The following is a 57,508-nucleotide window of genomic DNA, read 5'->3' as shown; positions in this document are numbered from 1 at the left end:
GCAGTGCCCAATGACGAGAGCAGTGCTCTTGCTTTAGAGCACCCTTCTCGTGCAGACTGCTCTCAGACGAGAGCACTGCTCTCCTAACGAGGGAGACCACCATGTCGCAGCCGTACTATCTCCAGGGCAGCGCCTTCACCATCCGCATGAACAGCGTCATCGGCTGGCTCGCGCGCCATGGGATCAGCATCCTCGGCACCGCAGAGCTCTCCGTACGCGGCCGTAAGAGCGGCAAGATGCAGCGCATCCCCGTCAACCCGCACACGTACGAAGGCATCCAGTACCTCGTCTCCGCCCGCGGCCACTCCCAGTGGGTCCGCAACATGCGTGCCGCAGGCGGCGGCGAGCTGAGCGTCGGCCGCAAGGTCCGCGCCTTCACCGCCGTCGAGATCGACGACGCGGAGAAACTCCACGTGCTGCGGACCTACCTCGACCAGTGGGGCTGGGAGGTCAACCAGTACTTCAACGGCGTCACAGCGAAGTCCACGGACGAAGAGCTCCTCGCCGCTGCCCCCGACCACCCCGTCTTCCGGATCACTGTGTCGGAGTGAGCAAGTGACAAGTGAGCACAGGGCCGGGCAACAGGCCGGGCAACAGGGCCGGGCAACACACCCGGCCCCGGGCCTCCTTACGCGCGGCGGTCCATCGCCTCCAGCGCCCGGCGCGCCACCGCATGCGTCCCCACCAGACCCGCCAGCGTCGTCGAGCCCCGCGCGATGTCCCCGAACGCCCTCCACGCCGGGCGCACACTCGTGAGCGCCGCATGCACCAGCCCCGGGCGGCGCTCGAAGATGCCCAGCATCCGCCGCCCCACCCCCATCTCCACGCCCAGCCCCGCCTTGATCGCGAACGCGTAGTTCAGCGCCTGCCGACGCGCGTCCACCGCGTCGTGCGCCTCCGATATCCGTACCGCCCACTCCCCCGCCAGCCGCCCCGACCGCAGCGCGAACGAGATCCCCTCCCGGGTCCACGGCTCCAGGAGCCCCGCCGCGTCCCCGCACACCAGCACCCGCCCCCGCGACAGCGGTGAGTCGTCGCTGCGGCACCGGGTCAGATGGCCCGAGGAGATCGCCGGCTCAAAGCCCGCGAGCCCCAGCCTGGCGATGAAGTCCTCCAGATAGCGCTTGGTCGCCGCGCCCTCGCCGCGGGCCGAGATCACTCCGACCGTCAGCGTCCGCCCCTTGGGGAACACCCAGCCGTAACTCCCCGGGATGGGGCCCCAGTCGATGAGCACCCTCCCCGCCCAGTCCTCCGCCACCGTCTCCGGCACCGGAATCTCCGCCTCCAGGCCCAGGTCCACCTGGTCGAGCTTGACCCCGACATGCGCGCCTATCCGGCTCGCGCTGCCGTCCGCGCCGACGACCGCCCGGGTCAGCACCGTCTCCCCGTCCGCCAGCACCACGGCGACCGTGCGCCGGTCGGGCACGGCCGATCCGTGCTGCTCGACGCGCGAGACAGTCGCGCCGGTACGCAGCACGGCGCCCGCCTTCTGCGCGTGCTCCACAAGACCGGCGTCGAACTCGGGGCGGTTGATGAGCCCGAAGAGCATCCGCTTGGATCGGCGCGTACGCGTCAGTTTCCCGTTGAGCGAGAAGGTGACGGCGTACACCTTGTCCAGCAACGGCAGCTCGAATCCGGGCGGCAGACTGTCCCGTGAGGGGCCGATGATCCCTCCGCCGCAGGTCTTGTAGCGGGGCAGTTCCGCCTTCTCCAGGAGGAGGACCCGGCGGCCCGCGACCGCCGCGGCATACGCGGCCGAGGCCCCCGCGGGCCCGCCGCCGACCACGACGACGTCCCACACCTCCTCGCCGTGCTCACTTGCGGCCCCAGCCCCGGCGTCACCGTTTTCGCTGCTCACGATGTGCTTATGCTCCCGATCCGACGCGTGACCCTTGTTCTCGACGGCATCCTACGGCGCGGTCGCCTCCCGCCCGCTGTGGGAGGATCAACTTCGCAATCGACCTCGCAATCGCCGTACACACAACGCACAACGTCGCACCCACGAGGAGCGTGCCCATGACCGTCCACCCGATAGCCGAGACCGTCGCATCCCTGCTGCCCCGCGCCAAGGCGGAGCTCACGGAGCTGGTGGCCTTCCAGTCGGTGGCGGACCCGGCACAATTCCCCAGGAGCGAGTGCGAAGCGGCGGCGATCTGGGTCGCCGACGCGCTGCACGCCGAGGGATTCCAGGACGTCGCCGTCCTCGACACCCCGGACGGTACGCAGTCCGTGTACGGCTTCCTGCCCAGCCCTTCCCCCGCCGCGCCGACGGTGCTGCTGTACGCGCACTACGACGTGCAGCCCCCGCTGGATCTCGCCTCCTGGACGACGCCGCCCTTCGAGCTCACCGAGCGCGACGGCCGGTGGTACGGACGCGGCGCCGCCGACTGCAAGGGCGGCTTCATCATGCATCTGCTCGCCCTGCGCGCCCTCAAGGCGAACGGCGGCGTGCCGGTCAACATCAAGGTGGTCGTGGAGGGCTCGGAGGAGCAGGGCACGGGCGGTCTTGAGCAGTACGCCGAGGCGCACCCCGAGCTGCTGACCGCGGACGCCGTCGTCATCGGCGACACCGGGAACTTCCGGGTGGGCCTGCCGACGGTCACGGCGACCCTGCGCGGGATGACGCTCGTACGCGTACAGGTCGACACCCTGGAAGGGAATCTGCACTCGGGCCAGTTCGGCGGGGCGGCGCCCGACGCGCTGGCCGCGCTCATCCGCGTACTCGACTCGCTGCGCGCCGAGGACGGTTCGACAACCGTGGACGGCCTTGCCGCCGACGCGCACTGGGACGGGCTCGCCTACCCGGAGGCGGAGTTCCGCACGGACGCGAAGGTGCTCGACGGGGTGGAGCTGATCGGCTCCGGCTCGATCGCCGACCGTATCTGGGCGCGCCCCTCGGTCACCGTGCTCGGCATCGACTGCCCGCCGGTCATCGGCGCCACCCCGTCGGTGCAGGCCGGTGCGCGGGCGCTGATCAGTCTGCGGGTGCCGCCGGGCCAGGACGCGGCCGAGGCGACCAAGCTGCTTGCCGCGCACCTGGAGGCGCATACGCCGTGGGGCGCGCGGGTCGCGGTGGAGCAGGTGGGCCAGGGCCAGCCGTTCCGGGCGGACGTCACGAGCCCGGCGTACACGTCGATGGCGGAAGCGATGCGTGTGGCGTACCCGGGCGAGGAGATGCAGTCCTCGGGGATGGGCGGCTCGATTCCGCTGTGCAACACGCTCGCCGGGCTCTACCCGGAGGCGGAGATACTCCTGATCGGCCTGAGCGAACCCGAGGCGCAGATCCACGCGGTGAACGAGTCCGTCTCGCCCGAGGAGCTGGAGCGGCTGTCCGTCGCCGAGGCGCTCTTCCTCGTCAACTACGCGGAGTCCAAGCGGAGTTGAAGGCAGAGTTGAAAGCGGAGTTGACAGTGAAGGTCAGCCGACCGGGATACCGGCCTCCAGGTTGAGTACGGTCCCGAGCTCGCGCGCCCGCAGCGCCCAGCGCAACCGCTCGTAACGGCGAGGAGGCAGCAACTCCGCCGCCTCCTCCTCGCCGACGAACCGCCAGCCGCGCAGCTCCGACCCCGGCAGCTCCACCCGCCGGGCCGCGCCGGCGGGCAGTCGGCCACCGTCGAAGAGGAGCCGCAGCCCGCCGTATCCCGGCGGCAGCGGCGGCTCCCAGTCGACCACCAACAGCCGGGGCACCTCCCCGAGCTCGATGGAGAGCTCCTCGGCGACCTCCCGCATCCCGGCACGCGCGGGCGCCTCGCCCCGCTCCACCACTCCTCCGGGGAACTCCCAGCCGGGCTTGTACGTGGGGTCGACGAGCAACACCCGGTCCTGCTCGTCGAAGAGCAGCACTCCGGCCGCGACGGTCTCGGCGGTCGGCTCGGGAGTCTGGACGATCTCGCAGGCCGTGGCTTCTCCGGTCCGTACCGCGTCGGCGATCCGCTGCGCCGTGTCCTGGGGGTCGAGGCGGCTGGTGTCGATGACATGGGCGTCCGCGGTGATCCAGTCGAGCGCGGCGAGGTACGGCTCGATGTGGTCGTACGCCCACTTCCTGACGCGCTGCTCCGCGTCGGGTATGTCCGGCTCCTCGCGGGTGGCTATTCGCTCGCGCAGGATCGTTTCATCTGGGGACAGCAGCACATGGCGCACCGGGATCCTGCGGGCGGCGAGCCCGCCGAAGATCTCGTCGCGGTACTCCTGGCGCAGCAGGGTCATCGGCACCACGAGTACGCCGCCCAGCTCGGCGAGCAGCGCTGCCGCGGTGTCCACCACGAGCCGCCGCCAGATCGGCAGGTCCTGGTAGTCGCTCACCTCGGCGAGCCGCTTCTGGGGCAGCAGCCAGCCCAGCCCCGCACCGATGAGTTCTGGGTCGTAGAGCGTGCTGTTGGGGATCAGATCGATCAGCTCGCGCGCGGTAGTGGTTTTGCCCGCTCCGAACGCACCGTTGATCCAGACGATCACGGTTCCCCCTCTTCCGTACGTAGCCCTCAGTGGATTGCCCGCAAGACCCTGCCACGAAAACCCGTGACCGGAAGCGGCCAATTGATCACGTACAAAACTGTGGCCGTGCTGTTGCCGGTTCTCCATCACCGTCCCGTGCTCGCACGCGTCTCACCATACGAACGGATGCCCACGCCGGTCTGTGACACTCTGGCGCGGAGCATCGTTGGATCCGAGAGACCAGCGGTTTTGAGACAAAAGGAGTGCGGGATGCGCCGTACGGTGTTGGAGAGGTTTCCCGCAGGGGGCCCGCGCGGCAGCTGGCCGGCGGAGGAGTTCGCGCGTGCGCGCCGGGACGAGGGCGTGGCCGCGGAGGTGGTGATGGACCTGGAATCGGACGCGTTCCTGGTGGTCGTGGGTCATCAGGCCACGGACGCGCTCGGCTAGGGCGTGTTCCCCCTGCCCCCGTGGCAGCGTGATACGTGACACAGCCCCGTCCCGGATCCGGGACGGGGCTGTCTGTCGTACCGCTCAACGACCGCCGCTGACCGCCGCGGTCGCCTCGCCCTGGCGGCCGAGCGAGGCCGCAGCCGCCGCTCCCACCAGCCCCGCGTCCGTGCCCATCAGCGCCGGAGCCACCGTCAGCCGCTGTACGAAGGAGAGCGTGGCGTAGTCGCGCAGCGCGCGCCGCAGCGGCGCGAAGAGCACATCGCCCGCGCCCGCCACTCCCCCGCCGATCACGGCGATCTCGATCTCCACCAGAGTCGCGGTGGCGGCGATGCCCGCCGCGAGCGCCTGGGCGGCCCGCTCGAAGGAGGCGATGGCGACGGGGTGTCCCGCCCGCGCGGCGGCGGCCACCGCCGCGGCCGAGGCGTCGCCGTCGGGGCCGGGTTGCCAGCCGCCCTCCAGCGCCCGGCGGGCGATGTTCGGGCCGCTGGCGATCCGCTCCACGCAGCCGCGCGCCCCGCACGGGCACGGGTCGCCGTCCAGGTCCACGCTGATGTGGCCGATGTGGCCGGCGTTGCCGGTCGGTCCCGGATGGAGCTGTCCGCCGAGAACCAGTCCACCGCCGACGCCCGTCGAGACGACCATGCACAGGGCGTTGTCGTAGCCGCGGGCCGCGCCCTGCCAGTGCTCGGCCGCGGTCATCGCGACACCGTCGCCGACCAGCGTGACGGGCAGCTCACCAACGGCCCGGCGCACCCGCGCGACCAGCGGAAAGTCACGCCAGCCGGGGACGTTGACCGGGCTGACCGTACCGGCGGAGGCGTCCACAGGACCGGCGCTGCCGATGCCGACGGCCGAGGCGCGCACCCACAGCGGGGACGCGGTCAGCTCGGCGAGGACCGCCTCGACGGCGCACATCACCGTATCGCCGCTCTCGCGGGCGGGTGTCGGGCGCTGGGCCCGCACCACCACGCTCCCTCTGCCGTCCACCAATGCGCCGGCGATCTTGGTGCCGCCGATGTCGAGCGCGGCGACGAGGTCGGTATGCATTGGTGCGGTATCCCCCGGAGAGCTGTCGGACCTGCGTATTCGGTAACAGTCTCCATTCACCTGACAACGTTGTCCAGGGCCTATGCTCGACGCCACACCTTGAAAACTTTCGTACACCGAACGACGACAGGACAGCACACTGTGGCCGAGACCGACCGTCACCCGCCTTCGGCGGGTCGCCGCCCTCGAGGCCCCGAACCCCGCTACGGCAATCGGCCGACCATGAAGGATGTAGCGGCCCGCGCCGGGGTCGGCCTCAAGACCGTCTCCCGGGTCGTCAACGGCGAGGCCGGTGTCACTCCCGACACCGAGCGCCGCGTCCAGGAGGCCATCGACTCCCTCGGCTTCCGCCGCAACGACAGCGCCCGGGTGCTGCGCAAGGGCCGCACCGCCTCGATCGGGCTGGTGCTCGAAGATCTCGCCGACCCCTTCTACGGGCCGCTGAACCGCGCCATCGAAGAGGTGGCCCGCGCGCACGGCGCCCTGCTCATCAACGGTTCGAGCGCCGAGGACCCCGAGCGCGAACAGGAGTTGGTGCTCGCGCTCTGCGCCCGCCGGGTGGACGGGCTGATCGTGATCCCGGCCGGCGACGACCACCGCTACCTGGAGCCCGAGATAAAGGCGGGCATAGCCACGGTCTTCGTGGACCGCCCGGCCGGGCAGATCGACGCGGACGCGGTTCTCTCCGACAGCTTCGGCGGCGCCCGGGCGGGCGTGGCCCATTTGATCGCGCACGGCCACCGCCGGGTCGGCTTCATCGGCGACCACCCTCGTATCCACACCGCGATCGAGCGCCTGCGCGGCTACCGCACCGCCATGGAGGACGCCGGGCTCGCGGTCGACGACTCGTGGGTGTCGCTGGGCCCGACCGCGCCGGAGCGGGTCAGATCGGCGGTCGAGTCGATGCTCGCGGCGCCCGAGCCGGTCACCGCGATCTTCGCGGGCAACAACCGGGTGACGGTGACGGCCGTACGGGTGCTGGCGGAGCACAAGCGGCCGGTCGCCCTGGTCAGCTTTGACGACATCGAACTCGCCGACCTGCTGGGCATCACCGTCATAGCCCAGGACGCGGCGACGCTGGGGCACACCGCCGCCGAGCGCCTGTTCCGCCGCCTGGACGGTGTGGACGACGAACCGGCGCAGGTGACGCTGAAGACGGTGCTCATCCCCCGGGGCTCGGGGGAGATCCCGCCGTCAGCAGACCGGTAGGCCGGGCACGGGCTGATCGTTCTCACTGCCGTCGATGTAGACGTTGCTGATGAAGACGTTCGTGTTGCCGCTGTCGTCGTCCGTCTTGGCCCACCAGACGTTCGTCCGGTTGCCGTGGGTCAGGCGGCGGCCCAGGTTCTGCTGGCAGTAGAAGTAGTTGACGCCCTTGTTCAGCAGCCCCTTCTCCGCGCCGGAGGCGGTGTACGACGTCGCTTTCTTCCAGACCGTGCAGTTGTACTTGCCGCCGCCGATCGAGTTGCACACGGCCGTCGGCTCCGAGGCTCCACCGGGCGTTCCAGCGCCCGTCGTCGCACCGCCCGTCGGCCCGCCGGTCGCCGGGCCGCCACCGGCCGTGGCGGAGCCGCCCGGGGCCGCGGGCAAGCCGGTCCCCCCGCCCGCCACCGTACCCCCCGCGCCGCCGCCGGGCGCGGCAGGCGTGGTCGACGGCGTGATCGTGACGGGCCCTCTGTCGCCCTCCGCCGTGGGGTTGGCGCCGTGGCCCTTCGTCCCGTCGGAAGGGCCCGCGACCGCTTTCCCGGTGGCACCCGGGTCCCCCGCCGCCCCCGGCGATGCCCCGTCCCGGCCGCCGGCGACTTCCCGGGAGCCCGGCTCGTCGCCGTCGACGAGGACGTACGTCACGCCTCCCCCGACCAGCAGCACGGCGACGGCCGCGGCCAGCACCTTGGTACGACGCTGAGCAGAAGCGAGCGTAGGTGCGGGGGCGGGATCGGGATCGGGATCGGGATCGGCGGGTGGCGCGGTCCGCGCAGCCACCGGGGTTAAACCTTTCGCCTCAAGCGCGGACTTGGGTGCGGACGGCTCCGGGACAGCCGGCTCGGGCTTCGCCGGCGGTGCCGACGATGCCGACGGCCGCACGCTCCCCAGGGTCACGGTCTCCGCGCCCGTCTCCTCGCCCTCAGCCACCGCCGCGAGCATCCGCGCCGCCGTCTCCGCGTCGGGCCGCCGCGCCGGGTCCTTCTCCATCAGCCGCCGCAGTACGGGTCCGAGCGCCCCGCCCCGCCGCGGTTCGGGCAGCGGATCGACCACGATCGCGGTGATCGTCGACCAGGTGGACTGGCGGAAGAAGGGTGCCGCCCCTTCGACGGCCGCGTACAGCGTGGCCCCGAGCGCCCAGACGTCGGAAGCGGGCCCCGGTTCCCCGCCCTGGGCACGCTCGGGTGACAAGTACTCCAGCGAGCCGACCAGTTCACCGCTACGGGTAAGGCGCGTGGCGGAGCCGTCCCCCGGATCTTCCATCGTGGCGATGCCGAAGTCGGTGAGCACCACCCTGCCGTCGCGATCGAGCAGCACATTGCCGGGCTTGACGTCACGGTGCAGCACACCCACGCGGTGGGCCGCGGCGAGTGCCTCCATCACCTTGGCCCCGATGGCGGCGACCTCCCGCGGCTCCATGACGCCGTGTTCGCTCACCACACCGTCCAGCGAAGGCCCGTCGATGAGTTCCATGACGATGACAGGACGGCCGTCGTGCTCGGTGACATCGTGGACGGCGATGACTCCGGGGTGGCGTACGCGCGCGGCGGCGCGGGCCTCGCGCTGCATCCGCACGCGCAGGTCGGCCAGTTCGGGCCCGGAGGAGTCGGTGTAGGTACGCAACTCCTTGACGGCGACCTCGCGTCCGAGCACTTCGTCGAAGGCGCGCCAGACCACACCCATGCCACCGCGGCCCAGCTGTTCGATTACCCGGTAACGTCCGGCGAGCCGCTCGTTCTCACCCGAAGTCACGTTGCCCCGATCCCTGTTCGACTGTGATGAGGCACAGACTAAGGGGCGGCGGTGACAGCGGTAGCGTCGTTACCCTGCTGTGGCCGTCAAGTCCCCTCGACGGGGTGAGGCGAAACCGTCGAGGTCGACGCGCGTGAGGCCGGTGAGCCGGGCGACCTCGGCGGTGTCGAGGGCGCCGCAGTCGATGCCGCGCAGCAGATAGCCGCTGAGCGCCTTGGCGGTGGCGGGCTCGTCCATGACATCGCCGCCGGCGTGCCGGGCGTACGCGGCCAGCCGGGCGGCGGCCTGCTCGAACCCCTCGCGGTAGAAGGCGAACACGGCGGCGTAGCGGGTCGGCAGATGGCCCGGGTGCATGTCCCAGCCCTGGTAGTAGGCGCGCGCCAGAGCGCGGCGGGTGAGGCGGTAGTGCAGCCGCCAGGCGTCGTGGACCTGCTCGGTCGGGCCGACGGGCAGGACGTTGGTGGAGCCGTCGCAGACCCGTACGCCGGTGCCCGCCGCCGCGACCTGCATCACGGCCTTGGCGTGGTCGGCGGCCGGGTGGTCGCTCGCCTGGTGGGCGGCGCTGACGCCGAGGCAGGCGCTGTAGTCGAAGGTGCCGTAGTGCAGTCCGGTGGCCCGGCCATCGGCGGCGTCGATCATCCGGGCCACGGTGGCGGTGCCGTCGGCGGCGAGGATGGACTGACTGGTCTCGATCTGGATCTCGAAGCCGATCCGGCCCGCCGGCAGGCCGCGCGCCTTCTCGAACTCCTCCAGCAGCCGCACCATGGCGGTGACCTGCTCGGCGTAGGTGACCTTGGGGAGGGTCAGGGCGAGCCCGCCGGGCAGTGGCCCGGCCGCTGTCAGCCCGGTGAGGAAGATGTCGAGCGTGCGGATTCCGCGGTCACGTACGGCGGCCTCCATGCACTTCATGCGGATGCCCATGTACGGGGCGGCCGTGCCCTTCGCGTACGCCTCGGTGATCAGCCGTGCGGCGCGGGCCGCGTGCGCGTCCTCCTCGGCGTCGCCGCGCCCGCCGTAGCCGTCCTCGAAGTCGACGCGCAGGTCCTCGACGGGCTCGCGCTCCAGCTTGGCCCGTACGCGGTCGTACACCGGGCCCGCGAGCTCGCCGGAGAGGCCGAGGACGGCGGCGAGGGACGCGGCGTCCGGCGCGTGTTCGTCGAGGGCGGCCAGCGCCCGGTCGCCCCAGGAGCGGATGGTGTCGGCGGCGAAGACCTCACCGGGTACGTAGACGGTGTGGACGGGCCGGCGGGTGCCGGGGTCTCCGGGGTAGCGGCGGGCGAGCTCCGCGTCCACCGGTGCGAGGGAGGCGCTGATGGCCTCGCTGACCGCTCCGGCGAGGCTCGTTGGCACCAGCTCCTGCTGCCCCATCCCTGCACCCACGCCCTTCGTTATTTCCGCTGAACGGAATACAAAATCCGTATGGCGAAGTTAATGGGCCGCCGCGACCTGCGTCAATGATCCCCGGAAAGAGGGCGGGGCCGCCACGGTGAAGATCACCGCGCGGCCCCGGACCGCAGAGCGGGACGCATCAGCCCTTGCGGGTCTTGACCTCTTCGGTCAGCTGCGGGACGACCGCGAAGAGGTCGCCGACCACGCCGTAGTCGACCAGGTCGAAGATCGGGGCCTCGGCGTCCTTGTTGATGGCCACGATGGTCTTCGAGGTCTGCATGCCCGCCCGGTGCTGGATCGCTCCGGAGATGCCGGACGCGATGTACAGCTGCGGGGAGACCGACTTGCCGGTCTGGCCGACCTGGCTGGAGTGCGGGTACCAGCCGGCGTCCACGGCGGCACGCGAGGCGCCGACAGCGGCGCCGAGCGAGTCGGCGAGCTCCTCGATGACGTGGAAGTTCTCGGCACCGTTGACGCCACGGCCGCCGGAGACGACGATCGCGGCCTCGGTCAGCTCCGGGCGGCCGGTCGACTCGCGCGGAGTGCGGGCGACGATCCTGGTGCCGGTGGCCTTCTCGGAGAAGGTGACGGCGAGCGCCTCGACGGCGCCCGCGGCCGGAGCGGCCTCCACGGGGGCCGAGTTGGGCTTGACCGTGATGACCGGGGTGCCCTTGGAGACGCGGGACTTGGTGGTGAAGGAGGCGGCGAACGCCGCCTGCGTGGCCACCGGGCCCTCGTCGCCCGCCTCGATGTCGACGGCGTCGGTGATGATGCCGGAGCCGATACGGACCGCCAGGCGGGCCGCGATCTCCTTGCCCTCGGCGGAGGACGGGACGAGCACGGCGGCCAAGGAGCCGCCGGCGGACGCTGTCTCGTACGCCGCCTGCAGGGCGTCCACCTTCGGTACGACGAGGTAGTCGGCGAACTCGGGGGCGTCGGCGGTGAGGACCTTCACCGCGCCGTGCTCGGCGAGCGTGGCGGCGGTGGCCTCGGCACCGGAGCCGAGGGCGACGGCGACCGGCTCGCCGATGCGGCGGGCCAGGGTCAGCAACTCAAGGGTGGGCTTGCGGACGGCGCCGTCCACGTGATCGACGTAGACGAGAACTTCAGCCATGACTAACTCCTGGACGAGAACCCCGGACTTCGGCCGGGGGAAGACGTGCTGACCGGGATGAGCTTCTTGACCTACTTGGCCTGGATGCTTGACCTAGATGAACTTCTGGCTCGCGAGACTGCTCATACGAATTTGCGCTCCGCGAGGAAGGCCGCGAGCTGCTTGCCGCCCTCGCCCTCGTCCTTGACGATCGTGCCCGCGGTACGGGCCGGGCGCTCGGTGGCCGAGTCGACCGCGGTCCACGCGCCCGCGAGGCCGACCTCGTCCGCATCGATCTCCAGGTCCTCCAGGTCCAGCGCCTGCACCGGCTTCTTCTTGGCGGCCATGATGCCCTTGAAGGACGGGTAGCGGGCCTCGCCCGACTGGTCCGTCACGGACACGACGGCCGGCAGGGACGCTTCGAGCTGCTCGCTCGCGGTGTCGCCGTCACGGCGGCCCTTGACGGTGCCGTCCTCGACCGAGACCTCGGAGAGCAGCGTGACCTGCGGCACTCCCAGCCGCTCGGCGAGCATCGCCGGGAGCACGCCCATGGAACCGTCCGTCGACGCCATACCGCAGATGACCAGGTCGTAGCCGGTCTTCTCAATGGCCTTGGCGAGCACCAGCGAGGTGCCCATGACGTCGGTGCCGTGCAGCTCGTCGTCCTCGACGTGGACGGCCTTGTCGGCGCCCATGGAGAGCGCCTTGCGCAGCGCGTCCTTGGCGTCCTCCGGGCCGACGGTCAGCACGGTGATCTCCGCGTCGTCCGCTTCGTCGGCGATCTGGAGCGCCTGCTCGACCGCGTACTCGTCGAGCTCCGACAGCAGTCCGTCCACGTCGTCCCGGTCGACGGTCAGGTCATCGGCGAAGTGCCGGTCGCCGGTGGCGTCGGGCACGTACTTCACACAGACAACGATCCTCAAGCTCACGCCGGCTCTCCTACTGCATCGTCTCTATTGGGCTGCCTTATGCAGGCAGCATAGGCGTCTGACGGGGGCGGTTCCCGGTCGGGCGGCCGCGCTCCGAACCTAATATTACTCGTCAGTACACCCATCCCCTTCCCGCTGAGCAAGCGCTTTGAACTGTGACCTTGCCAACGCACCGTAACCAGGCCCTCAGTCCCGTAGCGCGTTGAAACGCCCCTGGTGGTAGACGAGCGGACGGCCGACGCCCGCGGGGTCGCCCACCGGGTCGCCGACGACGGCTTCCGCGATCACGATGCGGTGGTCTCCCGCGGCGACCCGGCCGACGATGTGGCACACCATCCAGGCCAGTACGCCGTCGAGGACGGGGACGCCCTCCGGACCCGTACGCCACCGGGTGGGCGGGGCGAACCGGTCGGCGCCGCTGCGCGCGAAGGTCGCGGCGAGCTCCTGCTGGTGCTGGCCGAGTATGTGTACGCCGATGTGCTCGCCGTGAGCGATGACCGGCCAGCTGGACGAGGACGTACCCACACCGAAGGAGATCAGGGGCGGGTCGGCGGCCACGGAGTTGAGGGAGGTGGCGGTGAAGCCGACGGGGTTCTCACCCTGGGCGGTGATCACCGCGACACCCGCGGCGTGCTGCCGGAAGACGGCGCGGAGCAGGCCGGGAGAGGCCTGCTCAGTGGTCGAGAGTCCGGGCGAAGCCGTCATCGGGCCACCTCTTCCCGCGCGGGGAGAAGGGCGAGACGAAGGCCACGGGAGCCACGGAGGTCTGGGAGCACAGCGTCAGCCTGACGACGGGCTGCGCACTCAGTCAAGCACGCCCCTTGAGGTGCGACGGCGCGACTGGGCGACGGGGCGACAGGGGTCACCGGGTCTCACACCGCCCGTCCGAGCGCGGCGATGACATCCGCCTTACGCGGCAGCCCGGAGGCTCTGGTGACGATCCGGCCGTCCGCGTCGAGCACCAGCACGGTGGGCGTCGCGACGATGCCGAGGTCCCGTACGAGCACGAGGCGGTCCTCCGCGTCGATCTCCACATGTGCCACACCGTCGATCATGGTCGCCACATCGTCGAGTGTGCGCCGTGTCGCCCGGCAGGGCTGGCAGAACGCGGTCGAGAACTGGACGAGCGTCGCCCGCCGTCCGAGCTCCGCGCCCAGCTCGACCGCGTCGAGCCGCCTCGCGCCACTGTCCTGACCCCGCACTTCCTGCCTCCCGCCACCGAGCAACCACCGAGCCACCACCACAGCGATCAGCGTCCAAAGGAGTGTCGGTATTCCCTGACGAGTGCGCGCCTCGGCGTTCCTCCACGCCACACCCGGGCAGGGTCTTCCTGTGACGTGAAGCACGTGACAAGAATCTCGCCCGGCGGCGGTGCCAGGACTGGTCAGCGAGGCGCACATGGGGCACGATCTGCCCAATGCGGCAAACCTACGGCTGCGTAACTTCCGCCGGGAGAACCCTCCCCGGGCACAACAGAAGGGTCCCCTCCAGATGGCAGAGCTCGTCTATCGGCCGGTCGTCGGCGCCGCACGCACTGTGTTCAAGGCACTCGACCTCAAGATCGACACTCAGGGAGCGGAGAATATCCCACGATCGGGCGGCGCGGTGTTGGTGAGCAACCACATCAGCTACCTGGACTTCGTCTTCAACGGGCTCGCGGCGCTCCCCCAGAAGCGACTGGTGCGCTTCATGGCGAAGGACGTCGTCTTCCGGCACAAGATCTCCGGCCCGCTGATGCGCGGCATGAAGCACATCCCGGTGGACCGCGAGAAGGGTGAGGCCGCCTACGCGCACGCGCTGAAGGCGCTGCGCTCGGGCGAGATCGTCGGTGTCTTCCCCGAGGCGACCATTTCGCAGTCATTCACGCTCAAGAGCTTCAAGTCGGGCGCGGCCAGGCTGGCCCAGGAGGCCGGCGTACCGCTGATCCCGATGGCCCTGTGGGGCACCCAGCGGCTCTGGACCAAGGGCCGCCCGCGGAACTTCCGGCGCAGCCACATCCCGGTGACGATCCGCGTCGGCGAGCCGGTCGAGGCGCCCGCAGACCAGTTCGCGGGGGCGATCAGCCGGCGGCTGCGCGAGCGCGTGCAGGAGCTGCTGGAGGCCGCGCAGCGCGCCTATCCCGTACGCCCCAAGGACGCGAACGACACCTGGTGGGTGCCCGCGCACCTCGGGGGTACGGCGCCGTCTCCGGCAGACCTCCGCGAGGTCGGCGACGGAGTCGGCTGAGTCGGCCGACCCGGCCGACTCGGGTGAAACGTCACGCCGCGGTCGGGGACGTCACGCCCGTCCCTGGAGCGGATGGACAGTGATCCGTGCGCTGGGGCTCAGCTTCTCCAGCGACTCGGCCAGTTCGGCGGCCGCGGCCTCCAGCTCGCCGGTCGTCATGGGGGCCAGGCTCTCCAGCAGGAAGAGCGCGCTCACGGACTCCTCGGTGAGCCGGGTGCGTACGCCCTGACGCCAGTTCCAGCGCCGGCAGGTGACGCCTTCGTCGTCGCGCCAGACGACCTCACCGGGCTCCGGGTGTTCGACGACCTGCTCGCCGCCCGCGGCGGTGACGAACGGCTCCGCGCCCGTGGCCCGTACGAGCCGCATCCCGCCCTTGATGTGGTCGGTGTCCTCGCCGCCGACCGGGATCAGATGGGCGACGCTGATGGCGTTGTAGAGGTCGACGAGGCGATTGATGCGCGGCAGACCTCCGTCGGCCAGCGCCCGCCTGGCCAGCGCCTCGGCGGAGTTGCGGGTGCGCGAGGGCTTGGCGCCGAAGGCGGTGTACGCCTCGCGCCAGGCGACCATGTGCGGGTCCTCGTGCGGGGCGCGCCCGGCCAGCCGCTCGGCGAGCCTGCGGGCCGCCGCGTCCAGCAGCGCCGAGCTGTCGGCGTTGCTCTCCCCGTTGACCAGGCCGTGCGCTTCGACGGCGAGATGAGTGAAGCCGGGCGCGAGGTCCCGGACCTCGTCGGCGACGGTGAGCGTGAGCGTCATGGTCGGAGAAACCTCACAGTTCGGTGGGGAGGTGCAGCCAGAGCGACTCCCGGTCCGGCGCGGCCTTCAGGGCGCGCGGTACGACCGGGTGGGGTTCCGCATAGAGTACCGGATAGTCCATCCCATTGAACTTTGAGTCCACCCGGTAAGGGATCCTGCCGCGCCCACGCCTGCCGTGCCCATGCCTGTCGCCCCGGCTGGCGTCTACCGCGCCATCTCTTCCTTCAGCGCCTGCACGAAGGCGTCGACATCGTCCTCGGTGGTGTCGAAGGAGCACATCCAGCGGACCTCGCCCGCGGCCTCGTTCCAGAAGTAGAAGCGGAACCGCTTCTGCAGCCGTTCGCTCACATCGTGGGGCAGCCGCGCGAAGACGGCGTTGGCCTGGACAGGATGGAGGATCTCCACACCGTCCACCGCGCCCACGCCGCGTGCCAGCCGCTGGGCCATGGTGTTGGCGTGCCGGGCGTTGCGCAGCCACAGATCGCGCGCGAGCAGCGCCTCCAGCTGCACCGACACAAAGCGCATCTTGGAGGGCAGCTGCATCGACATCTTGCGCAGATGCTTGAGATGGCTGACCGCGTCGGGGTTGAGGACGACGACCGCCTCGCCGAAGAGCATGCCGTTCTTTGTGCCGCCGAAGGAGAGGATGTCGACGCCGACGGCATTGGTGAAGGCCCGCATGGGCACGTCCAGGGCCGCGGCGGCGTTGGCTATCCGCGCCCCGTCGAGATGGACCTTCATGCCCCGCTCGTGCGCGTGCACGCAGATCGCGCGGATCTCTTCGGGCGTGTAGACCGTGCCCAGTTCGGTGTTCTGGGTGATCGACACGACCTGCGGCATCGCCCGGTGCTCGTCGTCCCAGCCGTACGCCTGCCGGTCGATGAGCTCGGGCGTGAGTTTGCCGTCCGGGGTGGACACGGTCAGCAGCTTCAGCCCGGCCATCCGCTCGGGCGCGCCGCCCTCGTCGACGTTGATGTGTGCGGACTCGGCGCAGATCACCGCGCCCCAGCGGTCGGTGAGCGCCTGGAGCGACGTGACGTTGGCGCCGGTGCCGTTGAAGACGGGGAACGCCTCCGCCGTCGGCCCGAAGTGGCTGTGCATGACCCGCTGGAGGTGCTCGGTGTACGCGTCCTCGCCGTAGGCGGTCTGGTGACCTCCGTTGGCGAGGGCGAGGGCGGCAAGGATCTCGGGGTGGCCGCCCGCGTAGTTGTCGCTGGCGAAGCCCCGTACGGACGGGTCGTGGTGGCGCCGCGCGTCGGTCTTCGTCGGCGTCGAGGCCGGTGTCGCAGCTTGTGTCACGGCTTGGGGGTCAGCCACAGGCGCTGTCCATTCACATCCTGGGCGGGCCTGTCCCAGACTCCGGCGATGGCCTCGGCCAGTTCCGTCACGTCCGTGAAGCCCGCGAACTTCGCATTCGGGCGCTCGGCGCGCATCGCGTCGTGCACCAGTGCCTTCACGATCAGGATGGCAGCCGCGGCCTTCGGCCCGCTCTCGCCCCCCGCCTTGCGGAAGCCGTCGGCCAGCGCGAGCGTCCACGCCTCGGCGGCGGCCTTGGCGGCGGCGTACGCGGCGTTGCCCGCGGTCGGCTTGGTCGCGCCGGCGGCGCTGATCAGCAGATAGCGGCCCCGGTCGCTGCGCAGCAGCCCGTCGTGGAAGGCGAGAGAGGTGTGCTGGACGGTGCGGATCAGCAGCTTCTCCAGCAGCTCCCAGTCCGCGAGATCGGTCTCGGCGAAGGTGGCGCTGCCGCGCCAGCCCCCGACGAGATGGACCAGGCCGTCGATCCGGCCGAACTCCTTCTCCGTCTTGTCCGCCCACACCCGGGCGGCGTTCAGATCCAGAAGGTCGACGGTGTCCCCGATGACCGTGGCGCCGCCGTGCGCGTACCGGGCGGCGTCGACCACCTCGGCGAGGCGCGCGGCGTTCGCGTCGGAGGCGACGACGATCGCTCCCGCTTCGGCGAGTTTGAGCAGGGTGGCCCGGCCGGCCGGTCCCGCGGCTCCGGCCACCGCGATCACGGCACCCTCAAGGACCCCGTTGCCGTTTACGTTCATGGTCGTCGCCTCTTCCGTACGAGAGCTCATGCGGCGCTCGCCGCGGTGATGCCCTTGGTGGAGGCGATCACATGCTTCAGCTTCTTGGCGAGTGCCTCATAGAACATGCTCAGCGGAAACTCGTCCGGAAGCACATCGTCCACGAGCTTACGGGGCGGCTTGGACAGATCCAGGGCGTCGGGGCCCTTGGCCCAGCGCGAGCCGGGGTGCGGCGCGAGATAGCTCGCGACCAGGTCGTACGCGGCGAACCAGTGGACCAGCTTGGGCCGGTCGATGCCGTCGCGGTACAGCTTCTCGATCTCGGCGCAGAGCTGCTGGGTGACCTGCGGGGCGCGGTCCCAGTCGATCCTCAGGACGTTGTCGGTCCAGCTGACGACCTCGTGCTGGTGGAGGTACGCGAAGAGCAGCTGGCCGCCGAGACCGTCGTAGTTGCGCACGCGCTCGCCGGTGACCGGGAAGCGGAACATCCGGTCGAAGAGCACCGCGTACTGCACGTCGCGGCCCTGCGGGAAGCCGTCGGCCTCGAGCTTCACGGCCTCCTTGAAGGCGGTGAGGTCACAGCGCAGCTCCTCCAGGCCGTACATCCAGAACGGCTGGCGCTGCTTGATCATGAACGGGTCGAAAGGCAGATCGCCATGGCTGTGGGTGCGGTCGTGGACCATGTCCCAGAGCACAAAGGCCTGCTCACAGCGGGTCTGGTCGCGGACGAGCTCGCGGATGTCCTCGGGGAGTTCGAGGCCGAGTACGTGTACGGCCGCGTCGGTGACCCGGCGGAAGCGGGCGGCCTCGCGGTCGCAGAAGATGCCGCCCCAGGTGAACCGCTCGGGCGCCTCGCGCACGGCGATGGTCTCCGGGAAGAGCACCGCGGAGTTCGTGTCGTAGCCGGAGGTGAAGTCCTCGAAGGTGATGCCGCAGAAGAGGGGGTTGTCGTAGCGGGTGCGCTCCAGCTCGGCCAGCCACTCGGGCCAGACCATGCGCAGCGCGACCGCTTCGAGGTTGCGGTCCGGGTTGCCGTTCTGCGTGTACATCGGGAAGACGACCAGATGCTGGAGTCCGTCCTGGCGGCGCGCGGCGGGCTGGAAGGCGAGCAGCGAGTCCAGGAAGTCGGGGACGCCGAAGCCGTCGGTGGCCCATTTGTGCAGGTCGTCGACCAGCGCACGGTGGTACGCGGCATCGTGCGGGAGCAGCGGGGAGAGCGCTTCGACCGCGTCTATGACGTGGTCGAGCGCCGCTATGACGGCGACGCGGTCCGGCGCGCCCTCGGCGGTGAGGTCGATCGAGCCGTCCGCCGACTGCCAGGGCCTGATCTCCTCGACGGCGTTCTTGAGCGTCGGCCAAGCCGGGTGCTCGATGATCCGTGCACCCTGGGCTGCGCCCCCGGCGGGAACGTCCTGCACAAGAATTTCCGTCATGTCACTTCCTCCACGGGAGAACCTCGCGTAAAGGCACCGTATCCATGTGTGGTTCTCCCGTACAAGTCGGATCTTGGTAAACCTTCCTGCGTGAGGCACCTGATCGCCGAAGGTTTTGCGGTTGAAGGCTGAATGTGCGGTGACTTCCGTCGGAAGTCCGTCAGCAGTCCGTCAACAGTCCGCCGAGAATCCACCATGTCGGCCGACAGCCGACGACGCGCCCACGCACGCCCGGTCCCATCGCGGGGGCGGGCCGTTAGGCTGCGTGGTTGCCGCGCGGGTGCCGGTGATGCGCCGCGCGGGAGCCGCCGTCGACGGAAGCGAGAGAATCTTGACTTTCCTCACCATCGGTCATCGCGGGGTCATGGGCGTCGAGCCGGAGAACACCCTGCGCTCCTTCGTCCGTGCCGAACAGGCCGGTATGGACGCCATCGAACTGGATCTGCATCTCAGCAAGGACGGCGCGCTCGTCGTCATGCACGACGCGGACGTGGACCGCACGACCGACGGAAGCGGCGCCATCGCCGAGAAGACCCTCGCCGAGCTGCGGGAGCTCGACGCGGGCGGCGGCGAGCGGGTGCCGGTGTTCGAGGAGGTGCTCGACGCCGTGCGGGCGCCGCTTCAGGCGGAGATCAAGGACGTGACCGCCGCCCGCGCTCTCGCCGAGGTGATGCTCGACCGCGATCTGGTCCACCGTGTCGAGGTGTCGTCCTTCCACGACGACGCGATCGCCGAGATCGGCGCCCTGGTGCCGGGCGTACGGACCGTGCTCATCGCCGGGCGGTGGGAAGCGGACATCGTGGACCGGGGCAAGGCGGTGGGCGCCGCCTGTCTCGCGCTGGACATCCGCAGACTGACCCTGGAGACCGTCGAGCACGCACACGGCGAAGGGCTTCAGGTGATCGGCTGGGTGGTGAACACCCAGGAGCAGCTGCGGCTGGCGCGCGCCCTCGAACTGGACGGCGCGACCACCGACTTCCCCGAGATCCGCCGCACCGGCCGGTTCACGGCGTAGGTGCCTGAGAGAGGTCCTTCACCAGGAGCTCGAAAGCGAGATCGTCGCGCTGCGGAATGCCGAAGCGCTCGTCGCCGTACGGGAAGGGGCTCAGCTTTCCCGTACGGCGGTAGCCGCGGCGCTCGTACCAGGCGATCAGATCGGCCCTGAGCGTGATCACGGTCATCTGCATCTCCCGCACACCCCAGCGCTCGCGCGCTCTGCGCTCGGCCTCGGCGATGATCCGCCGGCCGAGGCCGCCGCCCTGCATTTCGGGACGGACCGCGAACATGCCGAAGTACGCGGCGTCACCGCGGTGTTCGAGCTGGCAGCAGGCGATCGGCTCGCCGTCGCGCTCCACCACGAGGAGGGTGGAGCCCGGGGCGGTGATGACCTGGCGGACGGCCTCCGGGTCGGTGCGCTGTCCGGCGAGGAGGTCAGCCTCGGTGGTCCACCCGGTCCGGCTCGCGTCGCCGCGGTACGCCGACTCGATCAGCGGGACGAGTACGGCGACATCGGCCTCGGCCGCGTCGCGGTAGGTGAGCTCGCCACGGTCCCGGGGCGGTGTGGTGGTGTTGTTCATCGGAGCGGCTTTCTGTTCTTGGCGACTCTTGTGCGTTTCTCGGCGTTCTCGGCGTTCTGGCGCGTTCTCGGCGGGCGGGTGCGGGTGCGGGTGTTCCACGAGACTAACCCTGTCGCCGCGTCTAGGGTCCGGGGCATGGTGCATGTGCTGAGCAGCCGGGTCCTCCTCCGCCCCGCCGACCCCGAGCGCTCCAGGCGGTTCTACGGGGAGACCCTCGCCCTGCCGGTCTACCGGGAGTTCGGCACCGGACCCGAACGGGGCACGGTGTACTTCCTGGGCGGCGGACACCTTGAGGTGTCGGGGCGTACGGAGGCCGTGCCCTCGCCCACGATGCAGCTGTGGCTCCAGGTCGCGGACGCGGACGCGGCGTACCAAGAGCTGGCCGAGCGCGGTGCCGAGGTGCTGCGACCGCCGCTGCGCGAGCCCTGGGGGCTGATCGAGATGTGGATCGCCGACCCGGACGGTCACCGCATCGCGCTGGTCGAGGTTCCGGCCGATCATCCGCTGCGGTACCGCCCGTGAGATCTCCGCGTGCGCCTGCGCACCTCAGTGCGCTCGCGTAGTGGTCGCGTAGTGCTCGCCGAGCCGGGCATCGCCCTTTCGACACCGTCGAAGGGGGAGGTGCGCCGTGCACGGACCTGCGGTCTCCTGCTGGCTGCTCGTGGCGCTCTGCGGCGCGATCGGCGCGTACTGCCTGCTTCGGATGCGCGGTTGCTCCGGGCAGGCACGCGCGGCGGCGGGCGGCGAGGCGCTGATGGGGTTCGGGATGGCCGCGATGGCGCTGCCCGCCACCGTGCTCGTACTGCCCGAGTGGGGATGGTTGGTGTACGCGGCGATCTTCGGCGGCGCGGCGCTGCGCGCCGTGTGGCCGGCCCGGCACGGCGTACGCCGACTGCATGCGCACCACCTCGTCGGCTCACTCTCGATGGTCCATATGGCGATTGCCATGACGTACGGCGGCGACGGGGGCGGCGGGGGTGCAGGGCACGGCACGGGTCACGCGGAGCAGTCGGCCGCGGGAGTGGAGCTGCTGACCGGCGTGCTGCTGGCGTACTACGCCGGATACGTCCTGCGCTCCGGCGTCCGGCTGATACCGGCGGCGTCCCCGGTGGGCGGCGCGGCGGCGGCGACCGACGCGTGGGACGCGCGGCCCGAGCTGGCGCGGGCGTGCGGGCTCGCCATGGGCCTCGCGATGCTGGCGATGCTGCTCATCCTCTGATACGCCTGCTGATACTCCTGCGACAGACGTGTCCTGCGTCACTTGCCGTGCGAGGCCATACCCGCGGGTAGCGACGCGCTCATAGGCTGGAGCCATGTTGGTCTCCCTCGCGCTGCTGCTGCTCGGCGCACTGGCCGCCGTCGTGGCCCCGCGGCTTGTGTCGCGTGCCGAGTGGCCGGAGCGCGAGCCCGTGGTGGCGCTGTGGGTGTGGCAGTGCGTGGTGGCCGCCGTACTGCTCTGCTTCGCGCTCTCCATGACGTTCAGCGCGGCCTCCGCCTGGCAGTTCGTGCGGGGGCATGTTTTCGCGCCCGCGCCGCACTCCGTGGTGGACGCGTACGCCCTCGGCGCGACCGGACCGTGGTCCGCCGCCCTCGCCGTGGTGCTGGCCTGCGGTGGCCTGTGGACCGCGGCCATGCTCACCCGGGAGATCCACCGGGCACAGGCACTGCGCAAGCGGCGGCGTAAGCAACTGCTGGTGCGCTCCCCGCTGCTGCCGGGCGAGAAGGCGGGCAGTGAACCGCTGGTGGTCCTGGAGGGCAAGCGGCCCGAAGCCTGGTGGCTGCCGGGTACGGCACCCCAACTGATCGTCACCACGGCCGCGTTGCGCCGGTTGAAGGGCAGCCAGCTCGATGCCGTACTGGCGCACGAGCAGGGCCACGCGCGGGCGCGGCACCACTGGCTGCTGCACTGTTCGGACGCGCTCGCCAACGGCTTCCCGCAGGTGCCGGTGTTCGCGGCGTTCCGGAACGAGATGCACCGGCTGATCGAACTGGCCGCCGACGATGTCGCGTCGAGGCGCTTCGGCGGGCGCACCATCGCGCTGGCCCTGGTCGAACTGAACGAGGACCGCGGCGTGTTCGGGCCCTGCCCCACCCCGGACGCCGAGCTGCCGCGGCGCGTCGACCGGCTGCTGGCGCCGGTGGAGCGGCTCACCGCGGGCCGCCGGCTGCGGCTGACCGCGGCTGCCGCGCTGGTGCCGGTCGTTCCGCTGCTGGTGGCCTTTGTGCCGGGGCTGCGTGCGCTCGGTTAGCCAGAAGCACCGGCAAGCGGCGAGGATCTCACTCATGCACTCCCGTTCGCGAACGACATCCCCGACTCGGCCGACCCGTGCGCGGGTCACCGCACCCGCCCGCGCGGGCACGGTGCTCGCCGTTCTCTCGGCGGTGCTGCTGATCCTGGTCGCGGGCTCCTGGTCCCCGCTCATGTCCTTCGACGGCACGGTAGCGGAGGAGCTGCACCGCTGGGCGGTGGACGACCCGGAGCTCACCCGGGTCAGCCGGGTGCTCACCGACTGGGTGTGGGACCCGTGGACGATGCGCGCCCTGACGGCCGTGATCTTCGGGTGGTTGTGGTGGCTGCGGGAGCGGCTGCTCGCGCTGTGGATCGCGGTGACGAGCACGGTGAGCACCTTCGTACAACAGGGGCTGAAGTCCGCCGTCGGACGGGAGCGGCCACAGTGGCCGGACCCGGTCGACTCGGCCCACTACATGGCCTTTCCGTCCGGTCATGCGATGACGGCCATGGTGACCTGTGGGCTGCTGCTGTGGCTGCTCGGACGGCGCATACCGGGCGATACGGGCGGAGCGCGCGGAGTGGGCGGATGGCTGTGGCGGTCGGCCGTCGTGGGGGCGGTCGTCTCCGTCGTCGGCGTCGGCCTCACCCGGGTTTATCTCGGCGTGCACTGGCCCTCGGACGTGGTGGGCGGCTGGCTGCTGGGGGCGTGCTTCGTGGCCGTGTCGATCGCCTCGTACGAGCGTGTGGTCTTGTCCCGGGCGCGCTGAGGCGGAAAGGATCACGGTCATGGTGTTCAAAGGCGTGCTCTTCGATTTCTCCGGAACGCTCTTCCGCATCGAGTCGGCGCGGGACTGGCTGCGCGCGGCCCTGGACGAGCGGGGCAGTACGGCCCCCGAGGCCGACCTTGCCCGCTGGGCGGCCGAACTGGAGGCGGCCGGCGCACTGCCCGGCGGCTCCTTCCCGCAGCGGCTGCCGGAGCGCCTGACGGACCTGTGGGCGACCCGCGACGAGAGCATGGAACTCCACCGGGCCGCGTACACCGGTCTGGCCCGGCAGGTGGAGCTGCCGGATCCGGGCCTGTACGACGCGCTCTACGACCGCCATATGGCTCCCGCGGCCTGGCGTCCGTATCCCGATGCCGCCGAGGTGCTGCGCACGCTGCGGGAGCGGGGGGTGGGCGTGGCGGTGGTCAGCAACATCGGCTGGGACCCGCGGCCGGTCTTCCGCGCGCACGGCCTGGACGGCTGGGTGGAGGCGTATGTCCTGTCGTACGAGCACGGTGTGCAGAAGCCGGACGTACGCCTCTTCCGCACGGCCTGCGAGGCGCTGGGCCAGGATCCGGGCGATGTGCTGATGGTGGGCGACGACCGGCGCGCGGACGGCGGTGCGGCGGAGCTGGGGTGCGCGGTCCACTTCGTGGACCATCTGCCGGTCGCGGAACGTCCTGCGGGGCTGCGCCCGGTGCTCGGGCTCATCAACCGGTGATCCCGGGGTAACCGAAGGCAAGACCGTCAAGACTACGACGGAAACACGACCATGAAGGAAACACGACAGAGCTGCCCGAACCGGACGATCCCCCGCGTCGCCCGGTTCGGCGCAGCACCCCCGCTGACCAGGTCCTGAAGGCCACGCAGCGGGGCACGCTGAGTATACTGGCTCGCAGCCAGTCAACGCAGGAGTTAAGCATGTCCCCGCGGAGCCCGTCGGTCAATGAAGAACTGCGTCGGCGTTCCCGGGACCGGCTGCTCCAGGCGACCGTGGAGCTGGTCGACGAGCGCGGCTACGAGGCCACGACCCTGGGCGACATCGCCGACCGCGCCGGCTCGGCGCGCGGACTGGTCTCGTACTACTTCCCCGGAAAGCAACAGCTCCTGCAGTCGGCGGTGCACCGGCTGATGCACCACACGCTGGAAGCGGCGCTGGAGCGCGAGCCGCGCTCCCAGGACGGGCGGGAGCGGCTGGCGCGGGCGATCGACGCGGTTCTCGGGCTCGCGGCCGACCGGCCCGTGCTGATGCGGACTCATATGTCGGGGGTCCTGCAGGCACAAGGCTTTGTGCAGTGTCCGGAGCAGCAGCGGCTGGCGTTCCTGCTGCGGGACACCATCAAGCGGTACGGATCACCCGATGTGGACGCCGACTACCCGCTGCTGCGCGCTCTGTTGATGGGCGCGGTCTTCGCGGTGCTGCTGCCGGGGGCACCGATGGAGCGGGGGCGGCTGCGCGCCGAGCTGTTCCAGCGGTACGGGCTGGAGTGGGAGCTCGGCGTTCCGCCGAGCGGCAAGCCGCTCGGCGGAACGCGTCATGGCTCCAGGGATCAGTGGCGGTCGAAGTAATCGGGCTGCGTCTGCACATTGAGCTCGCGCAGGCGCACCCACTTCGCCGGATCCGTGCGCCTGTCGTTGATCTTCAGGACGTCGAGGCCCTTGGCGATGTCGTTGGAGTAGATGTAACCGTTGTAGTAGTACGCCGACCAGGAGCCGGCGGTCGTGACCCGGTCAAGGGTGACGGGACCGCGCTCGAAGTAGCCAATCTCCTTGGGCTTCGAGGAGTCGGTGAAGTCCCACACCGAGATGCCGCCCTGGTACCAGGCCTGGACCATGAGGTCGCGGCCCTTCACCGGGATGATCGAGCCGTTGTGGGCCACGCAGACCTCGGCGTCGGCCTGGTGCCGGTCGATCTTGAAGTAGCTGCGGAAGACCAGCTTGCGCTTGTCCCCCTTGCCGACGATGTCGTAGATACCGTCGGCGCCGCGGTTCGGGCCGATCGCGGCGTTGCAGGTGGCGGCCCCGCCGCCGCCCAGCTCGTCGGTGAAGATGACCTTGTTGGCGCCCTGGTTGAAGGTCGCCGAGTGCCAGAACGCGAAGTTGACGTTGTCCTGGATCCGGTCGATGACCTTCGGGTGCGCGGGGTCCTTGATCGAGAACAGGATGCCGTCGCCCATGCAGGCGCCGGCCGCCAGGTCCTTCGACGGCAGCACGGTGATGTCGTGGCAGCCGGTGGTCTTGGTGACGCCCGGGTTGGTGGGCGCACCCGGGTTGCCGCCGCCGTCGGCGCCCTCACCAGGGAAGAGCACCGGGAAGTTCACGATCGCGGACTTCTCCGGAGCCTTGCGCGGCACCTTGATGACGGAGATTCCGTCGTGCGGCGGCTGGCAGTCCGGGAAGGTCGCACTCGGGAAGTACGACGAGACGTAGACATAGACATTGCGACGATCCGGCACGAGCGTGTGCGTGTGCGAACCGCACGCGGTCTCGACAGCGGCGACGTACTTCGGGTTGCGCTTGTCGCTGATGTCGAAGATCTTCATGCCCTCCCAGGACGACTTCTCCGTCGCCGGCTGCGAGACGCTGTTACAGGAGTTGTCGCTCCGTGAGGAGTCGGTGGACAGGAAGAGCAGGTTCCCGGAGACGGAGATGTCGTTCTGGCTGCCGGGGCACAGGACCTCGGCAACGCTCTTGGGAGCCTTCGGATTGCTGATGTCGAAGATCCGGAAGCCGTCGTAGTTGCCCGCGAAGGCGTACTTCCCCTGGAAGGCCATGTCCGAGTTGGTTCCCTGCAGGGCACCCTTGGGGACATTGGCGAGATGCTCGATATTGGCACTGTGGACGATCTCGTCCACCCCGGGTATCTCACCGGCCTTCATGGCGGACTTGGCGTCGGCGGCCTGGCCGGAGGAGGTCTTCTCCTGGGCGGCGGGTGCGTCACCGGGGTCGGGTGTGGCGACTGCGGGGCCGGCTGCCAGCAGCATGGCGAGGAGCCCGGCCGCGGCTGTCGCCACGCCCAGACGTCTGCGCCGTACTCGGGTGGTGTGCAACAGGGTCACTGCGTCCTCCCTTATATCCGTTCGCAGTTGAACGGTTCACGGACCCCGGCAGTATCGTCCTTTCCATGTACATCTCAACAGATGGAAACAGAGACGTAATGAATGTTTTTGATCACAGGCGTGCGGAAGCATGCTAGGACGGTCCCCAGAACCCCAAGCGCCCCAGGAGGCCGCCGTGTTGAACCGCCGCAGGACCGCGCGGGTCCGCAAGCAGGTCGTGGCGGCGATGGTCGCCGCCGCCGTACTCGCCCTGGGCGCCTGCGAGTCGGACTCCGGGGATTCAGGCGGCTCCGGATCTCCCGCCAAGGCCAAGGGGGTTGACGGGCCGTCTGTGGTGGCTCCGGGGAAGCCTGGCGAGCCGGCCAAGACGCTCTCCGCGGAGGAGGCCGCGAAGGCCGTGCCGGACGACACCCCCAATGCGGCTGATTTTTCCTACGCAGAGATGATGATCACCCACCATGAGCAGGCGCTGCAGATGACCGCCCTGGCACCGGATCGAGCGGCATCCACGCAGGTCAAGCGGTTGGCTGAGCGGATTGCCGCCGCGCAGAAGCCGGAGATCGGCGCGATGGAGGGCTGGCTGAAAACCAACGGTGGGGCGAAGGGGAAGGGTGGCCACGACCACGGTGGGGCCGACCAGGGTGGGGCCGACCAGGGTGGGGAGGCGATGCCGGGTATGGCGACCGCGGCCCAGCTGACGCAACTGCGCGCCGCGAAGGGCAGCGCGTTCGACGAGCTCTTCCTGAAGCTGATGGTCACTCACCACCAGGGAGCCATCACCATGGCCACCGCCGCGCTCACGGACGGGCACAACGTCCTGATCGAGGAGATGGCGGGGGATGTGATCGCTCAGCAGACGAGCGAGATCAACCGGATGCGCTCAATGTGAACGTCTCGATGTGAAGGTCAGGGCGTTGATCGGTCAGCGGCGGTTGTGGCGCGGCGCGAGAAGGCCCGCCTCACGGGCGCCCGCGATGAGCCTGAGCGCTCGGCGGCGGCTCCGCCCGGTCGCGCCCATCACCGCCAGTACGGGGTCCCTGCCCTCGCGCTGGGCCGCTTGGTACGCCTCGGCGGCGATCCGCCTCCCCGCACTGCCGCGTGACGCGGCGGAACGCGGGCGCCGGTGGCCGCATTCCGCGGCGGGCGCGGCGTCCGCGGCGGGCGGCGGCTCCCCTGCCCCGGAGTGCTGTACGAGGACCGCGCAGGCGTCCTGAAGGGGACCCCGGATCCGGTCGGCGAGCACCGCGAAGTCGTCCAGCGGCAGCGGCGGCTCCGTCCGCAGATCCTCGATGGCGATCCGCTCGTCCGTGACGACGGCCAGGACATCGATCCGGGTCCCGTCGGCGAAGGTCAGCCGGACGTTGAACCAGGGCGGGGGGATCTCGTACGACCCCGACCCCGACGCCGACCCCGATCCTGATCCTGATCCGTCCTCCGCCCAGGAGACCGTGCCGTGGCCCTGGAGATCCCACACGGGCGGATACGGAAGCACCCCGGACGGGTCATACCGATCATTAACGTTCAGAAACGTAATTTCCTGCACACAAACAGGCAACCAGGCAAATCATCGCACTCTGTGGCGGCACGCACGGCAGAACGACACAAGGCACCCCGTTAGAGCATCTCCCGCAGCGCGGCACACCGGTGCGATGCTGGAATCCCCTCGCGGGAAGGAGCGCGGCCGTGCTTCGTGTCGCTGTCATCGGATCGGGACCCAGCGGGGTCTACACCGCGCAGGCCCTCGTACAGCAGAGCGTGGTGCCGGACGTGCGGGTGCACGTACTGGACCGGCTCCCCTGCCCGTACGGACTTGTGCGCTACGGGGTCGCCCCCGACCACGAGAAGATCAAATCCCTCCAGAACAATCTGCGCACCGTTCTGGAGGACGAGCGGATCGACTTCATCGGCAATGTGGAGGTCGGCGCGCACGGGCTCGGCCCCGGCCGGCTGCTGGAGCTCTACCACGCGGTCGTGTACTGCCTGGGAGCGGCGAAGGACCGCAGGCTCGGCGTGCCGGGCGAGGAGCTGCCCGGCAGCCACTCGGCCACCGACTTCGTCTCCTGGTACAGCGCGCATCCCGACTCCGCCCGCGAGGCCTTTGTGCTGGGCGCCCGCTCGGCGGTGGTGATCGGCGTCGGCAATGTGGCCGTCGACGTGGCCCGCATCCTCGCGCGGGGCGCGGAGGAGCTCCGCCCGACCGATGTGCCGCACGCGGCGCTGGACGCGCTCGCCCTCAGCCGGGTGCGCGAGGTGCACATGGTGGGCAGGCGCGGCCCTTCGCAGGCCAAGTTCACCACCAAGGAGCTGCGGGAGCTGAGCTCGCTGCCCTCGGCGGACGTGGCGGTCGACGCCGCGGATCTGGCCCTGGACCCCGCGTACACGGATCCGTCCGGCGCCGCGCTCGCCGCGCTGCCCGCGGTCAACCGGCGCAATCTCGACGTCGTACGGGGGTGGGCGGCGCAGCCGCCGCGCGGCCGGGAGCGCCGGATCCGGCTGCGGTTCTTTCTGCGCCCGGTGGAGCTGCTGGAGCGGGACGGGCGGGTGGCGGCCGTGCGGTTCGAACGCACCGCCCCGGACGGCGCCGGGGGCGTGCGGGGCACCGGTCGGTACGAGGAGATCGAGGCGCAGTTGGTACTGCGGGCGGTGGGCTACCGCGGTGTGCCCCTGGCGGGCCTGCCGTTCGACGCGGATCGCGGGACGGTGCCGCACGCCGGCGGACGAGTACTGCGCGACGGAGCGCCGTCCCCCGGGGAGTATGTGGCGGGGTGGATCAAGCGCGGCCCGACCGGAGTGATCGGCACCAACCGGCCGTGCGCCAAGGAGACAGTCGCCTCGCTGCTCGACGACGCGGCGGAGCTGGCGCTGCGCCCCGTCGCGGCCGATCCGCTGGCGGCACTACGGGAGTCGGGGCACCGGCCGGTGCCGTGGCCGGGGTGGCTGGCGATCGAGGCGGCGGAGACGGCGCTGGGACAGACGCTGGGGCGCCGGTCGGTCAAGATCCCCGACTGGCCGGGACTGCTCGGCGCGGCGGGCGGCAGGCCGCACCCGTAGCGCGGGAGCGCTACCGGGCACGGGGGCGGGGGCGGATGCGGGTTCTGTGGGCGGGCGAAGGGGTACCCCCGGGCTTCGCCGGGGGCCCAGGGGACATCCACAGCCCGCCTTAGCTGTCGCCGAGGCGTTGCGCCTGCCGCTCCACCGCGCCCAGGACGCTGTCGAGCAGCCCGGGGAAGAGCGCGTCGAGGTCGTCGCGGCGCAGCCCGTTCATCTTGGCCGTGCCCTGGTAGACCTGCCGCACCACACCGTTCTCCCGCAGGACGCGGAAGTGGTGGGTGGTCGTGGACTTGGTGACCGGCAGGTCGAAGTACGAGCAGGACAGGTCGCCCTCTGCCGTCGCCAGGTCACGTACCACCCGCAGCCGCATGGGGTCGGAGAGCGCGTGGAGCACGTTCTCCAGACGGATTTCGTCGCGCGTGGGGTGGGCGAGTACCCGGGCGTCTGTCGCGGTGGTCACAGCGGCTCCACTTCATCGCTCTGTCTGCTCTGTCGGCTCTACCGGGGCCACTCCATCGTACGAGGTATCTCGTAGTTCGGCCTTCGTCGTACGAGCCCACACGCTCAGACCGCACGGTGGTACTGGTCCGGCGTATTCACCAGGCCGCCAAGTTCGCGTGCGGCATGCCGGGCGAAGGACGGGTTGCGCAGCAGCTCACGGCCGAGGAGCACCGCGTCCGCCTCGCCGTTCGCGAGGATCTTCTCAGCCTGCTCGGCGTCGGTGATCATGCCGACCGCGGCGACGGGCAGCCCGGTCTCGCGCTTGACCCGCTCCGCGAACGGCACCTGGTAACCGGGACCGGTCTCGATACGCGCTCGGGGTGCGAGGCCACCCGACGAGACGTCCAGCAGGTCCACCCCGTGTGCCGGCAGCTCACGCGCGAAGCGGACGGTGTCGTCGGCGGTCCAGCCCTCCCGTTCGTCATCGGCGTTCTCGCTCAGCCAGTCGGTGGCGGAGATCCGGAAGAACAGGGGCAGCTCCTCGGGCCACACCGCCCGTACCGCGTCCACGATCTCCAGCGCGAGGCGCGTGCGGTTCTCGAAGGAGCCGCCGTACTCATCCGTACGGTGATTGCTGTTCGGGGAGAGGAACTCGCCGATCAGGTAGCCGTGCGCACCGTGTATCTCGGCGACCCGGAAGCCCGCCGCCAGGGCGCGCTTGGCGGCGTCCGCGAACTGGCCCACGATCTCCTTGATCCGGTCCGTGGTCAGCTCCGCGGGCACGGTGTGGTCGGTGTCGTACGGGAGCGGGCTCGGCCCCACGGGCAGCCAGCCCTGCTCCATGTCCACGGCGAGCGGTCCGCCGCCGAGCCACGGAAGGTCCGTCGATGCCTTCCGCCCCGCGTGCGCCAGCTGAATGCCCGGGACGGTGCCCTGGCTTTCGAGGAACGAGGTGATCCGGCGTGCCGCCTCGACCTGGGTGTCGTTCCAGAGGCCGAGGTCTCCGGGGCTGATACGCCCCTCAGGGCTGACGGCCGTGGCCTCCACCAGGATCAGTCCGGTGCCGCCGGTGGCGCGGGCCGCGTAGTGGGCGAAGTGCCAGTCGTTCGCGACGCCCGCGTTCGGGCCGAACGCCTCCGCGCTGTACTGGCACATGGGCGCCATCCAGAGGCGGTTGGGGACGGTGAGTGAGCGCAGGGTGCAGGGCTCGAAGAGGGCGGCACTCATGAAGGACTCCGTTTCGCCTGATGCGATGCGTGCGGTGCGTGCGATGCATCGACTAGTACGAGAGACACCGTACTACGGCGATCGTGAAATTACGACATCCTTCGTACAAGGCTGGGACCGCGGGGACCGATGAGTTCTCGAGCCCTGGCCGGTCTGCCCTTGGTACGTGCGAACCCGGTCCACGGGCCGCTGTCAGTGGCCGGGTGCAGACTGAATTCTGTCTCAAGACAAAGGCGTCCTGGAGGTATCCGTCATGACCGATGTACTGCTGACCGTCGGTACACGCAAAGGACTCTTCATCGGCCGCAGGAGCGGCGGAGCGTGGGAGTTCGACGGCCCGCACTTCAATGCCCAGGCGGTGTACTCGATCGCCATCGACACACGCAGGCCCGTGCCCCGCCTGCTGGTCGGCGGCGACAGCCTGCACTGGGGCCCCTCGGTATTCCACTCCGACGACCTCGGCAAGACCTGGGTCGAGCCGGAGAAGCCCGCGGTGAAGTTCCCCAAGGACACGGGAGCGTCCCTGGAGCGGGTCTGGCAGCTGCATCCGGCCGGCCCCGAGGCACCGGACGTGGTCTACGCGGGCACGGAGCCGGCAGCGCTGTTCCGCTCGGAGGACGGCGGCGAGACCTTCGAGCTCGTACGGCCGCTGTGGGAGCACCCGACACGCTCCCAATGGGTGCCGGGCGGCGGCGGGGAAGCGGTGCACACCGTCGTGACGGACTCCCGGGACCCGGACTCCCTGCTGGTGGCGGTGTCGACGGCCGGGGTGTTCCGCTCCCGGGACGGCGGGGCGAGCTGGGCGCCGTCCAACGAGGGGGTCTCGGCGGTCTTCATGCCCGACCCCAACCCGGAGTTCGGGCAGTGCGTCCACAAGATCGCGAAGGACGCGGTCGACGAGGACCGGCTGTATCTGCAGAACCACTGGGGCGTCTTCCGCAGCGACGACGGAGGAGGCAAGTGGACCGACATCGGCGCGGGCCTGCCGTCCGACTTCGGCTTCGCGGTCGCCGCGCATCCGCACCGCCCCAATACGGCGTACGTCTTCCCGATCACCGCGGACGCGGACCGCGTCCCGGCCGGGCGCCGCTGCCGCGTCTACCGCACGAGCGACGCGGGCGGCACCTGGGAGGCGCTGTCGGCCGGGCTGCCCGAGGGGGACCACTTCGGCACGGTGCTGCGGGACGCGCTGCGCACGGACGACGCGGATCCGGCGGGTGTCTACTTCGGCAATCGCAACGGCGAGCTGTACGCGAGCGCCGACGACGGGGACAGCTGGCACCTGCTCGCCTCGCATCTGCCGGACGTGCTCTGCGTGCGGGCAGTTGCCATGGACTGACGTTGCCATGGTCTGACCTGAATTCGGCCTGAACCGACCTGGATTGGCCTGGATCAGCCTGGATGGAAAGGACAGTTGAGGACAGGTAAAAACACCAGCCGTGGCACCAGTAGAGTGACGCCCCGTGGCACGACCCTTGAAAGAAATCGTCGGGCCCGGGTGGGCGGATGCGCTCGCCCCGGTAGCCGAACGCATCGCCTCGATGGGCGACTTCCTGCGCGCCGAGATCGCCGCGGGGCGCACCTACTTGCCGGCCGGACCGAATGTGCTGCGCGCCTTCCAGCAGCCCTTCGACGAGGTACGTGTCCTCATCGTCGGCCAGGATCCGTACCCCACGCCCGGGCATGCCGTGGGGCTGAGCTTCTCGGTGGCGCCCGAGGTGCGGCCGGTGCCCGGCAGCCTGGACAACATCTTCCGGGAGATGCACGCGGACCTGGGGCACCCCCGTCCCGCCAACGGGGACCTCACACCGTGGGCCCAGCAGGGGGTGCTGCTGCTCAACAGGGCGCTCACCACCGCGCCCCGTAAGCCCGCCGCGCACCGCGGCAAGGGATGGGAGGAGGTGACCGAGCAGGCCATCCGGGCTCTTGCCGCGCGCGGCAAGCCTCTGGTGTCCGTGCTGTGGGGGCGTGACGCCCGCAATCTGCGTCCGCTGCTCGGCGACCTTCCGGCGATCGAGTCCTCGCACCCCTCCCCCATGTCCGCGGACCGCGGGTTCTTCGGGTCCCGCCCGTTCAGCCGGACCAATGAACTCCTGGAACGCCAGGGAGCGCAGCCGGTGGACTGGCTTCTGCCGTGAGCTGGGTGCTCGGAGTCGACTCCGGCGGTTCCGGGCTGCGTGCCGCGCTCGCGGACACCGAGGTCTTGGCGCTCGCCGGGCAGACCGACCGCGCGCAGCCGGCCGACACGGAGGTGTCGCGCGAGCCGGTGCGCACCGGAGCCGCGGGCATCGACGCGGGGCATCTGCTCGGCCAGTTGCTGTCGATGGCTCGCGCGCTCCTGGAGCGGGCCGGGGGCACCACCCTGTCCGCGGTAGCGATCGGCGCCGCCGGGATGGCGACGCTCGGCGGCGAGCTCCGCGCCGAACTGCCCGCGGCCCTGGCGCGTTCCCTGGGTGTACGGCGCGTGGCGCTGGCCGCCGACGCGGTCACCGCGTACGCCGGGGCCCTCGGCCAGCGGCCCGGGGCCGTGGTGGCGGCGGGCACCGGCATGATCGCGCTGGGCACCGACCTGTCCGAGTGGCATCGCGCCGACGGCTGGGGTCATCTTCTGGGCGACTGCGGTGGCGGGGCCTGGATCGGCCGGGCAGGTCTTGAGGCCGCGTTGCGCGCCCACGACGGGCACGGCGAGCGGCGGGGAGGTTCGGCGCCTCTCCTGGCCCGGATGGAGTCGGTGTTCGGTCCGGCGCCGGAGATGCCGGGGCTGCTCTATCCCCGCTCCGACCGGGCCGCGGTGCTCGCCTCGTTCGCCCCGGAAGTCGCCCGGTGCGCGGACGTCGACCCGGTGGCGGCGGACATCCTCGCCCGCGCCGCCCGGTATATCGCGCAGGCGGCTGCCGCCGTGTGCCCGTCGGCCGACGGGACAGGCGAGGGTTGCGAAGTCGCGCTGACAGGCGGGCTGTTGAAACTGGGCGACCCTCTCCTCGTACCACTGAGGGCCGAGCTGGCCGAGCAACTCCCGCACGCACGGCCGGTGTCCGCGGCGGGGGATCCACTCACCGGGGCGGTGGTCCTCGCCGCCGCGCTCGCCACCGGCTCGCTGCGGCTGCCGCGCCATCCGACCCTGCTGCACGTGCCGGCGACGAACCACCAAACGAACCACCAACAGACCACCGCGACAGAGCAGGACAGGTGACGCGTACGACATTCATCGGATAAATAAGGACAGATGACACCTGACGGCCCCCTCCGTGAACAGCCTCGCCCCCGAAACCAGTAGCATTCGACGCCATGAGCTCCCCCACTGGGCCTCCACCCGGCCTGCCTGTACGAATGCCGCGACCCCGCCAGTCCGGGCGGCACCGCCGCCCGGAGCCCGTGGCGGCTCCTGAGGGCGCGCCCGCGCTCGTACTCGCCGTGCCCGGCGATCCCGCGCCCGCCACCCGCAGCCTGGCCGAAGACGTCATCAGCATCGCCCGTTCCGAGCTGCCCGGGCTCGATGTGGCCATCGGTTATCTCGACGGAGACGACGCCGAGTACCCCACGCTCGAAGCCGTCCTCGCGCACACCGCTGCCCGCCGCACCGAGCGGTACGAGCTGGCGATGGCCGCGGGCCGTGAAGTGACCGCGCCCGAGGGCCCCACCGCCGTCGTGGTGCCGCTGCTCGCCGGCCCGGACAGCGCCCTGATGCGCCGGGTCCGCCAGGCTGTCACGGACAGCCGCACGCGCGCCGAGCTGACCGACGTCCTCGGCCCGCACCCGCTGCTCGCCGAAGCCCTGCACGTCCGGCTCTCGGAGGCCGGTCTGGCGCGCGCCGACCGCGCCCGGCTGTTCACCGTGGCCACGGCGGCCGACGGCATCATCCTGGCCACGGTCGGCGGCGAGGAGGCCGTCCGCGCCGCCGGGATCACCGGCATGCTGCTGGCCGCGCGCCTCGCGGTGCCGGTCATGGCTGCCGCGCTGGACGAGGACGGCGCCATCGGCGCGATCGCGGACCAGCTGCGCGGCTCCGGCTCTGTGCAGCTCGCCCTGGCTCCGTACCTGGTGGGCCCGGAGCTGCCCGGTGGTCTGCTCGACGCCGCCGCGAAGGAGGCCGGCTGCGCCGTCGCCGATCCGCTCGGCGCGTACCCGGCGATCGGCAGGCTGGTGCTGTCGCAGTACATGACGACGCTGGGCATCAGCCCGCAGCCGCAGGACTCCCCCGCGCACTGACGGCCCGCGAGGACCCGGCCGTACGGACGCGGAAGGGCCCGCACCACGCGAACGCGAATGGTGCGGGCCCTCGCGCCGTGATGTCAGAGGAACCCTGTTGTCAGGCGAAGATCACGCAGGAGGCGGCGGGAACGTCGAGGGAGCCCGTCCTGCGCGGAACGCCCGTCTCCGGGTCGATGTCGAACCAGGTGACGTCCCCGGAGCGCTCATTGGCCGCGTACAGCCTGCGTCCCGTGGGATCCAGGGCCAGGTCACGCGGCCAGCGCCCACCGCACGGCACCGTTGTGACCAGTGCGGCCTTCTCGCCCGTCTCGTCCAGCGTGAGGACGGCGATGCTGTCGTGGCCGCGGTTGGCGACCCACAGATGGCGCGCGTCGTGCGAGACGACCACCTCGGAGGGGTAGGACGGCCCTGCCGCCCCGTCCGGCAGCACCGCCGTCTCGCCGAGCGGTTCGAGTACGCCCGACTCCGCGTCCCAGCGGCAGACGGTGAGGGTCGGTTCGAGCTCGTTCAGCACATAGGCGTGGCCGCCCTCGGGGTGGAAGGCGAGGTGGCGCGGTCCCGTCCCCGGGCGCAGCGCGGTCTCGCGGTGCAACCTCAGCTCGCCGCTCTGCTCGTCCAGGGCGCAGATCCGTACGGAATCGGTGCCGAGGTCGACGCTCAGCACCCAGCGCCCGGTCGGGTCGGGCACCACCTGGTGTGCGTGCGGGCGGCTCTGCCGCTCCGGGTGCGGTCCGGCGCCCTCGTGGAGCAGTACGCCGCTGGGCTCGGCCGGTGTGCCGTCGGCCCGGACGGGGAGCACGCTGACGCTGCCCGAGCCGTAGTTGGCGGTCAGCAGATGGCCCGAGGCGAGCGCGAGGTGCGTGGGGCTCGCGCCGCGCACCGGTACGCGCTCACCGATCGGCCGCGGCGACGCGCCGGCCACGTCGAAGGCGGCCACCGCGCCCTCGGCCGTCTCGGACACGGCGTACAGGACCGCACCACCGGAACCACCGGAACCACCGGAGGCGACCGCGAGGGCGAGATACGACGGGTCGGCGATGGCGTCGCTCGACCCTGTCCGCGTCAGCGCACCGGTCTCCCGGTCCACGGAGGCGGCGATGATCCCGCGTCCCCCGGCCGACGTGAACGACCCGATGAAGGCCCGTCCAGCACGGCCGGCACGGCCGTCCGGGCCGCTGTCCCGGCCGCCTTCTCCTCCGCCCTCTCCACCCCGGCTGGTCCCTCCGGCGCTTCTGTCGCCCACCGCGATTCCCCTCTCCGCCCACTGGCCCCGCTTCAGCCCCCGGCCGACGGTAGCAGGCGGTCCGGACCCGTCAGGCAGGCACAAGCGGCGCGCGCGGCGAGGTGCGCAGCGGCGCGGCGAGGTCCACGAGCGCCTGCTCAAGACCGTGCAGATGGGTCAGGGCGGCCTCGGCCGCGGGATGATGCGGCGGCGCCGATACGGAATCGATGGCATCGACGGCATCCACGGCGGCCTTCGGCGGCCTGGCGGCGGGCTCCAGCAGCGCGTGTACGGCCGCCTCGACCCGTCGGCAGGCCGCGGCCAGCCGGGCGTCGTGGGAGGCGTCCGGGTCGGCGGCGACGGCGGCGAGGCCGCGTACCTCGCGGGCGCAGTCGTCGAGCAGCGCGATCACCTGGCGGGCACGTGCCTTGCGGGCCCGCAGCGGGCTGAGCGGGTGGACGAGCGGGCCGAGTGACAGCCGTACGCGGCCGAGCAGCAACTCCAGTTCGGCCGCGAGCGGCGCCGGATCGGCGTTCTCGTCCCCGGACAGGCGGCGCGCGGCCGTGGTGGTGCAGCCGTGAACGCAGTGCACGGCGCGCTCGATCCAGGCGTTGGTCGCGGCGTGCGTCGTGACGGGCAGTACGAAGGTCACGGCCAGCGCCGCGCCGAGCGCGCCGACGCCGGTCTCGGCGAGACGCAGCGCGAGCAGGCTGGGGTCCAGCACCCCGAGGAGCCCGTACAGCAGCGCGACCATCAACGTCACGGCCAGCATCATCCAGGTGTACGAAACCGGGGCGGTGTAGAAGATCGCGAAGACGCAGACCGCCACGAGCACGGCCGTGGGGGCCACCGCGCCGTGCAGCGGCAGGGCGAGGAGCAGCCCGGCGGCGATGCCCACGACCGTACCGAGGATCCGCCGGAAACCACGGACCAGGGTTTCGCCGCGGGAGGAGGTGTTCACGAAGATCCACCAGGCGGCGCCGACGGCCCAGTACCAGCGCCCTTCGGACAGGACCTGGCCCACCACGAGCGCGAACCCGCCCGCGACGGTCACTTGGATCGCCTGGCGGGTGGTGGTCCGCACCAGGCCGGAGCCGGCCGGCAGGGCCGGCGGGGCGGGTGGCGGCTGCCGCCGCTCGTAGCACCACAGGCCGAAGCGGACGGCCGAGGAGGCGAGCAGGGCAAGGGCGACTGCGGAGTACAGACCGGGCAGCTGCGCGGGCACCGTGTGCAGGAACTGCGCCACGAAGAAGGTCATGAAGGCGAAGACGCCCAGGGCATGGCCGCGCGGGCCCCAGCGCCGGGCGTACACCCCGAGGCCCGCGACGGCCAGAAACGCCGCGTCGCGCACCAGCGGTACGTCATGCAGCCCGGCCGCGAGAGCGAGCACCGGGAAGCCGGCAGCGGGCAGCAGGGCGGTGGTGGCGGCCTGGCCGCGGACCGTCACGTCGGTGACCGTGAAGAGGGCGAGCATCGCGGCGAGACCGCCGGTGATGACGGCGGTGAGGCTGTGCCCGGTGAGAGCGCCCAGGGCGACAGCCAGACCGACGCCGAGGACGGCCCGAGTGGCGCCGCGCAGCCGCAGCCGACCCGGATCCGGCACCAGGAACATCCTCTTCACCACTGCTTTCGACCCTGCTTTCACTTGACGCCCTGCGCACATGCAAAAGGCGCCGCGGAGACCGCAGCGCCATTGATGTTCATATGAGAACACCCGTTACCCCAATGGCTCAAGCGGTACGTGAAAGACTGGGCCATTGGCACAGTCAGACCTACAGATCATGGTCGCGCTGCGTGCCAACGGAATACGATGCGGCCGGAGGGAGGCCAGAACAGCCATGGCGGTGGACGCACTCGACACCCGCATCCTGCGGCTGCTGATCGAGCAGCCGCGCACCAGTGTGCGTGAGTACGCCAGGATCCTCGGCGTCGCGCGTGGCACTGTGCAGTCCCGGATCGACCGGCTGGAGCGGGACGGTGTGATCACCGGCACCGGGCCGTATCTCTCCCTCACCGCGCTGGGCCATCCGGTGCTCGCCTTCGTCCACATCGAAGTCACTCAGGGGCATCTGGACGAGGTCGGCGACGCGCTCGCGGCCGTGCCCGAGATCATCGAGGCGTTCTCGATCACCGGGGGCGGGGACCTGCTGACCCGCGTGGCCGCGCGGGACAACGGGCATCTCGAAGACGTCATCCAGCGGCTGATCCGGCTGCCGGGCGTGGTGCGTACGCGTACGGAAATGGCGTTGCGCGAGCGGGTGCCGCACCGGCTGCTGCCGCTGGTCGATTCGGTGGGGCGGGCGGCGGGCGGCGCGCCGCCGCGGTGAGACCCGTCCTGCACGACCCCTCCGGCACGACCCCGTCCGGTACGACGCCGAGTCCCGCTTGGCATGCTGGAGCCCATGAGTACTGGCACTGCGCAGACCACTTCGGTCATTTTCGATCTCGACGGCACACTCGTGGACAGCGAGCCGAACTATTACGAAGCGGGACGGCGGCTGCTGGCCCAGCACGGTGTCACGGACTTCAGCTGGGAGCACCACACCCGGTTCATCGGCATCGGCACGCGCGAAACGCTGGAGACCCTGCGCGGGGAGTACGGGATCGAGGCGCCGGTCGACGAGCTGCTCGCCGGGAAGAACCAGGCGTATCTGGAGCTGGCGCGCGCCTCGACCGAGGTCTTTCCCCAGATGCGGAAGTTCGTGGAGCGCCTCCACCTGGAGGGGATCCCGATGGCGGTGGCGTCCGGCTCGTCGCGTGCCTCCATCGAAACGGTGCTGGCAGGCACCGGTCTGGACGCGTACATCCGTACCATCGTCTCCGCCGAGGAGGTCGCCCGGGGCAAGCCGGAACCCGATGTCTTCGTGGAGGCGGCGCGCCGCCTCGGGGCGCGGCCCGGCGAGTGTGTGGTGCTGGAGGACGCGCCGCCGGGGGCGGCTGCGGCGCGCGCGGCCGGTATGCGCTGTATCGCCGTCCCCTACGTGCCCGCGACGGCCCACGACCCCGCGTTCCTGGCGGCGGAGCTGCTGTTCCCGGGCGGACAGAGCGAGTTCACGGCCCGGGCGGCGTACGACTGGCTCGTCCCGTCGGCTCCGCCCGCCGCCTCAGCGTGACCTGGCCTGGCCAGGCCAGGCCGCATGGAACCGCCCCGGCTGGGAGACCCAGCCGGGGCGGTTCCGGAAGACGATCAGTCGCGTCGCGTCAGCCGAGCGTCGCGATGGCCTGGTTGAACGTCTGCGACGGGCGCATGACCGCCGTGGCCTTGGCCACGTCGGGCCGGTAGTAGCCGCCGATGTCGACCGGCGAGCCCTGCACCGCGAGCAGCTCGCCGACGATCGTCTGCTCCTGCTCGGTCAGCGTCTTGGCGAGACCCGCGAACGCCTCCGCGAGCTGGGCGTCCTCGGTCTGCTTCGCCAGCTCCTGCGCCCAGTACAGCGCCAGGTAGAAGTGGCTGCCGCGGTTGTCGATACCACCGAGACGGCGGCTCGGCGACTTGTCCTCGTTGAGGAAGGTGGCGGTCGCGCGGTCAAGGGTGTCGGCGAGCACCTGGGCGCGCGCGTTGCCCGTCGTCTGCGCGAGGTGCTCGAAGCTGGCCGCGAGCGCGAAGAACTCGCCCAGGCTGTCCCAGCGCAGGTAGTTCTCTTTGACGAGCTGCTGGACGTGCTTGGGCGCGGAGCCGCCGGCACCGGTCTCGAACAGTCCGCCGCCGTTCATGAGCGGGACGACAGAGAGCATCTTGGCGCTCGTGCCGAGCTCCAGGATCGGGAACAGGTCGGTCAGGTAGTCGCGCAGTACGTTGCCGGTGACCGAGATGGTGTTCTCGCCCCGGCGGATGCGCTCCAGGGAGAACGCGGTCGCGTCGACCGGCGACATGATCTCGATCCGCAGGCCCTCGGTGTCGTGGTCGGCGAGGTAGGTCCTGACCTTCTCGATCAGCTTCGCGTCGTGCGCGCGGCTCTCGTCCAGCCAGAAGATCGCCGGGTCACCGGTCGCGCGGGCGCGGGTCACGGCGAGCTTGACCCAGTCGCGGATCGGCAGGTCCTTGGCCTGGCACATACGGAAGATGTCGCCGGGGCTCACCGCCTGCTCCAGCACCACGTTGCCGGCGCCGTCGACCACCCGCACCGTGCCCGGGGTGGCGATCTCGAAGGTCTTGTCGTGGCTGCCGTACTCCTCGGCCTTCTGCGCCATCAGACCGACGTTCGACACCGAGCCCATTGTCGACGGGTCGAAGGCGCCATTCGCGCGGCAGTCGTCGAGGACGACCTGGTAGACGCCGGAGTAGCTGCTGTCGGGGAGGACCGCGAGCGTGTCGGCCTCCTCGCCGTCCGGGCCCCACATGTGGCCGGAGGTGCGGATCATCGCCGGCATGGAGGCGTCGACAATGACATCGCTCGGTACGTGCAGATTGGTGATGCCACGGTCGGAGTCGACCATCGCCAGCGCGGGGCCCTCGGCCATCTCGGCCTCGAAGGACGCCTTGATCTCCGCGCCCTCGGGCAGCGACTCCAGGCCCTTGAGAATGCCGCCGAGCCCGTCGTTCGGGCTCAGGCCGGCCGCGACGAGCGTCTCGCCGTACGCGGCGAAGGTCTTCGGGAAGAAGGCCCGCACCACGTGGCCGAAGATGATCGGGTCGGAGACCTTCATCATCGTGGCCTTGAGGTGCACGGAGAACAGCACGTCCTCGGCCTTGGCGCGGGCGATCTGCTCGCTCAGGAACTCGCGCAGCGCCGCGGCGCGCATCACGGCCGCGTCCACGACCTCGCCCGCGAGGACGGGTACCGACTCGCGCAGGACTGTGGTGCTGCCGTCGTCCCCGGTGAGCTCGATCCGCAGCGAGCCGGGCTCGGCGACGACCGCGGACTTCTCGGTGGAGCGGAAGTCGTTGGCACCCATGGTCGCGACGTTCGTCTGCGACTCGGGGCTCCACGCACCCATCCGGTGCGGGTGCGTCTTCGCGTAGTTCTTCACCGACGCGGGCGCGCGGCGGTCGGAGTTGCCCTCGCGGAGCACCGGGTTGACGGCGCTGCCCTTGATCTTGTCGTAACGGGCGCGCACGTCCCGGTCCTCGTCGGACTTCGGGTCGTCCGGGTAGTCCGGCAGCGCGTAGCCCTGCTCCTGCAGTTCGGCGATCGCCGCCTTCAGCTGCGGGATCGAAGCCGAGACGTTCGGCAGCTTGATGATGTTCGCGCCGGGGGTCTTCGCGAGCTTGCCGAGCTCGGCCAGTGCGTCATCGATACGCCGGCCTTCCTCAAGCCACTCGGGGAAGCTGGCGATGATCCGCCCCGCCAGCGAGATGTCACGGCTTTCCACAGTGACCCCGGCTGTCGAGGCGTATGCCTCGACCACAGGCAAGAACGAATACGTTGCCAAGGCCGGGGCCTCGTCAGTGTGCGTATAGATGATGGTCGAGTCAGTCACCGGGTGCTCCGCTCCACGTCTCCACGTCTGCAACATTGCTTGATATCAAGATATCCCGTGGCGGCCCGTCCCTCGACAGGGCCCTGCGGTCCGTCGGCCCGTCGGCCCGTCACTCAGTCGCGTCAGTCGCGTCAGTCGCGGCGGGCCAGGACGCGATAGGCATTGGACAGGCCCAGCCGGTGTGACCAGCGTTTGACCAGGAACCGGTCCAGCAGGGTCGCCAGGATCAGGGCGGGTGCCCCGGCGATCACCATCACGCCGCGCAGGGCGCGCCGGAGCCTGTTCGGCGGTGTCGGCAGCCAGGGAAGGTCGTCGCGCGGGGCTGCCGCGGTGAGGGCCAGCCAGGCGGCGGCGAGGAGATCGACGGGGTCGTGCGGCTCGGCGTGCTGTTCCGCCACCACCGTGAAGCCGAGGTCGGTCAGCCCGCGCCGCAGGTTCCCCACCGGTATGAAGTGCAGGTGCTGCGGCTGGAGCCAGGGCAGCCACCAGCGGCCGAGGAGGCGGGCGTAGCGGCTGTCGGGGTCGGGAACCTCGATCAGCAGATGCCCGCCAGGATGTATCGCCCGGTGCGCGGCCGCCAGTTCACGGTCGGGCTCCGTACTGTGCTCCAGGTAGTGGAACATGCTCACCACGTCGTAGTGGGCGGTGAGTTCCGGGGCCAGGTCGGTGAAGCTGCCGCGGTAGCCCCGCTCCACCCGCCCGGCGCGCTCGGCAAGTTCGGCGCCGTCGGTGAAGTCGAGCCCGTCGAAGGTCGTTCCGGGGTAGACGGTGCGGGCGGACTCGCAAAAGTGGCCGTGACCGGTGCCGACGTCCAGCCAGTTCTTGGGGGCGGAGGCGAAGGGCAGCAGGGATTCGGCACGCTGCCGGTACATCTTGGTCCGGCCCGCGAAGGTGTTGCCGAGCTGCTTCTCCCCCAGGCCGTCGTAGAAGTCGCGGTAGTAGAACTCCAGCCCCGCCTCGTTCAGTCGCGGGTTCTGGAAAGTGTGCCCGCAGTTCTGGCATCGGTCGAGGGAGAAACGGCCTGGCTTGTGCTGGAGCAGGTCGGTGGTGCGCAGGCGTGTCTTCAGCCGTTCCGAGCCGCACCAGGGGCAGGCGGTCCGCCTGGCTTCGAAGAACCGGCCCAGGCCACGGGCCAGGTCTGCCTGGTAGGCAGGGCGCAGCACGGCGACCTGATCGGCTCGGCTGGGCGTCAGTTCATTTTTGGGCTCGGGCTCGGGCTCGGGCTCGTGCTCGTGCTCGCCATTGCTCATGGGGCCTCCTTGGAGGGCGCGCCGATGGCCAGTCGTTCGAGGTGGGACGCTGCCGCGTGGGCGCCGCCGGCCGCGCGGAAGGCGGTACGGATCCGGTCGGCCGCGGCGCGGTAGCCAGGTTCGTGGAGTACGGCGTCGATCGCCCCGCCCAGCTTGGGGGCGGTGACCCGGCCGAACCTGACTCGGACGCCCGCTCCCGCTTCGGCCACCTGCGCGGCCACGACGGGCTGGTCGTCGCGGATGGGCGCCACTACGAGGGGGACGCCGTGCCAGAGCGCCTCACACACGGTGTTGTGCCCGGCGTGGCAGACGACCGCGTCGACCCGTTCCAGGAGGGGGAGCTGCGGGACGGTGCGGAGGATGAGTACGTCCTTGTCGTGGGCGTCGGCGCCCAGCGCCCCCAGCGCGTTCGCCGGGTCGGCGATCACCGCTTGCAGACGGTCGGCACGGGGGCGCAGCGCGTCGAGGCACTCGGCGAGAAAGCGGGCCCCGACATCGGTGTTGGCGGTGCCGAGGGTCACGAGCACCGTGGAGCGGGCGGGGTCGAGCCAGTTCCAGGGAAAGCCGGGTGGCGCCGGGCGGGCCGTGACCGAAGGACCGACGTAGCGGATCTGCTCGCCCGTCCTCGCCCCGGGCCCGACGAGTTCCGGGGTGGAGAACGCGAGCACCAGGTGCGGGGAGAACCGCGGATCGGCGGTACCCGACGGATCGCCGACGCGGGCCCGCAGGTCGTGGAGGAGCGCGTCCAGCCAGGCCGCGACCTTCGGCATGCCCGCCAGTACATCGGTGAACTCGGCCGAGGTGGTGGCCGATGTGGCCCACGGCAGGCGCAACCGCTCGGCGACGAACCCGCCGGCGAGTGCCTGCTGGTCGGCGACGACCACATCAGGGCCGAACTCCTGAACGGCCGCCCGCACCCCGGGAGCCATCGCCTCGGCAAGCGGCGCCAGGAACCGTTCCCACAGGAACTTCAGCGCTTCCGGGCCCCGGATCTCCGGCGGTCGTACGCCGTCGCCCGTGCCCGGTACCGGCCCGGCGCACGGGAACACCACAGCGCTGTCGCCCGCGAGCCGCCTGACGAGTTCGGGATCGGCGGACGCCCAGGCCACCTGGTGCCCCCGCACGGTCAGTTCGGCGGCGGTGCCCACCGCTGGGTTGATGTGCCCGACCAGGGGCGGTACGACGAACAGGAACCTGCTCACCGGGGATCCGCCCCCGCCAACTCCGGAGCCGGGTCCCGTGCCCGGTCCGCCCTGTGGATCAAGGACAGAATGTGGCCGCCGACCGTTCCCGACGCCTCGACCAGCACGGAGTGCTCGTGCCCCGGCACCACGACGGTCCGGCAGTCGGGCAGCAACGACTCCAGCCACGGTGCCTGCTCCGCGAGGTCCGACTCACCGCCGTAGAGGGCCAGTACCGGGCAGGACACGGACCGGATCCGGTCCTCGCCCAGCACCCGGCTGGCCGGGATGTCGCGGGCGATCGTGGTCGCGCGTACGAGGCGCGCCGCGCCCTTCGCGAGGCGGGCGGTGTGGTGGCTGCGATACGCGCTGATCCAGGCCAGCGCGTCGGCTTCGTTCCGCGCCAGCTCGGTGTCCACCCGCCGCAGGATCCGGCCCAGTTTCGCCGCCCATGCCTCGGTCGCCGGCTCCGACTCGATCAGGGAGACGCTCGCCACGCGCTCGGGGCGGCGTACGGCGTAGCCGAAGGCGACGGTGCCTCCGTAGGAGTTGCCGACCAGGTGGACCGGGCCGGTCACCTGAAGTCTGTCGAGCAGCGCCTCCAGGTCATCCATGCTGTCGTCGAGGCGGTAGCCGCTGTCGGGGCGCCCACTGCGGCCGTGGCCCCGCAGGTCGTACATGACGACCTCGATTCCGGCCGCCGCGAACGCCGGTGCCACGGTGAAGTAGTAGCTGGCCAGGCTGTCGGTGAGCAGACCGTGGACGAGCACCGCGGTAGCGGTGACAGGGTGGCCGCCCCTGGGGGCCAGTCGCTGCACATGCAGCCGGGTGTCGCCGGTGTCGACCATCGCCATGGCTCAGCCCGCCGCCGCTGCTTTGAGGCTGTGCACCACGTGCTCGACCAGCCTGCCGACGCTGAGCTCGATGATCTCGTCCAACTCCATACCGGCCAGGAACTCGGCGAAGTTGACCTGTCCGCCGTATCGCTCCTCCAAAAGCCCCGCCAGGGTCACGAGGTCGATGCTCTCCAGTTCCAGATCGCGGGTGAACGTGGTCTCCATGCCGATCCCGACGTCGTCAAGGCCGTACTCGTCGAGGAGCGTCGCGAGCATGCCGGTGATGTCGGCGAGTACGGACTCGTCGTCCGTCCTGGTCAGGTCGTCGGTCATCGAACGCTCTCCTCGTCGTGGACGTGGACGTGGGCGTGGTCATGGTCTGTCGGTCCCTGCGTCCAGGCCACGACGTAGTTCCTGTCCGGCAGGCCCGGGGGGTTTCCAGTCGGCTCGCAGCGGACCGTGTAGACGCGTTCGGGCCCGGAGACCACCAGCCGGTCACCGGCCGCCGCTTCGAGCACGGTGAAGTCCCGCGGACGCCCGCGGAACCCGGTGCCCTCCGCCTTGGCGACCGCTTCCTTGGCGGCCCAGAACCGGGTGAACCACAGCGCCTCGGGCTCTGAGGTAGCGGCGCACCGAGCGCGCAACAGCCCGAGCTCGTCCTCGCCGAGGGCGACGGCGAGGGTCTGCGCATCCCGCTCGGCCACCTCTTCGATGTCGATTCCGGGCCCCGGTCCGGTGGTGGCGTGCGGCCGTACGGTCGGGGCGGGCCGTACGATCGCGACCCCGGCCTCCGCGCAGTGGGCCAGCGAGATGTCCAGCGGGGGCAGAATCCGGCCGTGCACCCCGGTGACGTACGGGCGCCCCGATTCGTCGTTGCGCACCCGGATCTCCGCCGGGAAGACCGGTCCCTCACCGTGGTCCCAGAGCCACTGCCGTACGGCGTCCTTGGCCGCGATCCGGCCGAGCAGCCACTGCCTGCGACCACGGGGAGCGTGCTGTTCGTACTCGGAACGCTCGGCGGCGCTGAGGGAGTTGCGCATGATCAGCTCACGCGAGGCGAGATCGGGCCAGCGCTCGTGGAGCAGCGCCCAGCCGCCGGGCCGCGCCTGCGAGAGGGTGTTGTGCTCGGGGAAACGCTCGACGGGCCTGGTCTGCGGGTCGTTGTCGAAGCGGCGGTCCTGCCAGCCGGTGAGCTCCGCCCACACCTCGCCCCCGACGACCAGCTGTACGTCGGCTTCGAGCACGGTGTCGGTGAGAGAAGTGATCCTCACCAGGCACTCCACAGCGGTCCCGGGGCGCGGGTGCGGCCCGTAGAACCGCATGTGCCGCATCTGGACAGGGAACACGACAGTCCGCCGGGTGTGGGTCGCCATGATCCAGTACCCGAGGAGCTGGCCCACGTTGTCCAGCAGCGCACCGGGAGCCGGGGGCGTGGTGATCAGACCTCGTACGTGGGTGTCGCCGATCGCGGTGAGCTCGGTGACTCCCTGGAACGCGGGTCCGTGGAACATCCAGCGCTCGTCGTAGAGCTGGGCCGCGCTGTGCTCGGGGGCGCGTTCGGAGGCGGGGTTCGTACGCCATGGGGCGGGCGGTGTCGCCGGGTAGTGGGCGGCGAGCTCGACCACACCACGGGCCCGCGGGCCGAACGAGACCGCGAGGCGGCCCGGACCGTCGGCCACGGCGGTGACCGGTACGTCGACGGGCGCCGCGGCGGTCAGCCACTGGTCGAACCGGGCCCCGTGCACGGCGACCGCGCACGTGCCGGGGGCCGCCTGCCGCGCCGCCTCCATGATGTGGTGGACGATCGTGGTGGCCGGGACCACCGGCCAGCGGTCCGCCACATCGGGCCAGCCCGGCCGCTGCGGAAAGAAACAGTGGTCGAGCAGGTACGGCATCGTTTCCGAGGACACGCGCACGACGGTGCGCCACCCCTCGGCCGGGGCAGGTGCCGAGACGGGGATAGGGGGCGGCGAGGCAGGGCGGGCGGTGCGACCAGGGCGCCCAGGGCGACGACTGCCTGCGGCGATCAGCTCGACGGCCGCGTCCGCTGTGTCGCGCAGCAGCGCGCTCAGCTCGGCGGCGACCGGCATACGTACGGCAAGCGCGTCCAACGGCGACGACGGGACAGCGGCGACCGCCTTCACGGGAGCGGCACCCGGAAGCCCGCCGCGCAGCTCGGCACGCAGCTGCGCGAGGGCGCGGTCGCCGAGCGAGACAAGTGCCCCGCCCAGATCGAGCCGGACCGGCCGCCGGTCTCCCCGCACGGCGCCCATGGCCGCGCGACTGGCCTTCGGCAGCTGCGGAGCGACCGCCATCCCCGCCGTCCACAGCGCCGTCGCCACCCGGGAGAGCTGGGCGAGTCCGGTGCGGTGGGTCGAGTTGGCCGCGACGACCAGGTGCTCGCGGTGGCGGTCGGGGTCGCGGTCGGGGTCGCGGTCGCGGTCGCGGTCGCTCAGAGTGTCCGATATGAGTGAGCCGAGCTGCCCGGTACCGACCTGAATGAAGACCCGGTGGCCCGCCGCGTACATGGCCTCGATGAGCTGCCGGAAGCGGACCGGTTCCAGCAGGTGCCTGATGAACAGCTCGCGCACCGCTGCCTCGCCCTCCGGGAACAGGGACGCGGTCGTCCCCGACCACAGGGGCACGGACGGCGGATGCAGCCGGAACCGGTTCGCGGCCTCCTCGATGGGCGCGAGGTAAGGCTTCAGCATCGGCGTGTGGAATCCGGACCGGAAGGGCAGCACCTGGCTGAGTACACCCTGGGCGCGGAGGGAGCGTACGAACTCCGCCACGGCTTCGTCCGGTCCGCACACCATCGACTGGCTCGGCGCGTTGTCGTGGGACAGCACGATTCCGGCATCCGTCCACCCGTCGGCGAGGGCGCCCAGCACTCGCCCGGCGGGTGCCCCGATGGCGCCGAAGGACAGGCCCGGAACAGTCAGTGTGTCGGGGTCGAAGGACGCCATGAAGTCGCTCACCTCGTCCCCGGCGTACATCCCGGCCGCCACCATCGCCGTCCACTCCCCGATGCTGTGCCCGGCCACCGCGTCCGGGACGATGCCCATGCGGCGCAGCGCGCTGTCGAGGAGCCGGCCCACGCCGACGACACCGAATCCGTGCCGGCCCACGTCTCCGACGGACGGAGTGGATCCCAGGATGCCGGAAAGGCCGAAGTGGGCGGCGATGTCATCGACACGGGGTTCGAAGTCGCCTTCGAGGCCCGGGAAGACGAAAGCCAGCTTCCCGTCCCTGAGCAAGGGTCTTGGTGTGAACCAGACGTCGCTGCGGCCGTGCCAGGCACACCCTGTGGCGACCGCTCTGCGGGCCAGGGCGAGCCGCTTGGCGGTCGGGTCGACGATGCCGAGCCGGGCGCGGCCGGCATGCGGATGCGTACGCCCGGGGTCGAGACCGGCAGCGAGCACGGCTGAGTCGTCGGCTTCCAGCAGGGCGGCGAGGCGCTCGGGGCTGTCGGCGGCGAGCATGAGCACCTGCTCAGGCTCGGCGACGGAAGCAGTCGCCGAAACAGTCGCCGAAACAGTCGGCGAAACAGTCGGCGAAACGGTCGGGGAAGCGGTCGGGGAAGCGCTCACGGAGCGCGGCACCCGTGCACCGGGCGCCTCCTCCAGTACGACGTGGGCATTGATCCCGCCGAAACCGAACGCGTTCACGGCCGCCCGGCGCACCGGCTGTTCGGGAGTGGTCTCCCAGGGTGTCGCCTGCTTCAGCGTACGAAAACGGGTCGCCGCGAGCGCGGGGTGCGGGTCGTCGCAGTGGAGCGTCGGCAGGAGCACTCCGTGGTGGACGGCGAGGGCGGCCTTGACCAGGCCCGCCACTCCCGCGGCGGGCATCGTGTGGCCGATCATCGACTTCACCGAACCGATCACCGCGCGGTCGCCACCACCAGGGCGGCCGAACACCTCGGCCACGGTGGCCAGTTCGGCCGCGTCCCCGGCCGGAGTCGCGGTGCCGTGGGCCTCAAGGAGGCCGATCGCCCCGGGCAGGGCGGGGTCGAGGCCCGCCGCCCGCCATGCCTGGCGTACGGCGTGCGTCTGACCGCCGGGGTCGGGGTTGACGAGACCGGCGGCGCGGCCGTCGCTCGCCACACCGGTGCCCCGGATGACGGCGTAGACGCGGTCGCCGTCGCGTTCGGCGTCGGCCAGTCTTTTGAGCGCGACCACGCCGGTGCCCTCGCCGATCAGGATGCCGTCGGCGCCGCGGTGAAAGGGACGGATCCGCTGGCTCGGAGAGAGCGCGCGCAACTGCGAGAAGACGGACCACAGCGTGATGTCATGGCAGTGGTGCACGCCCCCCGCGAGCATCAGGTCGCAGCGCCCCGAGGCCAGTTCGCCCACCGCCTGGTCGACGGCGACCAGCGACGACGCGCAGGCGGCGTCCACCGTGTAGGCGGGGCCGCGCAGGTCGAGGCGGTTGGCGACCCGCGAGGCCGCGAGGTTGGGCACCAGGCCGATGGCCGACTCGGGACTGTCGGGCCCGAGTCGTTCGGTGAACGCCGCTCGCACCCGGTCGAGCTGCCCGGTATCCAGGTCCGGCAGCAACTCGCCGAGCGTACGGACAAGTTGGCCGGCGGTGCGGACCCGCTGGTCGAGGCGGACCAGGCCAGGGGTGAGATAGCCGCCCCGGCCGAGGACGACACCGATGCGGTGCCGGTCGGGCAGCCGGTCCTCGCCGCCCGCGTCGGCGATGGCGGCGGCGGCCACGTTCAGGGCGATGAGCTGGTCGGGTTCCGTGCCCGCCACCGAGTTCGGCATGATTCCGAACCGGGTGACCTCCACGTCCGCCAGGCCGTCCACGAACCCGCCGCGCCGGCAGTACACCTGGTCGGCGACGGCCGGCCCGGTCGCGGAGTCCGGACGGTAGTAGTCGGCGTCCCACCGCCCCTCGGGTACGTCGGTGATCGCGTCCGAACCGTCCAGCAGGTTCCGCCAGTACGCGTCGAGGTCGGCGGCACCGGGTAACAGCACCGCCATCCCTACGATCGCGATCCCGACAGCAGACGGCAGTTGACGTTTCGTCATGTCGCCCTCACCAGCCCGACGAGGTGTAGACGACGGCTCCGGCCGACTCGTCGCCCCAGGCGAGTTCGCGCAACAGCGCCGCGGTCCCCTCCTCCGGATCGATCAGCTTGACCCCGCGCCTGGCGTACTCCCTGCCGAGTTCCGGGGTCACCATGCCGGTGTGAGCGCCGGTGGGCGCCCACGGTCCCCAGTGCACCGTCAGCGCCCGGTGGCCGGTGCGGGCGGCCCAGGAGGCCCCGATCCACTGAAGGGCGTCGTTGGCGGCGGCGTAGTCCACCTGGCCCCGGTTGCCGAGCGCGGCGGAGATGGAGCCGAACAGTACGGCGAACGCGGGCCCGTTCGGCAGTTCATCCAACGCGCTCAGCAGGGTCTCGGCGCCGCTCGTCTTCGTGGCGTACACCCGCTGGAAGGACTCGGCGGTCTTCTCGGCGATCAGCCGGTCCTCGATCACCCCGGCCGCGTAGACGACGCCGTCGAGCCTGCCGTGGTCGGCGTGGATCTCCTTCACCGCCTGAAGTGCCGCGTCCTGCTCCCGGAAATCCACGGAACGGTAGCGGGCCCGGCTGCCGAGCGCCGTGAGCTCCTCCAGGGTGGCGGTGATCTCCCGCTGGCCCAGGACGATCCCGGCGCTCCGGTTGATGTCGGCCGGTGAGAGGCCGCCGCCGCCCGCGTGGGCGGCGAGCGCCGCGCGTAGTTCGGCCGGGGTGCGGGCGGCGGAGGTCGCCGGATCCTCGGGGCCGGTCGGCGCGGGTGTCCTGCCGAGCAGTTCGATACGGCACCGGGATGCCGCGGCCAGCGCGGCGGCGAACTTCGCGGTGATGCCGCGGGCCCCGCCGACCAGCAGCACCACACAGTCACGGTCGAGACCGATGGCGGCGGCCTCGGCGGCTCCGTCGCCGGCCGGTCCGGCACCGGTGGTGCCAAGGGCGCCCAGCGGTGTCTCCACGAGCTCAAGACCGTGGCGGCCGGACGCGGTGCGCAGGACGACCGGGGCAGGGTCCGGCGCGAGCAGTTCGGCGAGCAGCGCGTCGGCGACCGCGGCGGGCGTGGTGTCGTCGAGGTCGACGACCCGCGCGACGGTCTGCGGGTACTCGCGCACGACGGTACGGAACAGGCCGTGCAGCCCCGCCGACCGGAGGTTCCGGGAGTCCCCGTCCCCGTCCGCGGGCCGTGCGGCGAGCAGCCAGCGCGGGCCGCGGCGCAGGGCGGCCTGGAAGACGGGGAAGGCGTCGGGCAGTACCGGTGGCCGGGCGACGGCGAGGGAGTCGAGGTAGAGCACCCCGTCGACCTGGCCGTCCACGTCGGTGAGCAGGTGCTCCCGGCCGAGGGGCACGGCGTCGGCACCGTGCTCGGCGAGCCGGGCCGAGACCTCCCGGGACAGGCCCTCGTCGTCGTCACCGAGGAGGACAAACCGCTTTCCGGCCAGTACGGAGGACGGGTCGACCGAGCCATTGCCATTGGCGTACTGCTGCTCCAGGAGAACCGGCCGGAGCTGGAACCGTTTCGGCGCCTCGCCGGTCACCACCGACGGCTCCCGCGTTTCCTCGGCCTCCTCGGCCCGCTCCGGCTGCTCACCGGGCGTGGCCAGGCGCGCGGCGAGCCAGCCGGTCACGGAGGCCGCCGTACGGGCCTTCGCCAGATCCTCCAGCTCCGCGTCGTCAAGACCTGCGATGTCCACGCCGCCCCCGGCTCCCAGGCGCTTGGCCAGTTCACCGGCGATTTCGGCCCGCTTGATCGAGTCGATGCTGAGGTCGGCCTCCAGGTCGAGGTCGGGCTCGATCATGTCGATGGGATAACCGGTGCGCTCGCTGATGATCTCCAGCACCACCGACAGCACATCCGCCTCCGAGACCACTCCGGGGGCAGGCGCAGGCTGCGGTATCGGTTGCGGTACCGGCTGCTGGGCCACCGTAAGCTCAGCAGCCGGTACGGCCTGCGGGAGGGGGCCCACCGCCGCGGGCGCGGGGATCCGCTCCCCCGGTGCGGCGCCGAAGTAGGTCAGCAGCACGTCGCGCTGCGCGGCCACCATCTCCCGGCTGGTGCGCAGGAATTCGGAGATCAGCGCGTCTCTGTTGGCCGGGGCCGGGACGCCGTCCGCGTGGTTCGCGTGGTTCGCGTGGCTTGTCGTCACAGTCGTCTCCACAACGCGTCGGGCCGGTGCGAGCGCACCGGGGAGAAGCTCTCCGGCGGCGGTACGGACGAGTTGCCCGTCGACCGTCCAGCCGGGCCGCCTGGGCACCGGGGTCCGGGCCGCGTCCACGGCGTCGCGCCCCCGGAACAGCCACCCCGTGCGCACCGGCAACCCCGCGACAGCCAGTTGAGCCAGTGCGTCGAGCCATCCCCGCAGGCCGCTGTCACGGCGCGGCTCGCACGCGACGGTGCGGTGCGGGCGGTCGCCGAGGATCTGCGTGACCAGACGGGTGAGCACGGAGCCCGGGCCGGCCTCGACGAAGATCCTCGCCCCGGCTTCGTACATCGCCTCGATCTGCGCGACGAACCCGACCGGGGCACCGATCTGGGCGGCGAGTTCCGCGCGGACCGCGTCGGCGTCGGCGCCGTAGGGGGTGGCGGTGCGGTTGGACCACACCGGGAACTCGGGCGGACGAACGGGCCGGCCCGCGAGTGCCCGGGCGAACCGTTCTCCGGCACCGGCCACCAGCGGGCTGTGGAACGCACAGGCCACGGGGATGCCTTGTGCGCCGTACCCAGCCGCGCGCAGCAGCGTCACGGTGGTGGTGACCGCCTCCGTCGGGCCGGAAATCACGGTCTGCCGGGGCGAGTTGTGGTTGGCGACGACGACCGATACGGGTGCGTCCGCCGCGCGCAGGGCCCGTTCGACGTCTTCGGCACCGGCCGCGACGGCGGCCATGGTTCCCGGGTCCGCGCCGGCGGCCGAGAGGATCGCCGCCGCCCGCTCGGCGCTGAGCTCCAGCAGCGCCTCCGGTCCGATCGCGCCGGCGGCGCAGAGGGCGACCAGTTCCCCGTAACTGTGCCCGGCCGCCATGTCCGGCCGCACTCCGGCCTCGGTGAGCAGAGCGTGGGCGGCGAGTCCGGCGATGCCCAGCGCGGGCTGGGCGACCCGGGTGTCGGTGAGCCCGTTCTGCCGGCGCTCACGGGTGGCATCGTCGAAGGCGGTGGGCGGGTACAGCGCGTCGGCATGGTCACGGCCGAGTTGCAGATAGTGCTGAAGCTCGGGAAAAGCGATGAACACGTCCGCGAGCATCCCGGGCCGCTGACTGCCCTGCCCGGGGAACAGGAACGCGACCTTGCCCTCGACGCCCTCGACGCCCTCGGCTGCCGCCGGCTCACGCGGACCGGCCGGGGCCTGTCCGGCGTCCCCCGTCGCCGTACCCTTGGCCTCCGACCCGGCGTACGTACCCGTCGCGCGCCCCGGGCCTGCGAACGGGCCGCCCGCAAGGTGGATGCCCCCCACCGGATCGTGCTCGCCCGCCAGAGCCCGGCGCAGTTGGCCGATCAGCGAGTCGACGTCCGTGGCGACGACCGCCACCTGAACCGGGTCGTGACGGGCGTCGGAGCGGCGGGACGCGCTCAGTGCGAGGTCGCGCAGCCGCCACGGCCGGCCGTCGGCCTCGGCGGCCCGCAGTACGTCCTCGACCGCCCGCCGCGCCGCCGCCGGGCTCGTCCCGCGGAAGGTGAACAGCTCGGCGGGCCAGGCGTCCAGGCCGTGGGCGGGCGGTGCGGCGTCCGCGTGTGCCCTGAGCACGACGTGGAAGTTGGTTCCGCCGAAGCCGAACGCGCTCAGCCCGGCGACGCGTTCCTCCGCCGGGACCGCCCAGGGCCGTGCCCGCGTGTGGAAGACGAACGGGCTGCTCTCCTCCTGCCACGCCGCGTTCGGCCGCTCCACATGCAGGGTGGGTGGCTTGACGCCGGTGTGCAGGGCCAGAACGGTCTTGATCAGGCCCGCGAGACCGGCTGCACACTTGGTGTGCCCGATCTGCGACTTGACCGAGCCGAGCGCGCACCCGCCCGCCTTGGCCCCCGACGCGGTGAACACCTCGCTCAGGATGGACAGTTCGGTACGGTCACCGACCACGGTTCCGGTGCCGTGGGCCTCGACCAGGCCGACGTCGGCGGGTGAGATCCGCGCGTTACGGTAGGCCCGCTGCAGCGCGGCGCGCTGCCCCTCGGGGCGGGGCGCCGTGAGGCCGAGCGAGCGGCCGTCGCTGGAACTGCCGACCCCCTTGATCACGCCGTAGACACGGTCACCGTCCCGTTCGGCGTCCGCGAGCCGCTTGAGCACGACGCAGGCGACGCCCTCGCCCAGGGCGATACCGTCCGCCGAGCTGTCGAAGGCCCTCGACCGGCCGGTTGGGGAGAGGGCGTGCACCGAGGAGAAAAGGACGTAGTCGTTGATCCCGTTGTGCAGGTCGGCGCCGCCGCACAGGACGACATCACTGGTGTTGCCGACGAGTTCCTTGCACGCGACGTCGACCGCGGCCAGCGACGACGCGCACGCCGCGTCGACGGTGTAGTTGGCCCCGCCGAGGTCCAGCCGGTTGGCGATCCGGCCCGAGATGACATTGGACAGCATGCCGGGGAAGGAGTCCTCGGTCAGCCGGGGCAGCTGCCCGTCCAGACCCCCGGGAACCTCCCCGTAGTACGACGGCAGCACCGCACGCAGGGTGGCGGCGTTGGAGAGGTCGCTGCCCGCTTCGGCGCCGAAGACCACGGAGGTGCGCGAGCGGTCGAACACCCGCCCCCGCTCTCCGTATCCGGCATCCTCCAGCGCACGCCGCGCGGCCTCCAGCGCCAGCAGCTGTACGGGCTCGATGCTCCCCAACGAGGTTGGCGGAATGCCGTAGCGGAGCGGGTCGAAGGGGATCCGCGGCAGGAAGCCGCCCCACTTCGACAGCGTGGCGCCGCCCGCCTCCGGCGCGTAGTGCACATCGGGATCCCAGCGGTCGGGCGGGACCTCGCCAACGGCGTCGTGGCCGCCGAGGATGTTCGCCCAGAAGGCGGCGAGGTCGGGAGCCTGCGCGAACATGCAGGCCATGCCGACCACAGCCACATCCAGTGGCTGGGGCGCCGCCGGCTCTTCGACCGTGTCCACACCCAGCCGTTCACGGAGCAGCGCTCCACGTCCGGCGAGGAAATCCGCCGCGCCGGTGGACACGGACCGGTGCAGCGCGTGGATCGTGGTGGTCGCCGAACGCAGCACGGCCACGTCCCCGGCCATGAACATGCCCTCGGCGAGCTGGCGTTCCTCGGCGACGGTCGCCAACTCACCGGTGGCGTCCCGCTCGACCCCCTTGCTGGCGATCCGTAACCGCCCGACGTTGAGCCGCTCCAGTTCCTCCCAGATCCGCCGGTCCGTCACACCCTGGGCCCGCAGTTCGGCTTCGCGTTCCCGGTAGCCCTCGCTGAACGGACTGGGGACACAGCGGGTGGCGTGGCCGGGTGCGGTCTCCAGCAGCGCGGTCCGGGTCGCGGTGACGACCTGCTGCTGGAAAAGGGGCTGGACCGCTCCGCATGCCACGGCCTCCTCGGTGAACAGGTAGGCGGTTCCCATGAGTACGCCGACGGCGGCACCACGTGCGGTCAGCGGAGCGGCGAGCGCGGCGACCATCGCCGACGAGCGCTCGTCGTGGACGCCGCCCGCGAAGAACACCTCGACACATGCGGCCGTGTCCGCGTCCGCGCCGTCCAGGAAGTCCTCCAGCACCGCGAGCTGCGCCTCCCACAGCGGGAAACTGGAGCGCGGCCCGACATGGCCGCCGCACTCGGAGCCCTCGAAGACGAATCTGCGGGCTCCGGCGTCCAGGAACTGCCGGAGCAGCCCCGGCGACGGCGCGTGCAGGAAGGTTCTGATCCCGGCCCGCTCCAGCGCCTCGGCCTGGGACGGCCGCCCGCCCGCGATGATCGCGTGAGTGGGCCGTATCTCCCGTACGGCTTCGAGCTGGGCGTTCCTGGTCTCCTCCGGCGCGAAGCCAAGCACCCCGACGCCCCAGGGCTGCCCGGCCACGGCGGCGCGGGTCTCCTCCAGCACCGTACGCGCCTGCTCACCGCTCGCGAGCGCCAGCGCGATGAACGGCAGGGCACCGTCCCCGGCGACGGCGGCAGCGAATCGTGCCTGATCGCTGACCCTGGTCATCGGCCCCTGGGCGACGGGTACTCGGGTGCCGAGTGCCCGGCTCATCGGGGAACCCGTACGCAGTGCCCCGGCCGGAACGTCGTCGCGTACGGCGTCCCGTACGGCGGTGGTCAGGGCACGGACCACCTGCCCGGCGTCGCCCCATCGCTCGGCGAAGCGGGCGGCGAGGAAGCCGTCCTGCCCGACCGGCAGCAGCTGGGTACGCAGATCCTGGGCGCCCAGCAGCTCCGACACCGGCACCGGCCCGTCGGCAGGTGCCCGCGGGGAGTCCGGACCACGGCGGTGCAGCACCCGGTGCCCGGCCACGACGACGGTCTCCGAGCCGTCCATGGAGCGCAGCGCCGCGGCCGTCGCCTCCGGAAGCCCGGACTCGGCCAGCAGCGCCAGCTGGCTGTCCAGCACGACCCCCGCCGCTCCGCCGGCCACGGCGGCTGCCGCCGTACGGGGGCCGATGCCGCCACATGCCCAGACGGGGAGGGTCATCCGGGGCTCGGCGAGCAGTTGCTGCAACAGGACGAAGGTGCTCAGCTCTCCTGTCCGGCCGCCGCTCTCACTGCCACGGGCGACCAGCCCGTGCGCTCCGGCGCGGACGGCTTCCAGAGCCTGGTCCAGGTCCGTGATCTCGACCAGCACTCGGTACTCCACGGCGACATCGCTGACGTGCCACGCCGAGTCCACGCCAAGGATCACAGTATGGAGGCCACCGTCGCTCCTCTTTCCTGCCCTTTCTCCCTTTCCAGTTTTTCCGGTCTTTCCCGTCTTTCCTGTCTTTCCCGTAGCGAGTTCTGCGGGATCGAACCGGCAGTGCGCTCCGACCCGCACACCGAACGGACCGGGCGCCCAGCGCCGGAGTCGCACCACCGCCTCTCTGGCTCTTCGGTCGCCGGACCCCAGGTCAAGCACCCCGAGCCCGCCGGCGCGACTGACGGCCGCGGCGAGCCTGGCTTCGGGTTCACCGAACGGGGTGACTCCAATGATCATGTCCTCGGCGCGCACAGCAGACGTCATGATTCTCCGAATAATCGGTGAAACTGCACGGTGGGGGGAATTGCTGCCTACAGACAACGAATCGACTGGAAACTAGCGCCATATTACTCACCGGTCAACGCGGCAGAGGATTTCCAGTACGCCATCGAATCGATTCGGCCAG

47 protein-coding genes are annotated in these 57,508 nt (G+C 71.2%); 20 read left to right on the top strand and 27 right to left on the bottom strand.

Annotated elements, in window-relative coordinates; genetic code table 11:
- Positions 1–101: 101 nt before the first annotated feature.
- Positions 102–551 (top strand): nitroreductase family deazaflavin-dependent oxidoreductase, encoded by a 450-nt coding sequence (locus tag ACIHCQ_RS16550; protein WP_399662500.1) that lies wholly within the window; start codon positions 102–104, stop codon positions 549–551.
- 77 nt (positions 552–628) lie between these two features.
- Here ACIHCQ_RS16550 and ACIHCQ_RS16545 read toward each other — a convergent pair whose 3' ends face one another.
- A complete protein-coding gene (locus ACIHCQ_RS16545; RefSeq protein ID WP_399662498.1) occupies positions 629–1,858 on the bottom strand; it encodes a geranylgeranyl reductase family protein in 1,230 nt (409 codons plus the stop codon).
- Between the two features lie 158 nt (positions 1,859–2,016).
- Here ACIHCQ_RS16545 and ACIHCQ_RS16540 point away from each other — a divergent pair, with 158 nt between their 5' ends.
- On the top strand, positions 2,017–3,384 hold the full coding sequence (locus ACIHCQ_RS16540; RefSeq protein ID WP_399662496.1) for a dipeptidase: 1,368 nt from the start codon (positions 2,017–2,019) through the stop codon (positions 3,382–3,384).
- A gap of 33 nt (positions 3,385–3,417) precedes the next feature.
- On the opposite strand, the gene ACIHCQ_RS16535 is transcribed toward ACIHCQ_RS16540, so the two are convergent.
- Positions 3,418–4,452, bottom strand: coding sequence for an NUDIX domain-containing protein (locus tag ACIHCQ_RS16535; RefSeq protein WP_399662494.1), 1,035 nt, complete (start codon positions 4,450–4,452; stop codon positions 3,418–3,420).
- 249 nt (positions 4,453–4,701) lie between these two features.
- On the opposite strand from ACIHCQ_RS16535, the gene ACIHCQ_RS16530 reads away from it, so the two are divergent.
- Complete coding sequence (locus tag ACIHCQ_RS16530) at positions 4,702–4,878, top strand: hypothetical protein (protein ID WP_399662492.1); 177 nt, start codon at positions 4,702–4,704, stop codon at positions 4,876–4,878.
- Positions 4,879–4,962: 84 nt separating this feature from the next.
- On the opposite strand, the gene ACIHCQ_RS16525 is transcribed toward ACIHCQ_RS16530, so the two are convergent.
- Positions 4,963–5,928, bottom strand: coding sequence for an ROK family protein (locus tag ACIHCQ_RS16525; protein WP_399662490.1), 966 nt, complete (start codon positions 5,926–5,928; stop codon positions 4,963–4,965).
- 222 nt (positions 5,929–6,150) lie between these two features.
- On the opposite strand from ACIHCQ_RS16525, the gene ACIHCQ_RS16520 reads away from it, so the two are divergent.
- Positions 6,151–7,137, top strand: coding sequence for a LacI family DNA-binding transcriptional regulator (locus ACIHCQ_RS16520; RefSeq protein ID WP_399662488.1), 987 nt, complete (start codon positions 6,151–6,153; stop codon positions 7,135–7,137).
- Here ACIHCQ_RS16520 and ACIHCQ_RS16515 read toward each other — a convergent pair.
- The 6 genes from ACIHCQ_RS16515 to ACIHCQ_RS16490 all read right to left on the bottom strand — a co-directional run bounded on the left by ACIHCQ_RS16515 (position 7,123) and on the right by ACIHCQ_RS16490 (position 13,496).
- Positions 7,123–8,883, bottom strand: coding sequence for a serine/threonine-protein kinase (locus tag ACIHCQ_RS16515; RefSeq protein WP_399662486.1), 1,761 nt, complete (start codon positions 8,881–8,883; stop codon positions 7,123–7,125). The two genes, ACIHCQ_RS16520 and ACIHCQ_RS16515, sit on opposite strands and share 15 nt — an antisense overlap.
- A gap of 69 nt (positions 8,884–8,952) precedes the next feature.
- On the bottom strand, positions 8,953–10,251 hold the full coding sequence (locus tag ACIHCQ_RS16510; protein ID WP_399662484.1) for a DUF6986 family protein: 1,299 nt from the start codon (positions 10,249–10,251) through the stop codon (positions 8,953–8,955).
- Positions 10,252–10,411: 160 nt separating this feature from the next.
- Positions 10,412–11,386 carry an electron transfer flavoprotein subunit alpha/FixB family protein gene (locus tag ACIHCQ_RS16505; protein ID WP_399662483.1) on the bottom strand — a complete coding sequence of 325 codons (975 nt, stop codon included), beginning with the start codon at positions 11,384–11,386 and terminating at the stop codon, positions 10,412–10,414.
- 122 nt (positions 11,387–11,508) lie between these two features.
- Complete coding sequence (locus ACIHCQ_RS16500) at positions 11,509–12,294, bottom strand: electron transfer flavoprotein subunit beta/FixA family protein (RefSeq protein WP_399662481.1); 786 nt, start codon at positions 12,292–12,294, stop codon at positions 11,509–11,511.
- A 186-nt stretch (positions 12,295–12,480) separates the two neighbouring features.
- The gene (locus ACIHCQ_RS16495) at positions 12,481–12,999 is read right to left on the bottom strand and encodes a flavin reductase family protein (RefSeq protein ID WP_399662479.1); all 519 of its coding nucleotides are present in this window, start codon (positions 12,997–12,999) and stop codon (positions 12,481–12,483) included.
- Positions 13,000–13,166: 167 nt separating this feature from the next.
- Positions 13,167–13,496 carry a TlpA family protein disulfide reductase gene (locus ACIHCQ_RS16490; RefSeq protein WP_399662478.1) on the bottom strand — a complete coding sequence of 110 codons (330 nt, stop codon included), beginning with the start codon at positions 13,494–13,496 and terminating at the stop codon, positions 13,167–13,169.
- 289 nt (positions 13,497–13,785) lie between these two features.
- Here ACIHCQ_RS16490 and ACIHCQ_RS16485 point away from each other — a divergent pair, with 289 nt between their 5' ends.
- Positions 13,786–14,520, top strand: a complete 735-nt coding sequence (locus tag ACIHCQ_RS16485) for a lysophospholipid acyltransferase family protein (RefSeq protein WP_399662476.1) — start codon at positions 13,786–13,788, stop codon at positions 14,518–14,520.
- Positions 14,521–14,571: 51 nt separating this feature from the next.
- Here ACIHCQ_RS16485 and ACIHCQ_RS16480 read toward each other — a convergent pair whose 3' ends face one another.
- The 4 genes from ACIHCQ_RS16480 to ACIHCQ_RS16465 form a co-directional block, all read right to left on the bottom strand.
- Positions 14,572–15,273, bottom strand: coding sequence for a B3/4 domain-containing protein (locus ACIHCQ_RS16480; protein WP_399662474.1), 702 nt, complete (start codon positions 15,271–15,273; stop codon positions 14,572–14,574).
- A 204-nt stretch (positions 15,274–15,477) separates the two neighbouring features.
- Positions 15,478–16,590 (bottom strand): threonine aldolase family protein, encoded by a 1,113-nt coding sequence (locus tag ACIHCQ_RS16475; protein ID WP_399662473.1) that lies wholly within the window; start codon positions 16,588–16,590, stop codon positions 15,478–15,480.
- Complete coding sequence (locus ACIHCQ_RS16470) at positions 16,569–17,354, bottom strand: SDR family NAD(P)-dependent oxidoreductase (protein ID WP_399662471.1); 786 nt, start codon at positions 17,352–17,354, stop codon at positions 16,569–16,571. Before ACIHCQ_RS16470 ends, ACIHCQ_RS16475 begins: the two co-directional genes overlap by 22 nt.
- Positions 17,351–18,736, bottom strand: coding sequence for a DUF6421 family protein (locus ACIHCQ_RS16465; RefSeq protein WP_399662469.1), 1,386 nt, complete (start codon positions 18,734–18,736; stop codon positions 17,351–17,353). The genes ACIHCQ_RS16470 and ACIHCQ_RS16465 overlap by 4 nt, the downstream gene beginning before the upstream one ends.
- A 364-nt stretch (positions 18,737–19,100) precedes the next feature.
- On the opposite strand from ACIHCQ_RS16465, the gene ACIHCQ_RS16460 reads away from it, so the two are divergent.
- Entirely contained in the window at positions 19,101–19,751 is a 651-nt protein-coding gene (locus tag ACIHCQ_RS16460) for a glycerophosphodiester phosphodiesterase (RefSeq protein ID WP_399662596.1), read from the top strand.
- Here ACIHCQ_RS16460 and ACIHCQ_RS16455 read toward each other — a convergent pair.
- Positions 19,741–20,313 carry a GNAT family N-acetyltransferase gene (locus ACIHCQ_RS16455; protein WP_399662467.1) on the bottom strand — a complete coding sequence of 191 codons (573 nt, stop codon included), beginning with the start codon at positions 20,311–20,313 and terminating at the stop codon, positions 19,741–19,743. The two genes, ACIHCQ_RS16460 and ACIHCQ_RS16455, sit on opposite strands and share 11 nt — an antisense overlap.
- A 135-nt stretch (positions 20,314–20,448) precedes the next feature.
- Between ACIHCQ_RS16455 and ACIHCQ_RS16450 the strand changes: the two genes are divergently transcribed.
- From ACIHCQ_RS16450 to ACIHCQ_RS16425, 6 genes are all read left to right on the top strand, one after another.
- Positions 20,449–20,835, top strand: a complete 387-nt coding sequence (locus ACIHCQ_RS16450) for a VOC family protein (RefSeq protein WP_399662465.1) — start codon at positions 20,449–20,451, stop codon at positions 20,833–20,835.
- A 106-nt stretch (positions 20,836–20,941) separates the two neighbouring features.
- On the top strand, positions 20,942–21,532 hold the full coding sequence (locus ACIHCQ_RS16445) for a DUF5134 domain-containing protein (RefSeq protein ID WP_399662464.1): 591 nt from the start codon (positions 20,942–20,944) through the stop codon (positions 21,530–21,532).
- A 94-nt stretch (positions 21,533–21,626) separates the two neighbouring features.
- Positions 21,627–22,562, top strand: coding sequence for a M56 family metallopeptidase (locus tag ACIHCQ_RS16440; RefSeq protein WP_399662462.1), 936 nt, complete (start codon positions 21,627–21,629; stop codon positions 22,560–22,562).
- A 34-nt stretch (positions 22,563–22,596) separates the two neighbouring features.
- A complete protein-coding gene (locus ACIHCQ_RS16435) occupies positions 22,597–23,313 on the top strand; it encodes a phosphatase PAP2 family protein (protein ID WP_399662460.1) in 717 nt (238 codons plus the stop codon).
- Positions 23,314–23,332: 19 nt separating this feature from the next.
- Complete coding sequence (locus tag ACIHCQ_RS16430; RefSeq protein ID WP_399662458.1) at positions 23,333–24,031, top strand: HAD family hydrolase; 699 nt, start codon at positions 23,333–23,335, stop codon at positions 24,029–24,031.
- Positions 24,032–24,231: 200 nt separating this feature from the next.
- The gene (locus tag ACIHCQ_RS16425; RefSeq protein WP_399662456.1) at positions 24,232–24,879 is read left to right on the top strand and encodes a TetR/AcrR family transcriptional regulator; all 648 of its coding nucleotides are present in this window, start codon (positions 24,232–24,234) and stop codon (positions 24,877–24,879) included.
- On the opposite strand, the gene ACIHCQ_RS16420 is transcribed toward ACIHCQ_RS16425, so the two are convergent.
- Positions 24,861–26,369 (bottom strand): LVIVD repeat-containing protein, encoded by a 1,509-nt coding sequence (locus ACIHCQ_RS16420; RefSeq protein WP_399662454.1) that lies wholly within the window; start codon positions 26,367–26,369, stop codon positions 24,861–24,863. The genes ACIHCQ_RS16425 and ACIHCQ_RS16420 overlap by 19 nt on opposite strands.
- Before the next feature lie 130 nt (positions 26,370–26,499).
- Between ACIHCQ_RS16420 and ACIHCQ_RS16415 the strand changes: the two genes are divergently transcribed.
- Positions 26,500–27,258, top strand: a complete 759-nt coding sequence (locus tag ACIHCQ_RS16415; protein ID WP_399662452.1) for a DUF305 domain-containing protein — start codon at positions 26,500–26,502, stop codon at positions 27,256–27,258.
- 33 nt (positions 27,259–27,291) lie between these two features.
- Here the strand turns inward: ACIHCQ_RS16415 and ACIHCQ_RS16410 are convergent, their stop codons facing one another.
- Entirely contained in the window at positions 27,292–27,843 is a 552-nt protein-coding gene (locus ACIHCQ_RS16410) for a DUF6214 family protein (RefSeq protein ID WP_399662450.1), read from the bottom strand.
- 209 nt (positions 27,844–28,052) lie between these two features.
- Between ACIHCQ_RS16410 and ACIHCQ_RS16405 the strand changes: the two genes are divergently transcribed.
- Positions 28,053–29,420, top strand: a complete 1,368-nt coding sequence (locus tag ACIHCQ_RS16405; protein ID WP_399662448.1) for an FAD-dependent oxidoreductase — start codon at positions 28,053–28,055, stop codon at positions 29,418–29,420.
- 109 nt (positions 29,421–29,529) lie between these two features.
- On the opposite strand, the gene ACIHCQ_RS16400 is transcribed toward ACIHCQ_RS16405, so the two are convergent.
- A complete protein-coding gene (locus tag ACIHCQ_RS16400; RefSeq protein WP_399662447.1) occupies positions 29,530–29,880 on the bottom strand; it encodes an ArsR/SmtB family transcription factor in 351 nt (116 codons plus the stop codon).
- A 104-nt stretch (positions 29,881–29,984) separates the two neighbouring features.
- Positions 29,985–31,088 (bottom strand): NADH:flavin oxidoreductase/NADH oxidase, encoded by a 1,104-nt coding sequence (locus tag ACIHCQ_RS16395; protein ID WP_399662445.1) that lies wholly within the window; start codon positions 31,086–31,088, stop codon positions 29,985–29,987.
- 253 nt (positions 31,089–31,341) lie between these two features.
- On the opposite strand from ACIHCQ_RS16395, the gene ACIHCQ_RS16390 reads away from it, so the two are divergent.
- The 4 genes from ACIHCQ_RS16390 to ACIHCQ_RS16375 all read left to right on the top strand — a co-directional run bounded on the left by ACIHCQ_RS16390 (position 31,342) and on the right by ACIHCQ_RS16375 (position 35,297).
- Positions 31,342–32,427, top strand: coding sequence for a WD40/YVTN/BNR-like repeat-containing protein (locus ACIHCQ_RS16390; protein WP_399662443.1), 1,086 nt, complete (start codon positions 31,342–31,344; stop codon positions 32,425–32,427).
- A 136-nt stretch (positions 32,428–32,563) separates the two neighbouring features.
- Positions 32,564–33,226, top strand: coding sequence for a uracil-DNA glycosylase (locus ACIHCQ_RS16385; RefSeq protein WP_399662594.1), 663 nt, complete (start codon positions 32,564–32,566; stop codon positions 33,224–33,226).
- On the top strand, positions 33,211–34,281 hold the full coding sequence (locus tag ACIHCQ_RS16380; protein ID WP_399662592.1) for an N-acetylglucosamine kinase: 1,071 nt from the start codon (positions 33,211–33,213) through the stop codon (positions 34,279–34,281). Before ACIHCQ_RS16385 ends, ACIHCQ_RS16380 begins: the two co-directional genes overlap by 16 nt.
- A 95-nt stretch (positions 34,282–34,376) precedes the next feature.
- Positions 34,377–35,297 (top strand): sirohydrochlorin chelatase, encoded by a 921-nt coding sequence (locus ACIHCQ_RS16375; protein ID WP_399662441.1) that lies wholly within the window; start codon positions 34,377–34,379, stop codon positions 35,295–35,297.
- Positions 35,298–35,397: 100 nt separating this feature from the next.
- Here the strand turns inward: ACIHCQ_RS16375 and ACIHCQ_RS16370 are convergent, their stop codons facing one another.
- On the bottom strand, positions 35,398–36,435 hold the full coding sequence (locus ACIHCQ_RS16370; RefSeq protein WP_399662590.1) for a lactonase family protein: 1,038 nt from the start codon (positions 36,433–36,435) through the stop codon (positions 35,398–35,400).
- 178 nt (positions 36,436–36,613) lie between these two features.
- Complete coding sequence (locus ACIHCQ_RS16365) at positions 36,614–38,146, bottom strand: FUSC family protein (RefSeq protein WP_399662440.1); 1,533 nt, start codon at positions 38,144–38,146, stop codon at positions 36,614–36,616.
- Positions 38,147–38,360: 214 nt separating this feature from the next.
- Here ACIHCQ_RS16365 and ACIHCQ_RS16360 point away from each other — a divergent pair, with 214 nt between their 5' ends.
- Together ACIHCQ_RS16360 and ACIHCQ_RS16355 are read left to right on the top strand one after the other, a co-directional pair.
- Positions 38,361–38,849 carry an Lrp/AsnC family transcriptional regulator gene (locus ACIHCQ_RS16360; protein ID WP_399662438.1) on the top strand — a complete coding sequence of 163 codons (489 nt, stop codon included), beginning with the start codon at positions 38,361–38,363 and terminating at the stop codon, positions 38,847–38,849.
- Between the two features lie 75 nt (positions 38,850–38,924).
- The gene (locus tag ACIHCQ_RS16355; RefSeq protein WP_399662436.1) at positions 38,925–39,635 is read left to right on the top strand and encodes an HAD family hydrolase; all 711 of its coding nucleotides are present in this window, start codon (positions 38,925–38,927) and stop codon (positions 39,633–39,635) included.
- Positions 39,636–39,723: 88 nt separating this feature from the next.
- Here ACIHCQ_RS16355 and ACIHCQ_RS16350 read toward each other — a convergent pair whose 3' ends face one another.
- The 7 genes from ACIHCQ_RS16350 to ACIHCQ_RS16320 form a co-directional block, all read right to left on the bottom strand.
- Positions 39,724–41,943 (bottom strand): NADP-dependent isocitrate dehydrogenase, encoded by a 2,220-nt coding sequence (locus tag ACIHCQ_RS16350; RefSeq protein WP_399662434.1) that lies wholly within the window; start codon positions 41,941–41,943, stop codon positions 39,724–39,726.
- Between the two features lie 131 nt (positions 41,944–42,074).
- The gene (locus ACIHCQ_RS16345) at positions 42,075–43,193 is read right to left on the bottom strand and encodes a class I SAM-dependent methyltransferase (protein WP_399662432.1); all 1,119 of its coding nucleotides are present in this window, start codon (positions 43,191–43,193) and stop codon (positions 42,075–42,077) included.
- Entirely contained in the window at positions 43,190–44,395 is a 1,206-nt protein-coding gene (locus ACIHCQ_RS16340; protein WP_399662430.1) for a glycosyltransferase, read from the bottom strand. The genes ACIHCQ_RS16345 and ACIHCQ_RS16340 overlap by 4 nt, the downstream gene beginning before the upstream one ends.
- Positions 44,392–45,228 (bottom strand): alpha/beta fold hydrolase, encoded by an 837-nt coding sequence (locus ACIHCQ_RS16335; protein ID WP_399662428.1) that lies wholly within the window; start codon positions 45,226–45,228, stop codon positions 44,392–44,394. The genes ACIHCQ_RS16340 and ACIHCQ_RS16335 overlap by 4 nt, the downstream gene beginning before the upstream one ends.
- A gap of 3 nt (positions 45,229–45,231) precedes the next feature.
- Positions 45,232–45,543, bottom strand: a complete 312-nt coding sequence (locus ACIHCQ_RS16330; RefSeq protein WP_399662426.1) for a phosphopantetheine-binding protein — start codon at positions 45,541–45,543, stop codon at positions 45,232–45,234.
- Positions 45,540–50,246 (bottom strand): beta-ketoacyl synthase N-terminal-like domain-containing protein, encoded by a 4,707-nt coding sequence (locus ACIHCQ_RS16325; protein ID WP_399662425.1) that lies wholly within the window; start codon positions 50,244–50,246, stop codon positions 45,540–45,542. Before ACIHCQ_RS16325 ends, ACIHCQ_RS16330 begins: the two co-directional genes overlap by 4 nt.
- A 7-nt stretch (positions 50,247–50,253) precedes the next feature.
- Positions 50,254–57,366: an SDR family NAD(P)-dependent oxidoreductase gene (locus ACIHCQ_RS16320; protein WP_399662423.1), complete on the bottom strand. Its 7,113-nt coding sequence runs from the start codon at positions 57,364–57,366 to the stop codon at positions 50,254–50,256.
- Between the last annotated feature and the right edge of the window lie 142 nt (positions 57,367–57,508).

This window comes from Streptomyces sp. NPDC052236 (assembly GCF_044548015.1).
Taxonomy (GTDB): Bacteria; Actinomycetota; Actinomycetes; order Streptomycetales; family Streptomycetaceae; genus Streptomyces.
Note: the sequence above shows the minus strand (reverse complement) of the source record. Positions and strands in the feature narration are given on the sequence as shown.

Coding starts and splice junctions, on each gene's coding strand:
- ACIHCQ_RS16550 (WP_399662500.1), top strand. CDS start 102: ATGTCGCAGCCGTACTATCTCCAGGGCAGCGCCTTCACCATCCGCATG.
- ACIHCQ_RS16540 (WP_399662496.1), top strand. CDS start 2,017: ATGACCGTCCACCCGATAGCCGAGACCGTCGCATCCCTGCTGCCCCGC.
- ACIHCQ_RS16530 (WP_399662492.1), top strand. CDS start 4,702: ATGCGCCGTACGGTGTTGGAGAGGTTTCCCGCAGGGGGCCCGCGCGGC.
- ACIHCQ_RS16525 (WP_399662490.1), bottom strand. CDS start 5,928: ATGCATACCGACCTCGTCGCCGCGCTCGACATCGGCGGCACCAAGATC.
- ACIHCQ_RS16520 (WP_399662488.1), top strand. CDS start 6,151: ATGAAGGATGTAGCGGCCCGCGCCGGGGTCGGCCTCAAGACCGTCTCC.
- ACIHCQ_RS16510 (WP_399662484.1), bottom strand. CDS start 10,251: ATGGGGCAGCAGGAGCTGGTGCCAACGAGCCTCGCCGGAGCGGTCAGC.
- ACIHCQ_RS16505 (WP_399662483.1), bottom strand. CDS start 11,386: ATGGCTGAAGTTCTCGTCTACGTCGATCACGTGGACGGCGCCGTCCGC.
- ACIHCQ_RS16495 (WP_399662479.1), bottom strand. CDS start 12,999: ATGACGGCTTCGCCCGGACTCTCGACCACTGAGCAGGCCTCTCCCGGC.
- ACIHCQ_RS16485 (WP_399662476.1), top strand. CDS start 13,786: ATGGCAGAGCTCGTCTATCGGCCGGTCGTCGGCGCCGCACGCACTGTG.
- ACIHCQ_RS16480 (WP_399662474.1), bottom strand. CDS start 15,273: ATGACGCTCACGCTCACCGTCGCCGACGAGGTCCGGGACCTCGCGCCC.
- ACIHCQ_RS16470 (WP_399662471.1), bottom strand. CDS start 17,354: ATGAGCTCTCGTACGGAAGAGGCGACGACCATGAACGTAAACGGCAAC.
- ACIHCQ_RS16465 (WP_399662469.1), bottom strand. CDS start 18,736: ATGACGGAAATTCTTGTGCAGGACGTTCCCGCCGGGGGCGCAGCCCAG.
- ACIHCQ_RS16460 (WP_399662596.1), top strand. CDS start 19,101: ATGGGCGTCGAGCCGGAGAACACCCTGCGCTCCTTCGTCCGTGCCGAA.
- ACIHCQ_RS16455 (WP_399662467.1), bottom strand. CDS start 20,313: ATGAACAACACCACCACACCGCCCCGGGACCGTGGCGAGCTCACCTAC.
- ACIHCQ_RS16450 (WP_399662465.1), top strand. CDS start 20,449: ATGGTGCATGTGCTGAGCAGCCGGGTCCTCCTCCGCCCCGCCGACCCC.
- ACIHCQ_RS16440 (WP_399662462.1), top strand. CDS start 21,627: ATGTTGGTCTCCCTCGCGCTGCTGCTGCTCGGCGCACTGGCCGCCGTC.
- ACIHCQ_RS16435 (WP_399662460.1), top strand. CDS start 22,597: ATGCACTCCCGTTCGCGAACGACATCCCCGACTCGGCCGACCCGTGCG.
- ACIHCQ_RS16430 (WP_399662458.1), top strand. CDS start 23,333: ATGGTGTTCAAAGGCGTGCTCTTCGATTTCTCCGGAACGCTCTTCCGC.
- ACIHCQ_RS16425 (WP_399662456.1), top strand. CDS start 24,232: ATGTCCCCGCGGAGCCCGTCGGTCAATGAAGAACTGCGTCGGCGTTCC.
- ACIHCQ_RS16415 (WP_399662452.1), top strand. CDS start 26,500: ATGCTAGGACGGTCCCCAGAACCCCAAGCGCCCCAGGAGGCCGCCGTG.
- ACIHCQ_RS16395 (WP_399662445.1), bottom strand. CDS start 31,088: ATGAGTGCCGCCCTCTTCGAGCCCTGCACCCTGCGCTCACTCACCGTC.
- ACIHCQ_RS16390 (WP_399662443.1), top strand. CDS start 31,342: ATGACCGATGTACTGCTGACCGTCGGTACACGCAAAGGACTCTTCATC.
- ACIHCQ_RS16375 (WP_399662441.1), top strand. CDS start 34,377: ATGAGCTCCCCCACTGGGCCTCCACCCGGCCTGCCTGTACGAATGCCG.
- ACIHCQ_RS16360 (WP_399662438.1), top strand. CDS start 38,361: ATGGCGGTGGACGCACTCGACACCCGCATCCTGCGGCTGCTGATCGAG.
- ACIHCQ_RS16355 (WP_399662436.1), top strand. CDS start 38,925: ATGAGTACTGGCACTGCGCAGACCACTTCGGTCATTTTCGATCTCGAC.
- ACIHCQ_RS16345 (WP_399662432.1), bottom strand. CDS start 43,193: ATGAGCAATGGCGAGCACGAGCACGAGCCCGAGCCCGAGCCCGAGCCC.
- ACIHCQ_RS16335 (WP_399662428.1), bottom strand. CDS start 45,228: ATGGCGATGGTCGACACCGGCGACACCCGGCTGCATGTGCAGCGACTG.
- ACIHCQ_RS16330 (WP_399662426.1), bottom strand. CDS start 45,543: ATGACCGACGACCTGACCAGGACGGACGACGAGTCCGTACTCGCCGAC.
- ACIHCQ_RS16325 (WP_399662425.1), bottom strand. CDS start 50,246: ATGACGAAACGTCAACTGCCGTCTGCTGTCGGGATCGCGATCGTAGGG.
- ACIHCQ_RS16320 (WP_399662423.1), bottom strand. CDS start 57,366: ATGACGTCTGCTGTGCGCGCCGAGGACATGATCATTGGAGTCACCCCG.